Source organism: Paenibacillus sp. J31R98 (genome assembly GCF_056269245.1).
On record NZ_JBWDNO010000001.1, the window covers coordinates 1,556,710 to 1,614,380 of the forward strand.

A 57,671-nucleotide genomic window follows, 5' to 3' on the forward strand; every position below is an offset into this window, starting at 1 on the left:
CAAATCGCCGATACCGTCCCCATTGCTATCCATAAAGCTGCGCGGATAAACCTGATACGCAACCGCTTCTTTCCACCAAACCTTCTTCATGAACAGTATTCCGCCTTTCGTTCATTCGTTTTCCTACCTAGTTCATGCCCACAATTCTTCCCGTACATACCTCGGCCAGATAACAAAGCCGCAAACAAAAAAGCCGCTTATTCAGCGACTTTAAAATTCATCTTATTCAGTTGCCGTCGTAACGCCGAAGCACGATCACGGCGTTATGTCCGCCAAATCCGAAGGAGTTGGACATGCCGATCCGCAGCTTCGCTTCTCTAGCGATGTTCGGCACATAATCCAAATCGCAGTCCGGATCACGCTCTTCTTGATTAATCGTCGGCGGGATGATGCCCTCCCGAAGCGAGTTCGTTAGCGCGATCGCTTCGGCGCCGCCTGCTGCGCCTAACATATGTCCGGTCATCGATTTATTTGCCGTGATCGGTACGCGGTAAGCGTCCTCTCCGAACAACCGCTTGATTGCCCGCGTCTCAGAAATATCGCCTACATGCGTGCTTGTCGCATGAGCGCTAATGACGTCCACCTCGCTCGGCGTTATTCCTGCATCTCGCAGCGCGGCTTTCATCGCGAGATAAGCGCCTGTGCCTTCCGGATGTGTGGCGACGATATGATAGGCATCCGAGCTCGCGCCGTATCCGATCACTTCTCCATAAATCGTAGCTCCTCTAGCGAGCGCATGGGATAACGATTCCAGGATGACGATACCCGCGCCTTCCGCAATGACGAAGCCATCGCGTCCATTATCGAAAGGACGACTGGCACCGGCAGGATTCTCGTTATTGGTCGATAGCGATGTCGCGTTGCCGAAGCTGGCAATCGACAGCTCGGTGACCGCCGCTTCCGACCCTCCTGCGAATAGGACGTCTGCGCCTCCCGATCGAATAAGCCGGAACGCTTCGCCGATTGCCGTGTTACCGATTGAACATGCGGTCACTGGTGCCATCGTCGGGCCGAGCGCGCCATAGTGAATGCTGATCATCGCCGCTGCCATGTTCGCAATCATCATCGGCACGAGTGTCGGACTAACCCTGTCTGGTCCTCGTTCTCGCAGAATGCCGTCTTGTTCAATCAGCGTATTCAGACCGCCTATTCCCGATCCGACATACACGCCTAATCGTTCATGATCGATTGATTCAGCGTTCAACCCTGCGTCCGCCCAAGCTTGCTCGGCCGCCGCCATCGCGAACTGAACGAAGCGGTCCATCCTTCTCGCTTCCTTGCGCCCGAATATCGCTTCGCCGTCGAAATCGCGTACCAGACCGGCAACGCGTGACTTCAACCGGCTCGCATCTATCGTATCAATCTTGCTAATCCCTGATTCGCCTTTCTTCAACCGATCCCAAAAACGTGTCGTTTCATTGCCGAGGGGTGAAATGATACCCATGCCTGTAATGACTACCCGTTCCATTCTACTTCCTCCTTGTAACCGCTCATGAATCGCGCCGTCCTTGCTTACAATCCTATATTGCGCTACTATTTATCCTATTACAAGTTATCGTTTATCCTAGTATAAAGAGTACCAGACTATCCCACTCCATAAACAAGGAGCGATCCTAATATGAACCGCCAAGCCAGACTGCAAGCACTTTCCGAATTTCTTAAGAAGCGCCGCGAGCAGCTGATGCCTCAGACAGTCGGCCTCTCTGCTGGTATACGCCGGCGGACGCCGGGGCTGCGGCGCGAAGAAGTCGCACAGCTCGCAGGCGTGAGCACCACATGGTACACGTGGCTGGAACAAGGCCGCGATATTCAAGTTTCCGCTTCCGTGCTAGACTGCGTAGCATCGGCGCTTCGCCTGACGTCCGACGAACGGAATTACCTCTTCTCGCTTGCTATGGAGTCCGCTAGTGAGCATGCGCCAACCTTGGAGCGAACGCTAGAGATCAATCCCTCTCTTCAACGTATCTTGCAAGAGCTCCGTTACTGCCCGACAATCGTGACGGATCGGAGATTTCGAATCGTCGGCTGGAATGAAGCCGCTTCACGCGTATTTCTGGATTTCGACTCGCTGCATGCGGAAGATCGCAACCTTATCCGATTATTGTTCGAACGTAAGGATTTTCGCCGCCTTGCGGTTAATTGGGAGCATTTTGCCCTCGACTTCCTAGCGATCTTCCGAGCTTACTATGGGCGATATGTGGAGGATGAATGGTACAGCAGCTTCCTATCGGAGATGAGAGAGATATCTTCTGACTTTGATTCCCTCTGGGAGCAAAGCCGAGTCAGTCTCTCGCCAGATATGCTGATCGAGTTCCGCCATGCGGCTGCCGGCAAGATGCTGTTTCAACTGACGTCTTTCCAAGTTCAAGGGGAAGATGACCTGCGCTGCAGCGTGTATACCCCAGCTGCAGATACGAAGACGGAAGCGAAGCTGCGCAAGCTGGTTGATTCGCCTTCGCGTATCTAGCCTTGCAGTAGCTGCCATTGACATTGCCGCACAAAGAAGCTGCCCAAACCTTGGGCAGCTTCTCTTCACTTCCGGTTTATCCTATTTCTGCTCAACTGATCTGTTACGCTTCAGTTTGGGCTCAGAGAGATTCCGATTATCGATAACGACATGAGCATGTGAAGGCGCTGAGATGAGTTGTTCATAGAATGCATGCATCGGTACCCAGAATCGACGGTACCTCTCTTCCACGACCTGTGCCGAACCTACCCAAGCGACATCACGCTGCACAGCTCGGGAAACCATCGTTTCGTTATCTATATCAAGCCAGATGATGAAATCCCAGTGTCCCGCAAGCAACGGATGGAGAAGAAATGCGCCATCTATAATGGCAATATCACTTTCCTCCACATGATGCCACTCCTCAGGCACTTCTTTATCATGGTACGAGTCCCAGAGTGCCGTACGGCATCTTCGGCTTCCATTAGGTCCAAGCGGCTGCAAGACAAGGTCGCTGAACGAACCGTAATCATAGCCTTGATCATAATAAGATTGCGGCGTCCACTCCCCTCGCTGCGAACGATATTTATGCCCCGGACGATGGAAATCATCGATGGAAGACCGAATAACTCCGCGATTAAGTCCACGAACTGCTTCAGCTAACTCATCGCATAGCGTAGTCTTGCCGGCAGCAGAACGTCCTTCAACGGCAACCCTTGTCGGGTGGCTCAAGCTTAAGGAGACGATTTCATTGGCAAGAGCAGTGATCACCGCTTTTCTATGTTCGTTTAGCATAGTCATCAATTCCCCCCAAGTTGCCAGCAATCAAAATTCATTAATCGCCCAAGAGCTTACCACATCCAAAAATTCCTCCGGTGCCTGACGAATCTGCAATTTGTGATAGTCTTCAGCTGGCATGTATTTGCTCAAGATGGGGAGTGACTCCTCCAAGTCGTTCCTTCTGTTTCCGATGACCGGGTCGGATAATAATGCGAATCCAAAATCCGAATATAGCTTGATAGCGCGGTAACTGGAAGGATGCGTATGGAGGTAGACAGGGTAATCTTCTTCACGCAGGTCTTTCATCACTTCAGTCATGATCGCTCTGCCTAATCCTCTGCCTTCGTAGGATTTCAGCACCTTGAACCAATGAACCGTATTAATGCTGTTGTATGCCTTCCAGATAAAGCATGTTCCAACAGGCTCATCATCAGAGTTGCATATAAACTTGCACTTGTCGTAGAACAAATCTCCTTCCCGCGCATACACATCACGGAAGAAATCCGTCATGAAATCATAGTAGTCTCTCGCGGTTTCGGGATCGTCAAAGTGGATTGCCTTCCATAGATCCAGCTCATCTTTTCTGCATGTCCGTACGTGATAACCTGGCGGAACTTCTCCAGTGGCTGATGGATTCAATGCTCTGCACATCATGAATAGGTCCAGACTCGGGATACTCAAGCGATCACATCCAATCGAGAGGATATTTCAAGAATCTTCTCATAAACTTTGCGAGCAGTGTCTTGAGGCGTATCATGGCTGGTATCGAGAGCCGCGATTGGAGGCGTACTAGATGCCTGTCCTTGTTCGATGAACCACCGATTGAAGCTGATCATCCCTTGAATAAACTCCTCGCTGCCGCTGCCTCTCCATGAAGGACGTTGTTTCAGCCGTTCCTCCAGCAAGCTGCTCTCACATACGAGCGCGATATAATGGATTTCGCCAAAATACCGCCTCTCCACGCAATTCTCCAGCTGTTCCGGTGTCGCCGTGCCGCATAATACAACAGGCTTTCCTGCTTGCGCGATATTCTTGGCCATCCGCAGCCACGTTTCCCGGTAATCCCGATAATTCGTTTCCGGCTGATTAAACCGGTTGTCCCACAGGATATCCGATTCCAGTACCACGAAGTCATTCGTCAGCTTAGAGAGATGCAGTACTAAAGTAGATTTCCCGGCTCCACTGGCTCCCGTTACGATAAACAGCGGCAACTGAAGAAACGGATGCGAGTGATCGCATTCTGGGCAGATGGCATAGGCGCTATCTTCTGTTTGCTGAATGCTTTTGTTTACACGGTATTCACCGCAAGCTGGACACACATTGAACATCTATTTCACCTATCCCACCTGATATTTTACAGTGATCGTTGATACATGCTGCTTCTCCAGCCTTTTCCCCTCAAGCTCACATGACTTGATTTTACCATAATCAAGGAGATTGTAATTCAGTTTCTGGTATAGAAAATAATGATGCCCAACACAAAAAAAGATGCCGTACGTATACGGCATCCAGCTGTTAGAAGATCACTTTCTTAAGTCCCCAGTTTAGAGTGGAGATGAACATACAATCCCCAGATAAGCACATATCGGTTACCGGGTATCCCGTAAGCATGGAGCACATAATCACCCGAGATCCAAGCATCTGGAGTCGGTACAGTCCGCGGCTCGAACAAGCGTACACGCCGTTTTTCGTGGACTTTAAGCCATACAGACTAATGCCCTCAAAGCCGTTTAATGTGAAACCGCCTGTCTGATTTCCTTGAACCAGCTTTCCGTCTATCGTCACACCAACCAGTCGGCTTTGAACCACAGATAAGCTGGTAACAGCAGTACCTAGGGGGAACTCTGCTCCAGAATCCGTATAACGGTCGTAGAGGGATATTCCCTGATTCGAGCCGAGAATATAATACTGAGGGGTAAGCAGTAGATCGTATACAGGGATGTTCGGATAAGCAATACTCTTCCAATAAGTCCCGATTTTACACCAAATTCCGTATTCAGTAGCTGCAGCGAAGAATACGCCTTGCCTCACGACTTGGTAGCATGGGATGGTAATATCGGTCGGATACCATCTGTTCGAGTCATAGAAGAATAATCCCTTATTCGTGCAGAGGTAGACAGAGCTGTCAATAATCTGGATTCGGTTTACAATAACTCCGTCAGGAAGCCCTTCATCGACTTGGGCCCATGTATCTTCCTTGCTCTTGCGAAAAATACCTTTGCCGAAAGCGGCCGTGAACATGACATCTGCGCTGGCGGTAATCGATAAAATATCTGGAGATGGACAATCGGTCACATCTGTAACCACTTGAAATGGAGCCACCATCCTGCCACATCCTTACTCGTTATAAATGGTATGTTATGTTACTATCATAAATGATAATGATTATCAATGTCAAAAAGATTCTTGCCTCATCGAATTCAGACAATCCTCGAGTGCCTTATCCCGCGAATAATGGTAAAATGCTAACTTAGAGAACCTAATATTTCAAATTTTGGAGGTAGGCTTGAATATGGCTTCGACATTTGCCTTTATCGGCTCTTATGCTAACGCGAACGATCCCGGCATCTATGCTTGTGCATATGACACACAAACCGGTGTTTTAACTCTGGTCGGTCAAGCGGATAGCCTGCAAAACCCGACTTTCCTTGTTCCTAACGAGACGAATCGGACGCTCTATACCATTAAAGAGGGCAATAATTCCGAAGGGCTCAAATGTGGCGCTGTCGCTGCATTTCGCTTCGATCCAGCAACCGGCAGCTTGCTTAAGTTGAACGAAGCGATCACGCTCCCTGCTACGGCATGCCATATTTCGCTTGATAAAACACGCCAGTTTGCCATGACAGCAAGCTATCACGGCGGTATGATCAGTCTCTCTCCAATTCTCGAAGATGGTGGCATTGGAGAATCGGTCGACATGCAAAAGCATGAAGGTTCAAGCGTTCATCCAGATCAAACGCAGGCGAGAGCGCATTCGGTTATCGTCGACAACGCTGGAAGATATGCCGTTGTGTCCGATCTCGGCATGGATACACTCTTCGTCTATGAATTGGATTTGCCGAACCAACGGATGGTGCTGCGCAATAAGACAACCATTACACCTGGATCGGGACCGCGTCACTTCGTCTTCCATCCGGAGCTGCCCTATGGATATGGCATTAATGAATTGAACAGCACGATCACGGTCTATGCGTATGATGCTGCTGAAGGCCAGCTCCGTGTCGTCCAGACGGTCTCCACGCTGCCGGATTCGTACACTGGGATCAATTCGACGGCTGACATACACCTGTCGCCGGATGGTAAATTCCTATATGGCTCCAATCGTGGACACGACAGCCTCGCAGTCTACAGCGTAGATTCCGCTAATGGACGCATTGAGCCGATTGAATATGCTCCGACGCTCGGCGGTCATCCGCGGAATTTCGCGATCGCTCCTGACGGTCGCTTCGTTCTTGTCGCGAACCGTGATGGCAACAATATCGTCACATTCAGCCGCGACAGCGAGACAGGCAAGCTTCAGCCGACTGGTAGCGAGCTTCATGTTTCTAAACCCGTGTGCGTCCGCTTCTCAGAAATCGTGTAGAACTGCATACCTCGATAAACAAGATAAGGGCAACCACTTATGGCAGTGGTTGCCCTTGTTCTTTTCAAAGAGAATTACTTGCTTTTCTTGGAAGCCAACCAGAAGACGAGGATCACGATTGGAATGAAGATGAACCAAGGAATATTAATCGTACTTTGAGTGATGAAGGCGAGAAATAACAATCCAACGCATCCAATAATTAACCATAGGCACCCTCTTCCGAATGTTTCCATGCCTGAGGATCCTCCTCTCTCCGTGTTGGACGGAGTATGATTACTGTAATGACGATGGCTATTTACGGTTCTCGATACGACGGTCCCGCAATATCTGCACTTTAATGCGCCTTGTTCTAATTGTTCATTGCAATGATGACATATCGTTGGACGCGTGTTTCCCGAGTAAACTTTTGCGGAATCTGGAGTGCCTTCTATTGCTGCATCCTTCAGCGAACCGCCGCAATCCACGCATAATAATGCACCTTCGGAGTTCGATTCCCCGCATTTCGGACAGATCTTAACCGCCATTTGCGCAGCGCCACCCTTCTCAGCAATTAAGACTGGAACAACCATCCCTAACTGGGTTCCTTTTACAGATAAACGTATGGAGAGGGATAAAGTTGCACTTCACATGGAGCGATAGACAAAAAAAACGCCATGGACATCTCCCCTGCCTGTTCGCATGCTTTTCCAATTCATGAATACATTAGAGTATTCGAGGATCAGGAGGACAAGGAGATGGCACAAAAGAAGGAATCGTTCTTGAGAGGGACGATGGCCTTATCTGTCGCTGCTTTTATCAACCGAATACTTGGTTTTATCAGCGGCATGTTTGTTGCTCGCGTTCTTGGAGCGGAAGGTATTGGTTTGTTAATGATGGCGCATCCTCTCGTGCCTTTAGTCATTACGATCACGGAACTCGGCTTGCCTATAGCGATATCCAAGCTTGTTGCAGAAGCCTACGCTCGCGATGAAAAAATCAAAGTGAGGCGCATTCTTCACGTATCGCTTGCTGTGACGGGCTTCTTGAGTGTAGCGCTGACGACTCTCTCCCTGTTTGGCTCCCACTGGATCGCATCGATCATGCTGAGCGATCAGAGGGCTTATTATGCGATGCTCGCCATTACACCGATTGCCCCGATTGTCGCCGTCTCCGCGGTGCTGAAGGGGTACTTCCGGGGCGTACAGCGAATGAAGGTCATTGCCGCTTCGGATGTGCTCGAGTATTCGGTACAGATCGCTTGCGTTCTCGCGTTGGTTCATCTGCTATTGCCATATGGCGTTGCCTACGCTGCAGCAGGTGCAATGGCCGCTTCTGTGATTAGTGAAGCCATCAGCCTCTCATTCCTCATTATTAGTTATAAGGTGAACGGTGAAGCCAAAGTAGCTGGCGAGACCTGGTCCAGACATCTGAGGAGTGGCAAAAAAACCCTCACCGAGCTGTTGCAGATCGGTCTGCCGACAACGGGTACAGGGTTAGTTCATTCCGTTTATAGTGCCTTCCAACCTCTGCTCATCGCAACCAGTCTGGCCATGGCCGGCGTAAGTACAGCACTTGCGACGAAGCAGTTCGGGATGTTAGCCGGATATGCGTTTCCGCTGCTGTTCATGCCAAGCTTTATTACGCAATCCTTATCCACCGCGCTCGTCCCCGCTGCCTCGGAGGCAGCTGCGAATAAGAATGATCGGCTCATGCATGAACGAATGAATCAAGCGCTGAACTTAGGTCTGCTCGTCGGAGCACCTGCTACGGTGATTCTGTTTCAGTGGGCAACACCGCTTACGACACTGGTCTATGGCGCGCCTGAAGCCGGTTTGCTTCTCAAAATCTTAGCGCCAATCTTCTTCCTGCACTATTTCGACGCTCCCCTGCATGCCATCTTGCTCGGACTTGGCCGCGCGAATGCTACGCTGTGGAACTATGTCGCGTCTACTGCGTTCAAAGCGATCGCCATCTTCGTGTTCGGCAGCCAATTCGGCATTGTCGGCGTCACGGTAGGCATTGGTATCGGAATCATCCTGCAAACACTGCTCAACTTCTTCTCCATCTCAAGCTCGATTGGCATCTATATGAGCATAGGGCCTTATCTGAAAGTAGGAGCATGTATGCTGCTGATGGCGATTTGCGGTCGTTGGACCTTTGAATATTTCACAGTCGTCCAACACCTCTCGCTCTTATGGAGCGTCGTTAGCTCTATCCTGTGTTCGCTGCTGCTCTATTTCGTTGCTCTTCTTTCGATGAATGTATTGGGGAAAGCAACTCGAACGATGTTAATACCACGGTAAATGAGTTAATAGAATCCAAAATAAAAAGGAGCGGTCTCTCCGCTCCTTTTTTCTATGGAACTAATGATGGGGCATAAAGATGTGACTGTTATCGCGTGCAAGCCATTCATAGGTGTCTGATATGCTGAGTGAATCGTTGTTAACAATCCATTCCTTCTTGATGTAAGGGCTGTCCAGACAGCTTAACTGGCTCACGCCAATTGCCGTTTCACTCTCGGCATTCTGCTCGTTCATACGCCCGCGAACTCTCTTTCTCTCCAAAATGACCTCTACAGTCGGTTTAAGCAGAACTGTTGCAAGGTTTGAAGCCTTGTTCTGTAGTGCTTCTTGGTATGCAATTAGTGGTCTTGGCGGATCACAATACAGAATGAATTCGAGCACGACATTGTGCCCTTCTTGAAGCAGCCGGTTAACCTCTGTTGCAACTTGATCTTGAATAATGGCTTCCTCTTCAAGGGTTCGACCCTGATTCTCGGGACATTTTGCCTTTAATTCGCCCCAGAACTTATCCTCGCTCACGACTGCATATTGATAGGTCTCGCCGATATAATTCGCCAGTGAAGTCTTGCCGCTGCCACTGGGACCCGAAATAAGGATTACATTGCTCATCGAATAGATTACCCCTCTATTTATGTTTTCTCTTATAGCGAGAAGCCGAGGAACCCGCGCGTCAATTGGAAATCGACGTTGCCTTGCTGGTAGAGTCGCGGCGTATAGTCATGCTCCAAGGTTTGTTTGATACGCTCCAGCAGCTGCGTTGTCCACTCCGCCGGATTACCAGCAAGCCGTAGATCCAAATCATTCTCGTCAATAGCTGCATTCGCCGATGTTGTTGCGATTTGCAGCATAGGCACGAACGGGTGCGTCTGCATCGGGCGCTCGCCGACGAGCGCAATGATGATTTCGATACCTGTAGCTGCAAGGCCAGTCACCGTCTCGACCCAATGCTCGGTCGGTGTCTCCATGATGTGGAAGCCGTCTCGGCGAACGTGCTCTCCGTACGCGATGGATGGGTTCACATCGGATTGCTCGAATACCGATGAACGGTAAGCATCGGAAGTCAACAAGCCGCTGTTCTGCGGCACAACAACCAAACCGCCAGCACCGACGATTGCTCGGGTCAGCTTCGCTAGCAGCGCACCTGCTTCGCCTTCAATGGCGCCGTCAGTTAATAGGCCGATTCGCAGCCCTTCCAAGCCGACGCTCGCTTTCTCAGACGAATGGCCAGCTGCCAACTGATTGGCGAACCATTCCTCTACCTTCTGCGTGACTTTCGCGATGCCGCCGTCCAGCTGGATGCTGGCGAAGCCAAGGCGGCTTGCGTCGACGCCGATTTCTTCCATCTCATGACGCATGTAATCGTTATGTGTCTTCTCGCATCCATGCTCCAGCAGCAAGCAATGGCTTACCATCGGATGCGTGACGTGTCCGATCAATGTTCGCGCATGCAGCTGTTCGGCTTGGCCGCCCGAATTACCGCAGCCTTCCGTATGGGCCAATGCGACGAATCGCGAGACTTCTGAATGTCCGGCGTATTGCTTATTCAACTTCTGCGTGATCATCGTGGCTACTTGACCGGCGCATAAGCTCGTCGGCAGGATCAAGCCAATATTGTCGCTAGCTAAGCTATTGTCAGCATGGCGACCAAGGGTGAATTGGATCGGATTGACTTCCGTATCCGCACCGAGTTGAATGTCAATCGGTTCCCCAGATGGCGCCGGTGCATGAAGCAGCTCTTCCAACCGACTTGCGTCCGTTTGCTGCCAATTGCGCCAAATCTGCACTTGCGCATGGCCTGCTTTCTCGCCCACACTGCGCTGACCGGATGCGATCTGGAGCGTCAGCTCGAACGTCTCCCGGCCGAGCTCGTCCATGGATGCGCCTTCCAGATACGCCCCCGCATTGACATCCATATCATTCGACAAGAGCTGGAAGCGGTTCGTCGTCGTAACAACCTTGACCGTAGGCACGAACGGGAAGTTCGTGATCGAGCCGTTGCCTGTCGTGAAGAAGATCATGTTGCAGCCTGCGGCGACCTGTCCTGCAATGCTCTCAAGGTCATTGCCGGGACTATCCATGAAATAGTAGCCGCCGTCCTTCATCAGCTCCCCATATTCCGTGGCATAGTCAAGGCGAGTTATCGGATCTTTCTTGCGCGCTGCACCGATCGATTTGAGATAAATATTATAGAGGCCGCGATATTTGTTGCCTCCGGATGGATTGCCCTCAGCGCTCGATCCGTGCCAAGACGTGCGCTCCTTGAAACGGTCGACCAGCTCGAGAAACTTACGAGCAGTTTCAACGTCACGCACCTTCGACAGCACGTATGGCTCCGCGCCGATTAATTCATCGGTTTCGGCAATGCTTGCTGCGCCGCCGTACCGGACTAATTCTTCCGAGATCCAGCCTAGCAGCGGATTCGCAGAGATGCCGGAGAACGCATCCGAGCCGCCGCATTGCAAGCCGATCTTCAATTGACTGATGGATTCGCTCGTCCGCTGCATCGCATTGACCAGCGGCAGCCACTTGCGCACGATCGCTTCGCCTTCAGTTAAATCCGCTTCGAACGCGCCTTTGAGCGACACGAATTTGTGAATGACGTCATCAATCGGGTATCCGTTGTCACGCAGATAGGTTTGCACCATTTCGTTCGTAACCGCTTCGATGCCGTAGTCTACGATCAAGACGGCTCCGACATTAGGGTTCACCGTAAAACCGGCAAGCGTCCGCAGCAGCAAATCCAAGTTATTCGGATTGTCGGTGCCACCTTCTGTATGCGCAGCGGGTACGATCCCGTCGATGTTTGGATACTGCTTCACCTCGTCCTGCAAACGGCGGGAAAGCTGTTTCACGTAGCTGCCAGTACGCGACGAAATGCCGAGCAGCACCACGTGATTGCGTGTACCGACGCCCCGGCTGTCGCACCGCCGATAACCCATGAACGTACGCGTATCCGGATAAGCTGGCGATGCTGGTGCTGCTTGGAAGCTTGCTTCATCCAGCACATAGGCCGGAACGCGATCCTCGAAATTCGCTTCTGCCGGAAGCGCGAAATTCAGCTGCCTCACGCCTAGTTCACCCAATACGGCTCCGTTGATTACGTAATGACCAGGTGGAATCGCCTGCACAGCCACGCCAAACGGCATTTCCCAGGAAAGCAGACTTTCGCCTGGTTCAATCTCTTTGATCGCGAAGCGATGGCCTTCCAAGACCGTATAATCCAGGGTCAGCGTTTGCCCTTCATATTCGATGGCAGAGCCTGCTTCCAGCCTCCGGATCGCTATGGCACAGTTATCTCCCGGCAAAGGAAGTCTCGCTACTTCATTAAATGGGTATATTGCAGTCATCTCGTTCACTCACCTTTGATGGGAAGAATAATAAATAGCTGTTCTTAGGAAACCGAACGCTGGATCAGTTGAATCGACTTGCGTGCACCTTCGATTTCGTCACCGTCTGCCGGCACACTCTCGACTCCCCAAGTGCCTTGGAAGCCGTTATCTTGAAGAAGCTTGCAGAAGGCAGGGATATTCTGGGTCAACTCTTGACCATCTTCTGTGAAACGGAATGTTTTGATATGAGTGACTGTTGCATATTTCGCGCATTTGAGCCAGCCGTCAGCTTGTTTCCCATGTGCCCAATTCCATGAATCCAGCAACAACCCAAGCCCCGGAACCGCTTCCAACAGTTTGACTGTATTATCCGGATCTACAGTCGGTCCCCAGTGATTCTCCACAATTACTTTAATGCCAGCCTTCTCTGCACGGGCAATGATATCCTTATACCCTTCAACAACAATGTCGAACACTTCATCCGTCCACTGTGACGGTCCGCCGGAGTCGATACGGATGGAGGATGCGCCGAGCTTCTCGGCAATGTCGATCCAGCGATAGGCCCGCTGTCGATTGCTGTTGCGAGCTTCTTCGGATTCTTCATAAATATGCGCCCCGTCAACGGCGATACAGCCAAATGGCAAGCCAGCATCGTCAGCCGCGAGCTTCACGCGAACCAGAAACTCGTCGTCCACCGCTGTTAAATGCTGAGATTGATCCGGGTTGGCTCCGGCATGCAGCGCATCGGCTCCTTGATTCAACTGCGCGAGATGGGCATTCCAAGGATCAAGTTGTGTACAGCCGAGCTCCTTGCAATCCTTGATATATTGGAAAATATCTTGCTTCCCTGACGCCAATAGTCTGTGAAAACTGAATGAACAAATGCTGATTCTCATACAAATTCCCTCCTATGTTTACGTTATTATTGAAACGAATCTATCGGTGTCGATCCTTACTCGGATATATTCCATTTATGTAATGTGTTTTCCTTCCACCAGAGCGTAGAAAGCCCGACAAATTCCGCCAGCACTACAAACTTCTCTGAAGCTTGAGACTACATGCAGACGTCGTCTCTGTGACATATTCGATATAGTTCACAGAGCCGCTGAAGCTCAAATAAGCTTCATAACGCATGCGAATTGCCGGTAGAGTAATGAAGTCCAGGACATTTTCCTTTGGAACCCACATGCACTCGCTTGTTTCTTCAGAAGTAGCTAGCTCTCCTCCGACAGCTTTGCACAGAAAATCAAACATGACCTTCGTTGGAACATCAGTCACGCCGTCATACCATTTGTGAATCGCTGTATTGGAAACGACGCTAATCAGCTGGATAACAATGGCATCTATCCCGCTTTCCTCTTTAATCTCACGAATCACGCCATCGATGAGATTCTCTCCAACTTCAGTAATCCCTCCTGGATACACCCAACCATCGTCACGGGCCTTAACCAATAGGATATTTCCATTACCGTCTTCCACAATTCCACCAGCCGAAACAATATGGGTCGGAAACGACATTTTATAACCTCCTAATCGTTCATTTGCCTTTTACGAGATTATTATCAACAATAAACTCTGCATTAAAGGTCTTTCGCAGATCATCTATATTCCTTGTCATGTGATAGTACTCACCGTTTATCCCGATATCGTTATTTGGTCCAAATGAGACACCTAGTATTGGGTTATCGTTACGATCGTACAGTTGAAAACTTCCTCCGCCAGTCCATGGATTTGGTTTTATTTTACGATAAGTAGTGGCTCTCATTGCCTCGACAAAATGACCGATCTCCGTCTTGTCCGTTGTCTCGTAGAACAGGCCCGTTCCACCGTCCCGATAGGTAAGCTTAGCGAGCTGATCAACTTCAGATGAGATATCATCCAGACGAAGCGAGCCTGATTGAGATTGAAACTTGTAGAAGAACACTGTTCCAACGACAAGAACTAAGAGTACAATGGCTAGTATTGGTTTCCGCAAACGTTTCCCCCCTTTGTTTAAATAGACTACAATAATGGGAAAATGTTTCAGAAATCCCTAATTAATTCGGTTTCTTCAAGGTTCTCGTTACCCGTTCCCAATACATGATTAAACCGTAGTTCATGTCATGCTCTCCCCGGATGACTCGATTTAAATGTCTTTGGACCGCTCCTAACGAATGGATACTCTGGAACACGGGTATGAAACGCTGTTCAACCTCGGATAGAGAAAGTACGGATTCGTATCCTTCCACGAACCGAGTCGACATTTCCTCTTCATATCCCTCACCTTCCTGCACAGCAAGCAAAAAAGTAGCCAAGTCATGTATTCTAGGTGCCCAGCGACAGCATTCGAAATCAATTATGCCTATTACTTCATTACCTAATGAGAGTAGATTAGGATACGCAAAATCTCCATGACAAGGTAGATGCGGCAGTGACGTGCATGGTTCCTTGTTCAGGAGTATATCCGCATCTCTCATCCGTTCAAGCAAACATTCAACGCTTTCCCATAAATCTGGATACTCGGAAAATGCATCATCATCTATCATTCCTCTGAGTTCACTAGCGTTTATCGCCTCGTGACTGAACGTCTCGGAGATAGGTTCCCAAGGCAAGTTACCCTTATAACCATAAACAGACTGATGATAATGCGCTAAAGCCTTGCCTGCGTCATGCATCAATGCTTCGTTATTTATATCAAAGTTCGGATTAGCTTCTAGATAGGGAAATAGACTAATATCCGTCTCATCAGGCAGCTTAAACAGGCCGATCATAGGAACAACCAGAGGATTACTCTCTACCGCCTTATTCAAAATCATCTGTTCTGCGAGCAGTTCATCTGCCGGACGTGAATATTTAGAAACCCTAACTCTATAGGTTCCGAGATTCGTCGTTAGCAAGTAATTATTGTTACTGAATCCGCCCGCCATCTCTGTAAGCGTCTTCAAAACTCCGAACTGAGCTTGTTCAGTAGTTACAAAAGTTCTAAGGAAAACTGTATCGCTTCCACCTGCATGACCACCCATTATTAAACTTTACTCTCTTTCTCATGAACAAATCCACTAATACGAATTTGATTGTCTTCCAAGTCCCATAGAAAAAACTCGTGATAGACCCATGCTGGATTTTGAACTTCCTCGACTCGGACACCTTTTTGCTTAAGTTTCAAGTGGGTTGCAAAGATATCATCACTTTGAAGGTCAAGCATGGCGCTCTTCGGTAAGTTATTTTCTTGTCCCATATATAAGTTGCTTAGTGCCAGGCCTGTATTCTCATTTATTGTAAAGAAATAAGCGACCCCAATGTTATCGGTAGATTGAATGTTAAATACATCGGAATACCATTCGACTGCTTTCGGCAAATCTCTAACGTACTGCCAGAGCATAACTCTTCCGTTAAGCAACATATTCTCCATAATAACACCCCACTTTACTACTAGATTATTCCTCACATGACCAGAAGCGATTTCCGTAAGGGTCACAGAACATCATAACTCTGCCAGGTCCCCCATTATTATGAATCTCTCCCACCATAACGCCGCTGCGGACTAAATCGGTTCGAAGCTGCTCGATATTATCCGTATTAAATTGTATGGAATAATGCGGATTCTGCTTAATGTTTCCGGTATACCATATGCTGTTCTCGTCGTCTTCTTCCCCGAAAAGCAAGATTTCTTGTCCGTTTGCAATTTTTAGACTCGCAATGCCCATCTTCCAAATGAGCTCAAACCCTAAAACTTTCACATACCAATCAATTGCCTTTTCGTAATCTTCGAAATTCCCCGATTTTGCAACTGGTATGCCTATGACAATATTTCTCACAGCGTTACTCAATTAAAGCCCTCCCTCGAACGAGCGTTTTTGTAAAATATACCATTTCATTATACCGAATGTATGTTCGCATGTAAAGAAATTCCTCACAGCTTGAACAAGGCTGCCAATTGAGCTAAATCATCAATTGAAGTGGCTGGAATAACATCCTTACTCTTCATCTTTTCGAGATCCCCTTGGTAGGAAATGAACCTTACGCCTGCATCTTGGGCCGCTTTGCCGTCAATCCATGCATCGCCTATTGATATCCAATCAGCTGTAGAATAATTAGGATATTTTTCAAGAATCGTATTTACGCCGTCTGGGGCTGGCTTCATAAACTTCATCTGTTCTCTGCCAATAATCGTCTCAAACAAATGATCGATTCTATGGTTTGATAAAGCAGACATCGCAGCCGCAAATGAATTATTCGTTAGAATGACCAACTTGAACTTACCATGCAATTCACGCAGAACTTCTCTCGCCCCTGGCTCCAAATCTGCATTGATCATTCCCAATAGTTCATGCTTTTTGGCGATATCCCATAGTATCTCTTGCAAACGATTGTTCCAATGTTCTGTCCGCTGAACATGCTCAATGATGGTAGAAGTTGTGTGATCATGTACAGGAAAATTCTCCTGCAGGAGATTAGCTTGAATCAAGTACTGGGAAACCTCTTCTTTCATCGCTTTGAAATCGATCTTCGATCGGAGGATGGTATTGTCCATATCCCAAATAATCCCTTTTACCTTATAAATCTCCAATGGTGCCACCTCATAACCTTTCTCCTTACGTAGAACAAGGCTACCTATGTTGTGTATGGTAGCCTTGTGACGTGCTTTATTCAACTAATCAGCAGGCGTACAACGGTTCTTACTTGCTTGCTCGTATGCATATGCAAGTCGGAACAGCGTAGGCTCGCTGTATGCGGTGCTAACGAAAGTAACTCCCTGCGGACCCTTGGTCGTGTAGCCACCTTCAGCGATAATGCCACTATCTGTATACCCGCCAGGGACGGTAATGACAGGATAACCTGCGCGCGCAGATATATCGAGCCCATCTTCGTTACCCAGGAACAGCAAAGCGTCAAGTTTATATTCTCGGATTGCGTGGTCGATGCCTTGTTCGCGTGCTACCTCACGATTAAGACGTAAACTCTCAGCATACTCCGGTTCAGTCAAAGATCCGCTTGTTGCATTCGACCAGATCAAGGTGTCTTGCCCGTATTTCAATGCAATGTCGCGATTCGCTTCATTATAACTAATGACATCATCTAACGTACGGACGAAAGCTCCCGTGCCAGCTTTGCTCAGATAATGGTTTAACCCATGTTTGAACTCATATCGCATCACGTCCCAGTCCCACTTCGCATTCTCGCAAGGCAATGATACCGGGTCTACGATAATCGCCCCACGTTCTTCAAGCAAGGTAATGGCCCTCTCGATAATCTCCAAACGGGCTTGATCCAATCCACGATAATAATACCGAGGAATCCCGATTCTTGCGCCTTGCAAACCATTAGCGTCCAAGAAAGTCGTATAATCTGTAAACGCTTGTCGTCCACTATCTTGCGTGGCAGTATCTTCTGGATCCGCTGCAGTCATCGCACTGAGCAAGATCGCCGCATCTCTGACCGAACGCGTCATCGGCCCTGCCGCATCTTGGCTATGCGTAATTGGGATGATACCTGTACGGCTTACGAGCCCGATAGTCGGCTTTATGCCGACAAGGCTATTTTGCGAGGAAGGACTGATGATTGAGCCAGAAGTTTCTGTCCCAATTGCTGCTGTACATAGGTTCGCGGCAACTGCCGAACCGGAGCCCGAACTTGAACCACCCACGAACAACTCGCCGGGACCATAGGGATTAAGTGTTTGACCACCTCTGGAGCTATACCCCGACCACATCGTGCTCGACATGAAATTCGCCCACTCCGTCATGTTTGCCTTACCGAGGAATACAGCACCTGCAGCTCTTAATTGCGATGCCACAGCTGAATCTTTCTGAGCAAAATGCTCCGCAAGTGCGACCGAGCCGGCGCTCGTATGCATGCTGTCTCCGGTGTCGATATTGTCCTTGAGCAAGATCGGGATACCGTGCAATGGTCCGCGGGACCCCCGTTCCTGTCGCTCCACATCAAGCGCCTTCGCGATATCGATCGCCTCCGGATTGAGTTCCAGTACCGCCTTCAGCTTCGGGTTGAGCTGTTCAATCCGCTCCAAATACCAACGAACGCAAGCTTCTGACGTTATTTCACCGGATTCCATCGCCTGCTGCAACGATTCGATATCGGCTTCTATTAGTCTTCCATTAAGTGTTCTGTCCATGTAAAGAGTTACTCCCTTCATGCAATGTGCTATTAAGGTTGTGTTCGACGAAGAGACTTGAAGTCCTTCTTTCTTCCATTAGTTCCATAAACTATACAGCACAATGGCTTGCTGTACATAAAGTAGATTCTTCTTAAATGAATATCCAACAAAATAATCCGATGAAATAGCGTCCTCGCTTATCTCTTCTCCCCTGAAGAATGGAGGGCACGGATTCAGTATTGCGCCTTTCTTTGTTAGCTTCAATCGATCTAAAGTGATTTGATAGTTGTGGATGTACGCTTCTGTAAGCCATTCCTTCGGCAGAGAATCGGTCAATATGACATCGCTTCGTCTTAGCACATTATCAAGTTCAGAATGGAAGCGATAATTGGATCGCTCATTTCCAAGTTCATAGCCTACAGCACACACATGATTAAAATCTAAATTCATGACAGTCGCGATAGCTGCCCATGAGCTGCATATATTGCCCGGAGGTCCAACGAATGTATATACCAGGTCTATGAAGTTCTCTCTCTGCCTGCTTATTGTATAGAGGTCAGACAAAATTTCACACGGATGGTTGGCCGAGGTCATGGCATTTATTATAGGCTTTGATGAATGTCGAGCTAATTCCTGAATCTTGGACCAATCAGGATGTCTTACGATGACTCCGTCAACCCAATTCTCCATGTATAGAAGGACATCTCGTAACTCTTCCCTCTTATCCAGCGTTTCTGGTGGGAATAATATACACTCTCCCCCTAATGCTTTGATCCCTTTCTCGAAGGTAATTCTTGTTCTAAGACTTGATTCAGGAAAGAACATCACGAATGTTTTACCTGCAAGAGCCTGCGAGTAGTTTGCACTCTGCAATCTGATTTCGTCAGCTAATTCGAAAATCGCTGTTATTTGTTCTTGCGATAATTCACTTATATCTATTAAGTTCATTTCCTACCGCCTCTCCGATTGCATAATAATCGTTTATTACGTATATTTATACATTAACAAAAATATCCGATTGCCTGCAATAGGATAAACAAAACAGCCGCAGGCAAGCAGCCTTGTGCAAAAACTATCAATTCTTGCTTGGAATAGATGGTATAATAAGGAACAAGCTGAATCTTAGCTTTCGAAGAAGACACTATCCCGCAGGAGGAAAACAATGTCAATAACGGGTGTAGTTCCGCAGCTGCGAACGACGAATCTTGATAGTACGATTAACTTCTATACGACGAAGATAGGCCTCGAGCTTGAGTTCCGCTACGAGAATTTCTACGCCGGCATTCGTGCAGGTAACCAGGTTTTTCATCTTAAGCTTGCTGATGAACAGGACCCCTCTATCCCTTTTACGCGAGACGGTGATCATTTTCATCTTTACTTGCAAACGGACAATGCTGCTAGCTTGGCGGAAGTGTTGAAAGCTCGCGGAGTCATTCTGGCTAGGGATGTGTGCAAAACGGACTGGAATACGAAGGAATTTATTGTTGAGGACGACCAAGGTCATACGATATATTTTGGCGAGGCGATTTAGCGTTCGCATTGCGATAAAGTAGAACAGGCTGCCGATTAGCAGCCTGTAAGAGTGTAGAGAAACCCACGTTGGTTCATTCAAAACGGTGGGTTTTTTCTTTTTTTTGAGGATTGTGTCAAGATCTCGGCAGCTTGGCGAGGCTGAGAGTGCAAAATTCGAACTCTCAGCATGTAAATCAGCCGTTTACAGCTCTGAGAGATCAGATTCAGTACTCTCAGACTGCAATGCTGTCAACTAGGCAACCTGTTCTAACTTTAATTTTCAGCTATTAAGCAACTCATCCAGTATATTCCTAATTTCGTAGATATCTCGCATCTCTTGAACCGTCTTCCCTGTATGTCTCAAGTAGATCCTCCTCATATAATCTCCGCCAAAATCATGCAGCAATAGCGCGCCAAACAGCATATCAACCGTACCTTGGCGATCAACCTGCGCGACAAAAGCTTGGATTGCTGCTCGATCGTGGTCGAAGAGATCAAACAAAATCGGAGGATACTCATACCAGAACGGGGCAAAAGAGCTTTCTGCAAAATCAATCATATAAAGCCCGTCATTCTTATCGAGAATGACATTATTGCCGTTAATATCTCCGTGTACTCTGACGCACTGAGTTAAGTCGAGCTCGTCGATGAGCGCTGAAGCTTGCTTCCTCACAGACTCTGGGTATGGCTCCCATCTATGATTCGTCCTCGCCTGATTCCGAATGCCCGATGAATCAATCTCCTGCTCAGGCTTGGTGTTATACCTAGCCATGTTGGACTTCAGGTCGTTGATGAACCGCTTCTTTTGGACGATATCAAACTTCTTAAATGCCTCTCCCGCGACCTCGCCATCGATGAACTCCGTAATGAGATATGGAAAGATGTACTTGTCTTGCAGAGTGGAAGCGGCAACAATCCTCGGCGTACGTATGCCCAGCTCTTGCGCTCTTCGCGTCGACTGCAGCTCCAACTCATAACCTGCTTCGGATCCAATGCCAGCTTCTTCCGGTGCGAAGATCTTGATGACATAGTCCCCCGCCCGAAATACGGCATTCGTTGCAGGGGTAAGCAATGAGATCTGTTCGCCGCCAATAAGAGCTTCCCGCTCGAATATCGCTTCGATCACCGATCGGAACTCATTAATGGACCGCAATAGAGATGACCAGGATGGCCAATCGAAGATTTCCTTCTGAAAAAGAGTACCCACTTCTTACTTTCCCTCCATCCATGTTGAAATAGACTCATAGCTGCTGCAAACGGGCTATCTCTTTGCTAATCCCTATGATAATGCCATCAAACCACGCTTTGCCTTGAGGAACCCATCTCCTTGCAGCCTGTGCGAACCATGCAAGATGAAGGAAATGATGGAGTTGTACGATCCCGATCGGGACATGCTTCGATGGATCAATACCCAATGATAGCAGCAGTGTAGCGGTATCCAGTAAGACAGGACCGCGAATCGGGCGCTGCCAGTCAAGAACTCGGTAACCGTCAGGTGTGACTAAGACATTATCAGCTTTGAGGTCAGCGTGGACGTATCCTGTTTGAGAACGAAGCGCTTCGTTAACCGTATAGCTCTTACTCCAATCAGAGAGACTGCCTACTAAATCGAGATCTACCTTCTTAAAGCTACCTTCTTCAATCAAGAAACGCATATCTTCGAAGACCTTATCGGTATAAGCATCCCAGCGTTCTTCGGTGCTGATATCTAGAAATACCGGCAAGTCTCCTTCTATCTCCGCGATCTCTTTCAGCAGCTCCGAAGCAACACCAAGGATACCGCTTTGCTCTAGCCCAATATCGTTCAACCTTGGCGCGCTGACATCCTCCATAATCATCGCCGTCATGCCGCCTTCCGCCTCGATTATGCGCGCAGGCACCAGCAGCTTCGACCTTGCCTCTGTGTAGAAGCTAGCTTCCTTAGTGGGCGGAGCTTGAACCTTATAGATGTAGCTGCTGCCGCTCGCGGTTCGAATGCGCTCTACGGACGACAGTGGCCATTCGTGTATTGTGGCTCTTTCCACCACCGGGCCATCAAGCAGTTCGGTTAATTCTTCATCGTCATGAAGCAGCAAATCATAGTTGGGATGTCGATGCATCAGCTTACACCTCTCTCATGGATTCATCCTGCCACTTCTTATTGAAATGCCTCAATCAGAAAAGCCCGCGTTCTCGCGGACTTTAACCCTTATCTCAGCGCTCTGTCAGATACGTACACATACCTCTCGAATCGCGCCAACACATGGCTCTTCTGTGTCGGGTAGTTCTTGTACAGATAGTCGATAAAATAGCCTGGGTTCTCCGAATTGCCTTCGAACATGTCATAATGCGCCGGAATAACCGTGTCGATACCGGCAGCGACAGCAAAATCGGCAGCTTCGCGGAAATTCATGTTGCCAACTATATCACGTGCCAGGCGGAAAGGATCACGTCCATTAATCGGCAGCAGCGCAACGTCGACCTTCTCTGCTTTCACAGTCTCGATCATTCCGGGATAAATTGTCGTATCCCCTGCATGATAGAAGGTCACCCCGTTCAGCTGCAGCACATAACCAACGAAACGGTGATCGAGTGCTTGATCGTACTCCAGCTCCTCGTGAGCAGCCGGGATCGGCATATAACGAAGACCTTTTACCTCCTGCCACTCGCCTGTCTTCGCATGAACACGGCGCTCAACCGGAACGCCGTATTCAGCAAGTGCCTGAAGGCAATAACCTGGCGCCACAAACACGGTATCCTCGCGGTTGCTTGCCATTCCAGGAATCGTATCCGGATCCAGATGATCAATATGATCATGGGTAATTAATACGCAATCGGCATTGACTGCCTCTTCCGGCCGAAAAGGCGGCTTGAAACGTCTGTATGGGGCATCGGCCAAATAAGGATCGATGTAGACGATCGTATCGCCCCCTTTAACGACGACGCTTACCTGCCCGAGAAACCAGATGGCGAGCATCCCATACGGGACACGGGTCTCGTTAATTTCTTGAATCAGCGCTTCGCCTGTTCGTTCGTTAGAAGTTTCCATTTTCTGTACCCCCTATTGATTTCAGCATTCGGTCAAACACAGTTGAAGCTTGGCAATCTCTCTGTCATAACCTTCCGCGCCATCTGGAAACCATTGTAACGCGCATTGCGTGAACCAGGAGATCGTCAGAATGCTTAATAAGTCTACCACACCCGGACTAACATAGGGTTTCGGATCGATACCTAACTCAACTAACAGGTTGGCTCGATTGAGCGCGGTAGGACCACAGAAAGCCTTCTGCCAATCAATAACCTTCATTCCATTCGGATGCATAATAATATTGCCCCGGTTCAAATCCCCGTGAACCAATCCGCTCTCCGATTGGATCGCAGCTATAACGGAAGGATGGTTGCACACCGATGCGATGTGGTCCAGCACTTCTTGATTGGTCTCTTTGAATGAGCCTCGCTGAATTAAGGTTCCGATCTCTTGAAGTAGAACGCTGGTATAACGTTCCCAGTTAGAGAGTCCGCTAATGCTTAGGAGTAAATGGAAATCCCCATCAATCTGAGAGATTTGATCGGTAATGTCATCAACGAGACGTAAAGCTTCATCCTTAGTCAGTGTGAGCGCGGTCAAGCAAGGAGCATCAATATCCTCTAAGAGCAAGGCATGCGGAGGCTCATTCTGATCAGTAGCTCTAGCATGAACTAATAGGGAAGAACGCGCCTCTTGATAGAACGGAGCTTCAACCGAGAATTCCCCCTGCACTTTGTAAATAATCGTCGAAGCATCACTCATGCGAATGCGCTGAACACAAGAGAGCGGCCATTCGTGGATTGTTGAACGCTCCACAATGGAGACGCCTAGGATGGATTCAAGCTCCTTATCATCATGCAGCAATAAATCGAAATATGGATGTTTGTACAAAATGAATCCTCTCCCTAACAGCTCTAAGTGGTGTACATACGTAATCAGCTAGAAAAAAAGCTCCTCACCTTGAACGCATGAGAAGCTTGAAAATGCTTGAAGATGCTTGGATAAGCCTGAATTAAAAACTCAAGATCCTGCTCAGATCGAGACAACTTATAATCTAGATTCCGAGTCCGCCTGCAATCGAGAGCTCCGTCCCCGTTACCTGAGTGGATTCGTCCGACAAGAGGTACACGACACCATAGGCCATATCTTCCGAAGTCTGCATGCGTCCGGTTGGAACGCGGGTTGTCGCCCACTCCTGCAGCTGCTCCTCGTTGTAGCCTAATTTGCCATACAGCTCCAATTCGCCTTCGGATGCCACCCAGCCAACGGTTACCCAGTTCGAGCGGATGCCGTCTCCGGCATAGTGGATGCCGATATTCTTGTTCAGCGTCCGCATTGCACCCTTTGAACAAGCATATGCCACAAGATCCTTGGAACCTTTATAGCCATTGGTCGATCCAATCTGAACGATGGATCCGCCGCCTGTCTTCTGCATCTCGGCAATCGCGTACTTCGAGCAGAAGAAAGCCCCTTTAACATTGACGTCGAAGATGGAATCGAAGAATTCCTCCGTCGTCTCCAGTATCGTGCTGCGCGGGAAGATGCCCGCATTATTAACAAGACCATCGATACGACCGAAATGCGCGACCGTCTCTTCGATCAATTCACGGCAACCAGCCTCGCTGCTGATATCCTTCTTGATGAACAGCGCTTCCGCCCCGAAATCCTCGGCAATCAGCGAGACGACTTGGCTCCCGTCCTGCTCATTCCTGCCGCTAATGACGACCTTCGCGCCTTCGGCTGCACACATCCGGGCGATGCCTTTGCCAATTCCTCTCGTTGCGCCCGTAACTACGATCACTTTGCCTTCCAGACGATTACCCATGAATAATTAGCCTCCCGTCTCCTGCTTCGATCTAGCTAGCGCTTCCATACCCGCTTGGAGCGTTTCAACGATTCGATCAACATCGTAGATGCTGCCTCTCCAAGTGCCTCCGCTTGCTGCTTGAAGCGCAGCCCATAGCCGCGTATCATCAGGCAGTCCCGGATCAGCCCCGAGGTCCGGATGCGACGGACGAGCTGCCAGTATTGCAGCGCCATCCTCCGGGCTGCAGCGCTCTTCGCCATGACCGACAAAATCAATGCTGCCTTCGAGCTTATTGATATCAATGCAGACATTTATCCAATCTCCGTTACGCAGCTTCCCGATTGGGCCCCCACCCAATGCTTCCGGACTGATATGGCCAATACAAGCTCCGGTCGACACGCCGGAGAACCTGGCATCTGTCAGCAGCGTCACATGTTTGCCGAATGGCAGATGTTTCAGAGCGGAGGTCAACTGATACGTTTCCTCCATACCTGTCCCTGAAGGACCTCTGCCCATCAATACGACGATATCGCCGGCCTGTACTTGACTGAGCTTAATAGCTCTAACCGCTTCCTTCTCGGTCGTGAATACTTTAGCCTGCCCCGTATGGCGGTAGACACCGTCTTCTCCGACAACGCTAGGATCGATGGCTGTAGACTTAATAACGGAGCCTTCTGGAGCCAAATTGCCAATTGGAAAAGTTACCGTGGATGTCAAACCTCTAGCAGAGGCTCGTTCCGGGCTCATGATCACCTCGTTCGGATCGATGCCGTCGATGTCTTGCAATCGCTTGCGAACGATATGGCGACGCTCCGAATCCTCCCACCAGTCGAGCACCTGATCAAGCGTTTGTCCAGATACCGTCTTCACTTGCAAGTTAAGCAGACCGAGCTTGCGCAGATGAAGCATAACCTCCGGCACGCCGCCCGCCATAAACACGCGAATGGTCGGATGATATTCCGGACCGTTCGGTAGCACGCTCACAAGCCGCGGAACCGCCTTGTTCACTCGTGTCCAATCCGCAACATCCGGAATTCGGCATGCTGCCGCATGTGCAACAGCCGGGATATGCAGCAGCAAATTCGTGGAACCGCCGAATGCAGCATGAACTACCATCGCATTCTCTACGGCAGCATCCGTTAGAATATCGCGCATCGTTATCCCGCTCTCATGCATCCGCTGGATTGCCCTAGCGGATTGACTCGCAATGTCGCGCCAGATCGGCTGGCCTGACGGAGCGAGTGCCGAATGCGGCAACGACATGCCAAGCGCCTCGGCAACCACTTGCGCAGAAGCTGCGGTGCCAAGAAACTGGCAGCCGCCTCCCGGCGTCGCGCAAACACGGCAACCGAGATCGGCCGCCTCTTCCAGCGTGATCTGTCCATGTGAGAATCGCGCTCCAATAGTCTGGATCTTCGCCGCGTCTTCACCGACAGTCGGAGGCAGCGTAACGCCTCCCGGAACAATAACCGCGGGAAGATCATGCATCGCCGCAAGTGCGATCATCATGGCTGGCAGCCCCTTGTCGCAAGTGCCTATCCCAATGACGCCACTTCTTGTCGGAAGCGAACGGATCAGACGGCGATAGACCATGGCGGCATCATTGCGGTAAGGCAGCGAATCGAACATGCCTGTCGTCCCTTGTGAACGGCCGTCGCAAGGATCGCTGACATATGCAGCGAAAGGGACTCCGCCAAGCGCGCTTACTTCAAGCGCAGCTTCTTTCACGAGAAGGCCAACTTCCCAGTGGCCGGTATGGTAACCGAGCGCGATAGGCGACCCATCTTCGCCGCGGAGACCGCCTTGCGTGCTAAGGATAAGCACCTGTTTGCCGAGAAGCTTTTCGGGCTTCCACCCCATGCCGACATTTTGGCTCATGCCGAATAAATCCCCGCTAGGGAGATTCATCAGCATATCGGATGTGAGCGGAAGCTTGCCCTCAGGGCCGGCAGCATGGGTGAAGATGTCATAACGGCTCGGATCTTCGTCTCCCATGATGAAACGTATAGCTTCAGACATCGTGCTCCCTCACCCTCTGGTTGTTATTTCCAGCAAACGATCGTTTCGCCCGATAAGGCATCCGAAGCGGAGCCGCATAGGAAGAGAACGATGCTTGACATATCTTCAGGCTGCGCGATGCGCTGCAGGCGCGAACGCCCCTCTTCGCTAGCTACTGTACGAGTTGCGAGGAATCTGCCCGTATAGGTTGGAGCCGGCGAAATGCAGTTCACATTCACATCATATTTTCTCAGCTGCTCTGCGAGGCTTCGTGTATAGAACGAAATGCCAGCCTTAGCCGAGGCATAGATGATTCCTCCTGTCACAGGCACATGACCCGCGATGGAGCCTACGTTCACGATCTTGCCTGCTCCTCTATCTCTCATGTACGAGCCCGCAAACTTGCAGGCATACATGGTCGACAACAGATTCCGCTCGACTACTGAGCGAATATCATCTACGGAAATATCAAGCGCATCGTTAGGATCAGGGCGAGGCGTGTTAAGACCAATATCGCCCCCTGCGTTATTGACGAGAATATCCAAGGAACCGAGCTCGGCAATGGCGCCATTGATTAGCGACTCCACTTGAACAGGATCAGACAGATCCGCTGCGATGAATGCAGATTTCACGCCAAGCGACCTGATTTCCTCGGCGACCGCTTGACCGGAAGCCGCTTCATTGAATTCTGCTGCCGAGCTATCACTAATATCATGAATGATTACGTTAGCGCCTGCACGAGCGAGATCAAGCGCGTATTGCTTGCCAAGCCCCCGGCTAGAACCTGTGACGAGCGCATTTTTACCTTGCAATCCTGTAGTTGTCAAACTAATCCCTCCTATGACAAAGTAGATTCTTTGCGTTTTCCAAACTTGCGGATCTGATTCGAAAGGTAGGCGATTGCGATATCCATCTCTTCCAGCTCGTACTTGGCAATTTCATCTGGCGTCTTCCCTTGCTCGTACGGTGTTCTCCAGTCGCCACCCGCTCTAGCGTTGTCTTCCACAAAGCGTAGAATTCGGGTTAGCTGAGCTGCGCTGCGTGGTGGATATTCCGTCCAATAATCCTCCTGAAGCACTCGTACATGACGAGCTTCCAGCGCGCCGTGTTCTACGGACATGGTCACATTCGGGTTTACCTCGCTCAAGAGCTGGAAGAGATCTGGAAAGTCAATCACACCTTGCCCGACTGGACAGCGAACGAGCCTGTAGCCATCTTCGGAACGGTAGATTTTATAATCCTTTAAATGTGCATTCTTGACATATGGAGCTACTTTTCGGAAGAAATCAGCTGGATGCTCGGCAGTGGCAAGCGGATTGCCGGTATCAAGTGTAATCCCGAACCGCTCGGAGCCGATCGTTTCGCATAGCCAGAGTATTTCTTCGGAGGAGATATCCTGGTGATTCTCTACCGTAAGATTGACGCCTAGCGTCTCCGCGACCTCCGTTGCTTCTTGGAAGGAGCTTAAGATTTGCTGGAGAAAAGGCTGCCACGTTCCCGCCATATGCCGGCGATCACCGCCGAACTTGGCTCCTCCGACGACGGTACGGAGCGTAATTGCGCCAGCCAGCTTCGCGATGTGAAGCGCTTTCACAAGTGCTGCAGGCTCGAAGCCGCCCATCGCAACGTTGACGAACATCCCTTTCTGCCTTGCATATGCGGCAACCTCTGACGGATCGCTCTGCGACAGAATATCCAAGGGAATTTCCACGCCTTCAAGGCCATAAGCTTCCGCCATATCGATCTGATCCTTCGCTGTGATGCGAGTGCGATTAGAGGCACCAGCAAGCCCCATATGATATACCGTTCCGTAAGCAGTAAGTCCGAATCTCATCTCGTACTCCTCCTTATTCTGCTGTCCATCCGCCGTCTATGACGATGGACGATCCAGTCATAAAGCTCGATACGTCAGAAGCGAGGTAAACTAATAAACTCGCCAGTTCCTCCGGTTTGCCCCAGCGTTTGATCGCCAGATGATTCATAAAGAATTGATTGGCTTCAGGATTGTTGATGACGACCTGATTAAGCTCCGTGGCAAAAGGTCCCGGGCAAACCGCATTCGCCGTAATGTTATGCTCCGCCCATTCCAGCGCCATCACTTTCGTCAGTTGTATGAGACCGCCTTTGCTGGAGCAGTATGCAGACCTTTCGGCCAAACCGACTGTTCCGAGCATTGAAGCGATGTTAATGATGCGGCCGAATTTCTGGTTGATCATATGCGGAACGACAGCTTTAGCACACAAGAATGGCGCTTTCAAATTCGTCCCTTGCACGAGATCCCAGCTCGCCTCATCGTATTCCAGGATCGGCTTGCGCACGTTCACGCCAGCATTATTAATCAAGATATCAATTCGCCCGAACTTCTCGATGACTTCGCCGACTGCTCGTTCGATCTGTGTGTAATCAAGCACATCAAGCGCCACGCCTGCCGCTCTATTGCCCGTTTCTTCGGTCAACACGGCTGCAGCTTGCTCAGCTTTACCGAGATCCCGGCTTGTAACGACAACCTGTGCACCGGCATGCGCAAGCGCACGGGCAAATTCAAGACCTAGCCCTTGCGTGCCTCCAGTGATCAGCGCCGTTTTACCTTCCAAAGTAAACATGATACAGCGTACACTCCTTCCACAACCTCATAGTCATAAAGTCTTTTGGGAAAGCGCTTCCTTGTTCATGTCCAATATGATCCTTTAAAAGTGAAAAGTCTGTCGAAATTGGTCGAATCATAAAATTATTCTAACTATTCGGTTTTGTTCCACTCGTATTTAATATCATCCAGCTGCCCTTCGTTCTCAAAACCTCTGCCTATGATTCTAAAGCCGTTCCGTTCATAGAATTGCTGAGCCTTCTTATTGACATCGAAAGTATATAAGAACAGAGTTCCTGCTGACTGTTCCTTGGCGAGGTTTAGCAGCTTCTTCCCAATCCCTTGCCCCTGATAGCCGATATGAATATACAATTGGTTAACCCAGTTCTCGTTACAAGCTAAGATGCCTACAACCTTCTCACCTGCAGAATCAATAGCAAGATACACCTTGTTATCTTTGACCACGATATGGTTTAGAAAATAGAGATGATCCTCGATTGGATGAATCTCGCTCTTCCCGAGCGCTTGTTCCTTGCTATCTCTCCACATCTGAACCGTTTGTAATGCATAAGTAGGGTCATAATCAATAATGGCAATTTCCATTTCAATCCGCTCCCCTTCGATGATTGATATTAAAAATGCTAATCATTGGTCTGAAGTCTGTCAATCATTACCGTAGAGCGGCGGTGAAGCACAAAGAAGCAGTCGCAACACTGCGACTGCTAGGGTGTAGAGAGGAATTACCCGCTCTCGGTGAGCGAAATAGCGAAAACAGGTGCTGATAGAGGAAAAACCCGCTCTCTGGAGGAGAAAACTGCTCCGCGCTCTGACTTTCTGCTCCGAGAGAGGAAAAACCCGCTCTCGGTGAGCGAGAATAGCGAAAACAGGTGCTGAGAGAGGATTAAACCTCTCTCGGGAGGAGAAAACTGCTCCGCGCTCTGATTTTCTGCGCCGAGAGAGGAAAAACCCGCTCTCGGTGTGCGAAAATAGCGAAACCAGGTGCTGAGAGAGAGGATTAAACCTCTCTCGGGAGGAGAAAACCGCTCTTCACTCTGACTTTCTGCTCCGAGAGAGGAAAAACCCGCTCTCGGTGAACGAAAATAGCGAAAACAGGTGCTGAGAGAGGATTAAACCTCTCTCAGCAGAGGAGTGAGCGTGGGTAGTGGGTTTTAGTTACTTGGAGATCGAGTACGATCGCTTAGCACCAGTGAGGCGAAAGTGAGAGAACACATACGTGCTCTCAACATCCAAAATACGCCAAAAGTTCGCTGAGAGCACAAATATGTGCTCTCAGCTCCGAAGTTTAACTAACTAACCGATATTCTGACTCTGAGAGAACACATACGTGCTCTCAGCCTCCAAACTGCGCCGAAAGCCCGCTGAGAGCACAAATATGTGCTCTCAGCTCCGAAGTTTAACTAACTAACCGATATTCTGTGTCTGAGAGCGAATATCCGAGCTCTCAGACTCAGATGTAGCCGATATCCGCATCAACCAACCTACTCCGCGCCATCCAGTATCAGTACCCAGTCGTCCCTACGCCCACATGAAGGCGGAACGAATCGTTGCTCCCCTTCGTTCGCGAACGAGCCAGCGGGAATGGTCTCGCCTGTACGTGGATCGAACCAGCTCGCTTCGACGGTTCGACCAGAGATTAGCCCCATCCGGCAAACGATCGGAAGCCCGTTCGGCGTATAGATATAGGCGTAATTCACGCCGCGGCATGCGCGTTGTCGCCCTGCTCCTGGCGGATTCGCCGCGAGCAGCTCTTGATCCGGGACACGGTCCAACATCGGCCGTGAAGACACCAACGCCTTGACATGTGCCATCTGCAGCGCCCCAGGTCTGCCGAGTGCGTCCCTCCATGACATGATGAAATAGTCGGTTGGCTCCTCTGTGAACGACCAGACGCTGTGATGTCCATACGTGTGGCCGAACGCGCCTGCGAACAAAGCCCAATAGGCAGCATGACGAACGTCTTTGTCGTCGAACCAGCCGTTCTCCGGCTTGAAGGAAATCGGGTGATCCTCGTAACAAGGCTCGGCGTCGAGGACTGGCTTTGCCGGCATGCGAGCATAATCGCGCTCGATCATTTCGTCATTCGGATGATGAAGCCGATAATGGCTGGATTGCAGCATATTGAAGTCAAGCCAATCCTCTTCATGCCAATAGAGCGACGATGAATATTCCCCGTTCGGGTGGAACGTTATTAATTGAGTACCGCCACTTTCCCGTCTCAGCGCTTCCGCCATGTTATGGATAACGGCATAATGTCTGCGGTTCGATACCGTTCGGTCACCGCCAAGCACCCAGATGATATTCGAGTGCGATTTGTACCTGTTGCCTAGCCACTCGCCGTATACAGCCGCGTTGTCCGGATTCAGGATTTCCGGTCCTAATCCCCACAAGTGGTTGAATTTATCACCCCACGCCGGCAGTAATCCGACGTAAAGCCCATACTCAGCGGCTTTGTCGACCATGTAATCAACATGGTCCCAGTAGCCGTATTCACCCTCTTCTGCTAGCTCGGGTAATGATGGATCGTATTGACCTTGCTCGTTCCGTCTTAGCGGGCGTTGGCCATAGACATTCCCCTTATCAAGATCCTCAACCAAGATGACGCACAGAATCACGTTAAAGCCTTGTTCTGCTCTCGTTCGAAGATAGTAATCAGCATCCTCCCGTCCTAGCTGGAGAATGTTCCACGCCGTATCGCCAATCCAGAAGAACGGCTTGCCATCCTCCAAGACAAGATGGCGCTTATTCGAGCTGACTCGTAACGCTTGCATGGTCAGTTTCATCCTCTCTCCTAAAGAAAGACGCGAGCCGTTCATGTCGTGATGACGACCGAACCTGCCCGCGTCTTACGTTTAAATTAGTTACCTGTAATGTAGAAGGTCATCGGTGTTTCTTTGTTCTTGTCTGTCAGCATTTTCTCGATGTCGTGAATGCCTGCTTTCTCCAGCTGCGATCTCACTTGATCGAGGATCTTGATCGCTTCTGCATCCGACTTCGCATAGTACGCCTGTTGAATGACGCTTTGTTGATTATCAACGATCGGCTTGAAGTTCGATTCCCATTTTGGATCTGTGCGAACAACGCTGCCTGGATCAATGGTTGTCACCATCTGTACGCCTTGCGGACGAAGAATCTTCGTATACTCTTCTTGCAGCTTGCTCTTCGGATCTGCTTCATGACCGAGAGGACCGCCGAACAACGAGAAGGTACGGTCTGGACCAGTCAGTGCGTTGTAGCCTGCATCGAGTCCTTGGCTAAGCGCATAATTCGGGTCTTCCTGCTTCTTCTTCAGCACGTCCGGAATCGCAACCGGCTTGCCATCTTTCATGGTGTACGTTTGACCTTCAATACCGTATTTCACGAGCAAGTTGCCCTCGTCGGAATACAGGTAATCGATCAGGCGAAGCGATGCTTCAATATCTTTGTTGCCTTTCGGGAACGCAATAACGTTCGATGTGCTTTGGTTGAAGACAACTCGGTTCGGATTGCCGTCACGATCGTTGAACGGACCGACTGGCACGAACTCTGCGTCCGGATGATCCTTGACGAACGTGCGCGTTGCGTCATAGATCGAATTGAAGTGAGCGGTCAATACGGCGTATCTGCCTTGCGACACTTTCTCGTTGGCAATCGCTTCAGATTGAAGGAATGCTTCCGGATCAATGAGGCCCTCGGAGATCAGCTTGCGCATATAGAGCACTTCATCGGTTTGGTTCTGCGTCATGAATCCGTATTTCACATTGCCGTCTTTGTCTGTCATCCAGCCGCCGTCGCCGGTATCCATGAAGAATCGGTTAGCCATGTAATCAACTGCCCAGCCGCCATGGAAGCCGCCTGCCGGGATGATGTCCTTGCCGTTCTCCTTGAGGCCAAGCGCCTTGATTTTCTTCAGCATGTCGTAGTATTCATCCGGCGTATGGATGGATTGCGGATCGATGCCTGCTTTTTGCGCGATATCTTTCCGGATGTACGAGCTGTAGAGCCAATCTGTGCTGTCCTGCGGCGTCATCGGAGTCGAAATCAAGAAGTAAGACTTGCCTCCGAAGTTGGAAGGATCGATATAACGGTTGTAGAAGCCTGCCGGCACTTTGTCCTTCGCCATATATTTCGTAATGTTCGGGAATTTGTCCAGGTATGGAGTCAGGTCTGTCAGCTGACCTTCGTTCCCCGCTTTATAGAACGCTTCCATCTCCGCTCCGCCAACCCAAGGAGCACCGATATAGATGTCAGGCAAATCTTGTGTTGCGAACATCGTATTGATCTTCTCGACTTCGTTCTGGTTCACCGGAACGATGTCCAGCGTGACGCCTGTTTTTTCCCGAATCACCTTGGCGATCGGATTGTTCTCTTCGTCAGGCGGGGCACTGTTCCAGCCGTTCCAGTTCGTGAGCAGTGACAGCTTCACTTGCTTGAGCGGTTCGTTCGTCGCTTCCCCATTTGCAGAGTTAGCGTTGTTTGCAGCTGTTGACGTCGCGTTCGACTTCGAATTATTCGTTGATGCAGCCGAGTTGCCGCCCTCTGTATTCGAATTTGAACCTGAATTCGAGCAGCCTGCGATTGTGAGTACTGTCAAACTTGCGACAGCGAGTACGGACAAGCCTTTTTTCCAGCCGAGAAGCTCCTTCACTCTGATTTCCCCCAGTCAATGATTTGAGATTAGTAGATGTAATCTTTTCTATGATAAAACCTGAGCGCTCAGGGATTATCCTTTCACGGAGCCAAGCAGTGCGCCTTTGACAAAATGCTTCTGGAAGAACGGGTAAATGAGTAGAATCGGTACGGTCGCGATAGCCAGCACCGCCATCCGCAGAGATTCCGGCGTTATTCGAACAGCTTGCGTGCCTGCCGGAGTCATCGTGTTTCCACCAAATTGAGACGCTCGCTTCACTGCATCGAGCAGCGCTTCCGACCGAGTCAACATTTCCTGCAGCAGCGTCTGAACGGGCACAAGGTTTTTATCAGAAATGAAGAACGTGCCAGTAAACCAATCGTTCCAATGTGAAACCCCCATGAAGATCGCAATGACGGAGATTACGGAACCCGACAACGGGAGGATGATCTTCAGAAAGATCGCAACGTCGCCATAGCCGTCGATTTTGGCCGATTCCTCCAATTCAGGCGGGATTTGCTGAAAAAACGTCCGCAAGATAACGATATGGAAGAAGTTGTACAGCGCCGGAATGATATACACCCAGAAGCTGTTATACAGATGTAGCCGTTGCAGCAGGATGAAGTACGGAATGAAGCCGCCTCCGAAGATCGTCGGAATGAAGATGAAGAACGAGATGAAATTCCGTCCCGGCAATGTTTTCTTGGACAGCGCGTAGGCGAACAATGTTGTGACGATCAGATGCGTCAGCGTGCCGACGACTGTCCTGGCAATCGTAATTTTGTACGCGTTCATAATTGAAGGGTCCTTGAACACTTCAATGTAATTCTCAAGCGTAAACTTTCGAGGCCAGAAGCTGATTCCGCCTTTCATTGAATCGAGGCCGTCGTTGAGCGAATACGCGATAATATACACGAACGGATATACCATGCAAAAAGCGAGCAGCAGCAGCAAGGCATAATTCGCGAGTGAGAAAACTGAGAGTTTGCGGAGCATGCGGCCCCTCCTTTCTGGTCAAGCCATTAGAACAACGATACGTTGCTGACTTTCTTGCCGATGCGGTTCACGACAAGAATGAGGATGAACGCGATGACGCTCTGGAAGAATCCTACTGCCGTCGCGTAGCTTAGTCGTCCCTGCTTGAGGCCGGCCTCAATGGAGTACGTGTCGAGCACCGAGCCGATTGCTTCCGTCGCCGGGTTCTTGAAGAGCAGCATTTGCTCGTAACCGGCTGACATTAAGCTTCCGATGCCGAGAATGAACAGGATAATCGTGATGTCCCGGATGCCTGGCAGCGTGACATGCCACATCTGGCGTAAGCGGCCCGCTCCGTCGATCTTCGCCGCTTCGTACAGCTCAGGATCAATGCCTGCAATGGCTGCCAAATAAATAATGGAGTTCCAGCCGATTGTTTTCCAGACGAAGGAACCGATGATGAGCGGATAGAACCAGTTGACATTGCCCATGAACATAATGGGCGATAATCCGAACTTGTGAAGCAATTCGTTGACAGGTCCACCGTCAGTTGTCAGCAGCCGATTAAGCAGCGTGGCAACGACAACCCAGGAGACGAAATAAGGCAGATAAGAGATTGTCTGCAACGAGCGCTTAAAAGCATGGTTTCTCACTTCGTTCAGCATAATCGCCAGGATGATCGGCGCCGGGAATCCGATAATCAGCTTAAGGAAGCTGATGACGACGGTGTTGCGGATAATGTCCGTTGCGAGATAGTAATTGAAGAATTGCTTGAAGTACGTAAGACCTGCATAGTGGCCTCCGAAGATGCCGTCCGCATACGAGAAGTCTTTGAATGCGAGCGTCAAACCATACAGAGGCAAATAACAGAAAACAATAAACCATATGACGCCCGGAATGACGAACAAATAAAAGATCCGGTGTTTCCAAATTGTACGGAGAAGCTTCCGTTGCTGCCGGCTCTTCTGCGCTTCCTTCGACATCGCCGCCGTTACTTCCATATTGCCCGCTCCCCTTACCCTTACATGAGATATCGCCTTAGCTAAGCTTATCTTGATTGTATCCGCGATCGCGTGCGTCGTGTAGTGACAAAGAATTTGACTCATGTATCGTTTTTTTTAGAAAGGTGGTTTATAAAAGACGAAAGAGCCTCCGGTTCGGACCGAAGGCTCTCGTTGTACGATGAAGCTTCTGCACGCTGGTGCATCGAAGTCGATTTGCGAAATCGGGAGAAGCGAGAGATCAAAATGAACTCTTCGCTATCTGAGATCGGCTTTTCCCGCTCTCACCTCTATAAACCCCTGCTTTCGTGCGCCGAGAGAGGCTTTTTCCGCTTTCAGTCCAGTAATTGAGGCTCTATCTGAACTCTTTGTACTGTAAGAGCGGCTTTTCCCGCTCTCAGCCCTACTAACTATCCCCTGCTTTCGCTCACCGAGAGAGGCTTTTTCCGCTTTCAAGCCAGGAAGCTGTAACTGAACCCAATAACATACCATCGAGCAGGGAACTCACATTAGTAAGTTAGTAAGTCTCGATCTGAGAGCACCTATGTGTGCTCTCAGCCAACTTTCAACGCATTTTCGTTGCTGAACTCGCCTTGCACCTGAATCGATCCGCTTCACAGACGAGGCGTATATTAGAGAAGCTTGTAGCCATGATCGTATGAACTGATCAGAATGGAACACAGAGTTATCGGACCTAGCAAGTGGTCAATCTTGACCGTTAGAACAAAAAAAACATAGATTCACTTTGTTTACGGTCATTAATGACCCTCAGAAGGATGACTTCAACGTTACCTGTGACAATTACCCCGCTAATGGCCATTAATGACCGTGTGAAAGCTTGAATCTCAGAAAAAACATTGCTAACGGACATTAATGTCCTCCGAATTAGCAGCCTATACGACACAGACTAATTAGCGGCATATTCGGATGCCGTGCTCGTCAAGCCTTGGCTCCGTCCGCGCGGGCGAGCACGCATATGTTCTCTCAGCCATAGAAGATGAATTAGTTTGGTATACTGTGGCGCTGTGAGCACGGATGTGTGCTCTCAGCCAGCTTTCGGCGCATTTTCGTTGCTGAGAGCATGTATAAGCTCGCTCGCCCACACAAGACGGCTTAGTCTGTTATACTACGACGCTGAGAGCACCTATGTGTTCTCTCAACCAACTACAAACTCTTAATGCCTTCCCGGTATTGGGTCGGCGTGAAGCCGTGGTACTCCTTAAACACCTTCGTGAAGTAACGATAGTTCTGATAGCCGACTTCTTCTCCGATAATGGCAATGGTGTCATGGGTGCTTTCGAGCAGTTCGAGGCTTCGCTCCATGCGAATTCGAATCAAATAATCAACGAAGTTGCAGGTCTTCTCTTGCTTGAACAGCACGCTGAAGTAAGAAGCGCTCACACCGACATAATCCGCCACCTCCTGCAGCGAGATGTCGCGGTTCAGCTTGATCTTCATATATTCGATCCCTTTGGCGACCGTGGACAGCTCTTTGCCGTCCTGCGCGACCGTCCGCATAATGAGCCGGAAATGCTCGACCGCCTTCAACCGAAGAGAAGTGAGCGTCTCCTCGCTCTTAATCTCTTCCGTAAACTTCAACATAAATTCTGACGGCACGGGCAGCGACTTCACATCTCTCATTGCTTTGAGCAAGTGAACGAGCATCTCACCGGTCATGACCCGTATCGCGCTGCTGGAAGCGGCAGCTGCGATTGTATCCAGAAACTGCTCGAATAGAGCAACCCCTTTGTCCGTTTCGCCTCTCTTCAAGCAGGAAGAGATCTGTTTCTCGGTTTCAACGGGATATGCGATCTCAGTTACAAGACGCAGAGGCGTGCCTGCCCCCTGAATATTCAAGGAAGATAACCCTGTAAAGAACTTAAGCTGCAGCGCTTCTGCCGCAGTCCCATAGCAAGCCGGCAATTGCTCCCTCGTTTCGCAGAATGCGGCGCCAATGGATATGGTAATGGGAAAAGGACGCATGAACCGACTGATTCCTTCCTGGAAAGCTTCGCCGATCGCCGTCATCTCAGATACACGGTTACTCGTATCCTCCTGGACTGGGAATATAAACAGCGCGCAGCCTGCCTTAAACAAGACGGAATCAAGCGCGGCATACCCGCCAGCAATCTCCTTCAATATGTTCATCGCGATGAACTGGCAAAGCCTTGTATCGAACTCATTATGGGTATTCGCGAACCGTTCGAATTGATCGATTTCCACGAGCATCAGCGCGAAAGCGTCTCCTTCGATCTCTATACCGTGCTCACTTAGATCCATCGTCAAATCGCTGAGCTTCTCTTGCTTCTCCAACCACTTCTTGTAAAATGCCTTCTTCCCCGCATCTTCCTTCTCCCGCCTCAGCTGATCAGCAACGAGTAGACGGTCTGTCGCATCCGTGCGGTTCTCCAGCTTCTTGTAGACATTCTCGAATACCGTTTCGACCTGCTCTTTGGAGACGGGCTTAAGCAGATAGTCGCCAACATGTCCGCGGATCGCTTCCTGTGCGTAAGCGAAATCGCCGAAGCCGCTCAAGATGACGATCTCAATATCCGCGCCATGAGGAAGAGAACGGATTCGCCTAGTCAGCTCGAGCCCGTCCAGCTGTGGCATACGGATATCGGTCAGCACGACGCGAATATCCGGCCTTGCTTGCAGCATCTCCCAAGCCTCGGCTCCGTTCGGTACCGCAGCTACGAGCTCGAAGCCGAGCGCCTCCCAGTCGATTTTTTTCATTAGCCATTTGCGTGATGGCAGTTCGTCTTCAGCGATCAGAATCCGGTACATATTCTCTCTCCTCCATCTTAGGTAGTATCAGCTTGATTTCCGTACCATCTCCGAGCGCAGAATAGACCTCGATCCCGAACTCCGAGCCGAAATACATTTTGATGCGGCTATCTACGTTCTTGAGTCCGATGCCCTGCCCTCCGTCCGCCGAACCCGCGAGCAAGCTTTGCACTTTCTCCATACTCATGCCAACGCCGTTATCCCGGATAGAGACGACAATGGCTTTGTCCGTCAATACGCCTTCCACCACGATTTCCCCATTGCCGGCCGTTCCCTCCAGACCATGCTGGATCGCATTCTCCAGAATCGGCTGTAAAATGATCTTGAGCGTATACATGCGGAGCATCTCCGGGTCGACTCGCCAAGTGACCTTGTAATTCTCGCCGAAGCGGATGCCCAGAATTTCCATATAATAGCGGGCGTGATCTATCTCCTCTTCCCACGTAATGATGTTCTGCCCCTTCGAGACAGAGATTCGGAACAAGTTCGACAGGGCAAGCACCATGCGGACTGCGTTGTCCTTCTCGTCCATATCAATCTCGTTCTTAATTGAATCTAGCGTGTTGTACAGGAAATGGGGATTAATCTGCGCCTGCAGAAAGTTCAGCTCCATCTCGCGTTTCTCCAGCTTTTCCACATAGTTCTGGTGAATAAGGCTTCTCAGGTTGTCGATCATCGAATCGAAGTTGCGGTCGAGCTCAGTGATCTCGTTCTTGCCTCGTTTCGCCCCGCTCGTGCTCGTGCCTAGGAATCCTTTGCCGACACGGGTTACTTTGTTATGGAGCAGACGGATGCCGCTCGTAATCTGCCTCGTGATTAAGAACGTAATTAACGTAAAGACAGCAAGGCTTAATGAGCCAATGATATAGAACGTGTTTCGCACTTCGCTGATTTTGCTCTCGATGGCAGCTTTCGGCACGACCTCATAGGTCGTCCAGTCGGTGTTTTGGATTTTGCCATACCAGACGGCGTAAGGCGTTCCGTCAATTCTCGCGCTTATCCCAGCTCCTTCATCTTCGTTAATGTCTGCAGATACCGCGACGACTTCCTTGGGAGCTTGCTTGCCCATCTGCGAAGGATCGGCGCTGTAGATGATCTCACCGTTTCCGTTCACGATAAGCAGACTTGCCTTCTCGTCGTCGGTAGGCGGTGTTTCACTGAAATTCGTAATCGCCGGAATTCTCATAGACAACTTGATATAACCGATTAAGTTAAACCGTTCCAGGCTGTGAATCGGCCTTACGATGCTGTAGTAATAATTGTTGTTTTCCTTCGTCAGTACGAGAAATCGGTGATCTGGAATATCGGACAAATTCAGCGTCTCTCTCAACCGATCGACAGGAAACAAGAAGAGCCCGTCTGAGAATACATCCTGATCGAGCGAGTAGAATTCGATGCTCTTGAGGTCCGTTTCTTGATAGATGGTAATGGAGCGCACCGCTTCCTTGATTTGCTGGTTCATCGCATAGATACCTTTCTCCCGGTTGGCGCTTTGATTCGTCATGGCGAACTGTATAGCCTGAGATACGGATAAGTTGTCGATGATGCTCTCATGAATCGGAAATTATAATAGATGCCGCTGTTTGCTTGCGAAATGACTTTCTGATAAGAATCAGAGATTTGCCGGATGACGAGATCGGATGTGCGGTTGAAATAGTAGTTGGTCAATAACAAGATTGGAAGAAGAATGGTTGCCAGGTACGCGAGCATGAGTTTGTGATTGATCTTCATTCAGCACTGCCTCCTATCTCTATCATAAGTCAAAAAGGAACAGAGCAGCAGTGTCTGCTGCTCTGTTCCGCATTACATATTCGAGTTAACTTTCTATCGCTTCATATCCAGGCTTAGCAAGTAAGGCTTCTCGAGCATTGCCTCGAAGTGCCGCCCGTCTACTTTGCCACCGTTGATCAGTTCATCCGTCACGCCGATCGGCTTGCCGTTCACTTCGATGACAAGGTTCTTCGATACGGAGGAAGGATCGTAATTCGCGATATCAATGAGCAGCTTTCCTTTGTATTCCACGCTTTGCCATTCGACGCCGACTGCCGGCAATCCTGTATCGGCATCCTTCAGAACGACCTTCATGAGTCCGAGCGATGACAACCGGCTACGAACCGATTGCATAAGCGCGTCGACGCCAATCGTTGTCGAGTGTGACAGGATATAGCTTCGGATTGAAGCATTCAACGGCTTAGCGTTCTCATCTGCACTTAACGAAGATTCTCCAACGACGATCACTTTTCCTCCACCAGCGACGAAAGCTTTAATCGCTTTCAGCGTATCGGCTTCTACATTCGTCGCATTCGGCACAATCAGCAGCTTATATTTGTTGAGATCGCCCTTCTGAGCGCCAGCTTCGGATACGAACCCTGCCTTCTGTCCATTGAACGTCAGCGCTTCGTAAGCCCGGTCGAGCGTTTCCGCGTAGCTTCCGTTGTACACCATCGAAGGCAGCGAGTAGAGAATGGCTGCGTCTGGCTTAATGTTCTGGAACGCGGTCACTTCATTCGCGAGCCTGTTCAAATTCAAGCTCGTCATGCCGATCGTCTGCACGACATCCGGCCGCTCCAGCACGCTGCCATAGAATGCGCTCGACGTATCGTACGAGCGTTCCCATACCCAGATCGCTGATGCGCTCTTGCCGTGAATGGCCGATTGCCATAGCGACGCTTCTGCATGCTGAGCTTGAGCCGGTGAGTACACCGTATCGCGGTCCGGGATGATATGCGTCTCTGAATTGAACACCGGCGCTTTATTCAGCGAGCCTTGCAGATCGTAGTACCGGTTCTCCCGGAGGAAGCCGCCTGTTCCGCTGCCGAGATAATTCCAGTTGTCGTCACCGTTGAGATCGGTAAACTTCGCGAAGTCTTCTGGATCGACGCCATACGTGGTAGCTCCGTTCAGGTTAGCCATAATCTTCGCGCTAACGGGAACTTTCGGCGCCAGCTTCTTGATGATGCCTGCCATCCATTCATGCCAGCTAGCGAAATACGCGTTGTTGAAATTCGTCCAGTCCATATAGAGCGGAGTCGCTTCTTGGGCGGACGGCATCGCGACTTGGTCGAACGAAGCGTATTGCGTGCCATAGTTAGCGTTCAGCTTGCTGACTGTTCTGTATTTGTCCTTCAGGAACGCGTGCCATGGAGCTACGGCATAGGAATCCGTCCGCGTGTCGTACTGCGGCTCATTACTGATAATGATGCTGTGCAAGGATGGATAATCCTTCACCATCGGCACGATCGTCTTGAGGAACGCTTCGACGAGCTCTTTGGCTTTCGGTGCGTTGATGTTATAGGTCAGGAAGCCTGGGTTCGTGTTCTTCAAATCCGGCCATTTGTCGGTTGCCCAGCCTGGGAAGTAATGAGGCGACAACAGCAGGCTGACTGCGACGTTGTTCTTCGCTGCACTCTCAAGCGTTGGAATGATGCTGCTTTGGATAACCGATTTCGTGATGCTGTAATCGTTGTTGCTTCCCGCTGCCGGAGGAAGTACCGTTCCGTCCGGACCTAACTCGATCTGGATGATGTTCGCTCCGTAAGCATTGAACTGCGGCACATCAGCTTTCGCTTGATTGAAATGACCATACCCGGTGAAGAAGATCGGGCGTTTGTCGATGTCGTTCGAAACCGATGTTTTCGTCGGGCCAACGAATGAATAACCGTCTATGATCGAGCGCGCGGTCACGTACTGCGGTACCGCCTTCGCTTTCTTCTTGCCCAACAAGTAATCGGACAAGTTCGCCGATGCTTCGTCGTACAATCGATTAAGCTCATTCACGACATAGTCGGCGCGAGTCAGATAGCCGTTCGCAATGTCATCTCTGCCATAAGCGATAAAATTCTTGATTACGGTGTAGTTGACCGTTTCGTAATTCGTAGGAATCTTCTTCGCTTTATTCTTCGCCAGCAGCGATTCGAGCGCAGGAAGCTTCGCTTGCAGCGTATCCAAGGCTGCTGTGAGACCGGCTGCATCTCTAGTCACGGATGCCTGAATCGAAGCCGACTTGGAAGCGCCGCTGCTATTGTCGGTAACGACAGCTTTGACTTCTTGATTACCTGTCGACGGGAACGTAACCTTTACGGTTTTCTTAAGCACTTTGCCAGCAGGAACGACCAAATGGTCGATCGTCAAATTAGCTGCCGGAACAGATAGAGAGAAGTCCGCATTCGTATCTCCAAAGTTCGGAAGGACGAGCGAATAATCGTAAGGCGTGTTCTGCAGCGCGGCTTGCGGGCCGTCTATGGCAGTGCCCCATGTATCGGCTGCCTTAAGCAGGAACAACGTGCCCAGGCTGGATGCATCCTTGCCGTTGCCGATGCCCGGCGTCCATTCGAGATAGCCTTTGCGTCCCGCGCCATCATTGTCGTTAATAAGCAGCGTAAACGGTACTTTATCGCCTGGAAGCGCAGGTAAAGCAGCTAACCATGGGATGACCATGTCATACGTCGTTTCTTTCATGGCCGCGTCGCGAGTTGACTTGAACTTGACGGCGTCGATACCTAGCTTGGCGCTGCCGCTGTTCCAGCTGAATTTGCTCGGGGTTCCTTGACCATAAGAGAATCCGTATTCCGGTCCGTAAGCCGCTCCGTCCTTCGAGAAAGCAACCTGCACGCTATCGCCCATCCAGATGGCGTCGCCGGAGAAGTCGGACTGCTTGTCGTCTTTCACTTTGACATGCAAATAGAGGTTTGCATCGTCGTAGGCGACATTCGCTTCAGCTGAAGTGTCCTCTACGCCTTGCCAGCCGTTCATTTGCACTTGCTTGCCCGGATCCGACGGGAGGACAATGTGAGCCTGCCCGTTCCAGTCGCTCACGAACCCATCCGCTCCGATTGCTGTCGTCTTGCCAATACCGGCAAGCGCGCCGTTGCCAATATCCGCAACGCCTGATCCAATCGAGAAGAGCTCTTCACCTGAAACGCCGGTTCCTATCGTATATTGGTATACGGTTACCGGACTCTTCGGCTTCCCTTCAACTTCCGCATAGGTCTTCAGAGTCGTCGCGTCTTGAATCGTGATCGGATTGTTGTACGCAACCCGTGTTCCCGACGTTCTTGGGTCAGTGCCGTCAAGTGTGTAGTAGATCACCGCACCAGCGGTGGAGGTCGACAGGCTGACGGTCGAACCAGGACTAACGGACGAGGAAGCTGGATCGGCCGTAACCGGCTGGACTTGGTTCGTTGTTATTCGTAGATTATCGAACTCGTACCGCAGCGAGCTTCTTCCTCCAATCGACGGATCTCCATTCCAGATGTAGAAAATCATGTACGTTATCGCAGAGCGATTGCCTGCAGGAACGCTGCTCAGATCAAGCGTGAACGTGTTCCATTGGTTCGCGGTTTGCACTGGCAATGCGTCCTCGAAGATGACGCCGCCTACAGCATCCACCAGCTTGAACCGTATGGGCTCGTTCCCGCCCGCTGTCTGTGCTCCAACAGGGCGAATGTCGAACTTCAATTGCCGAGCGGCAGACAAGTCAAGCGGATTCGCAGAGGCATTCCTTCTATATTCAACCCATGCGTTGCCGCCAGCCGGACTTGGGACGGCATATGTGACATCAGCGCTTTGGGCGCCTTCGGTCTTGTTCGCAGTGTCAGCCGAAGCGGCTGTGCCTTCCCATTCGCTTAAGTTCTCGTAGCCGTTCACGACGCTCTCGACGAACGAGTCCGAAGGCTGCGAGACCCGCAGGTTATCGAGCTCATATTGGAGCGATGTTCTGCCGCCGATTGCACCGTCTCCGTTCCACACATAGAAGACGACGTATGTAATCGCCGAGCGGCTTGCCGCCGGAATGCCGCTAAGATCGAGCGTAAAGGTGTTCCACTGGTTCGCGGTTTGCAAGGGCAGCGCGTCCTCGAACACAACTCCTCCCGCAGCATCCACCAGCTTGAACCGCAGTGGTTCATGGTCGCCAGCCGTCTGAGCACCAACTGGACGGATATCGAATTTCAGCTCTGTCGCGGCTGACAGGTCCATTGAATTGGCAGATCTATCCCAAACAACTTCCCGCCATGCATTGCCGCCAGCCGGATCGGGAACGGAGAATGTAATGTTCTCGGCTTGCGTCCCTTCTGATTTGTTCACCGTATCGGCTGCTACCGTAATGTCGCTATTGTTCGCAACCCAATCGCTTACATTCTCGAAGCCGTTTAATACAACTTCCTGCGTGCTTGACGGCTCTGCTGATGCAGCCCCCACGAACAGTGTTCCGAACGCCAGACTGACGCTCAGCACAACCGCGCATGCTCTTTTGAACATGATCGTAACCTCCGTATATTCATTGTTTGCGTATCGGGACGAAGCTCGAAACTCCATCCCGCCGCTTCCTCACGAAAGAACTGCTTACTCCGTCCTCAAATTATCGAAGTAATAATCGAGCGTCGTCCTGCCGTTAATCTGTGCTGTGAAGCCGGAATACAGGTAAAAGTTCACACTGTTGATCTGGTGCCGATTCGCCGCAGGGATGCTTGCTAGACTGATCGTCACGGTATTCCACTGATTAGCGGTCAATCGCGGCAGCCGATCCTCATAGATAATACCGCCGGTTTGATCCTGGATCTTCAGCGTAATCGGTTCTGTCTGGCCGGTTGGTGTCTGTGTTGTTGGATAGACGTCGAGCTTGAGGCTCGTTGCGCTTCCGATATCAACATAAGGAGAGCTGATCGCGTAGCTGCTGTTAGCCCAGCCGCTCGTTGGAACCGTGTAATGGAATTTGAGCGATTGCGAGCCTTGTGTTTTCAATGTAGTCTCCGCGGTCCTCGTCGCTTCCCCCGTCCACTGCGCCGCATTCTCGAAGCCGTTCACGAGCACCACGGACGAACTGCCCGAAGTAGTTGTCACGGTGAACTTATCGATATCCGCTGCCGGTGTGTCGGTGGAATCCCGTTGAATCTTGATCGTGTTCGCTGCTCCCGCGTTAAGCGGTATCGTAATCGCTGCCGAATCGGCGAACGTGTTCCAGGAGCCTGTCGGAGCAAAGGTTAATTGTTGAAGCTTCGTCCCATTCGCGTACAAGCTCAGCGTCATGCTGCCTGAGTTCCCGTTCGCGTATCTTACGACGAGCGAGGCATTGCCGCCGCTGCCTCCATTGACGCTGCCGACCTGAGAATATGCGCCAACGTTGTTCAGATTGCCGACCACTTTGCCATTCGATGCGCTAGTCGCCGTCTGCTGTTGACCTCCGCCTCCATACGTTCCGTTCTCTGCTTCATAGACGGTCGTTCCGCCCGATGGAGCAGCTGCGACGAGTGTGCCATCTCCGAACAAGCTTGGATTCTGATAGGCATTCGCGGTGCCATCATTCCACGCCAGCTGCGAATCGCGCGCTCCGCCGTCGTCATCGTCGTTGATCATCATATCGAAGCCAAAATCCATGTTCGCCGACGGCGTCTTGCCGAGCGTGGTCCACGGAATCTTAATCTCAATGCGGTAGCCGCCTGTTCTCGCCGTCGTCGCGAAGGTTACGCCAGCGGTCGCGCTATGCTTAAACTCGCTGAATGTCGTATCCCCGTAGCCGAACTGATACATGAAGTCATCTGCTCCGTAAGTCGTTGTCCGATCATGGTTTAAATCGAGATACACATCAATACTGTCGTCGTCGGATATGGCTGTAGAGTCATTGCGGAGTGAATCGTCATTAATATCCGCGAGGATATATAGATTCGTGCTGTCCCATAACGCGCCATAATTGCCCGATAAGTCCGAAGAACTGCCAATCGTGCCTAGCGTTAGTTTCGAAATCGCATTCGTCACTTTGCCGGTCCAGACGCTGTCCAGACTACCGTCAATTGTCGGCGCAGTCGTTGTCTGCGAAGCGTTAAACGATAGCCTTGGCGATGTTGATCCGCTCCATCCGGAGGTAGCCGGCGCAGGAGGAGGTGCAACACTCTGCATGACGCTGAGCAGGTTGCTCATAATCGGTTTGAATGTTGTCCGGTCATAATGCATCAGGCCGAAGTTTTGCTCCGGATCATTGCTTACGACGCCGCCGTCATCATCTCTGTATGTATACAGAAACATCGGTCCCGTCCAGGACTGCCATGCGGACTGACTCCAAATTTGCAGCGCCTGCACGATATAATCGCTCTGCTGCTGTTCCGTTACCGTATTCGGTCCATGTGTCGGATAACCGAATTCCGTTGCCCAGATTTGTTTCGCACCGTCTCCGTTATTGGACATGATGGTATGAATCTCCGGAGCTCTCAGCAATGCGTTCCACGTATCTGATGTGGATGGAGCAAGCGGCCAGCAGTAAGGATGAATACCCTGCACGTCAAAATAATTCTTGCCCCCTGCCGCGTAAATGCCAGTCACCCAAGCGTAGGGATCAACAATACCGGATACGCCGATCAAGTTGGCTGCAGCGCCATTAACGATGGTGACCGGGATATGCAGATCATTACTTACAGCGCGCACAGCATTCGCACCTGGAATCAACACATTGGAGACGAATAAGGAAGGGCTGGATTGCGGCGAGTAATTGGGCTCGTTCCACATCTCATACGTCGTTACGCCCTGAGGCAAATAACGTCGAACAGCTGCATCGAGGAAGCTCTGCCAATTGCCGATATTCGCGGAGTTCGGATAATACCGCACATCCGAGTTTCCGCCGTTTGCCCAAGAAGGCGTGTAGCTCGCAACGAGCATGACTTTCATGCCTTTACCAAGCGCGCCGCTGACCATCTTATCTGTATTGGTCCAGTTGATTGCTGTTCCTGCGCCGCTTGGCTGCATCAGATCCCATTTCAAGTCGATGCGCGCCCAGCCTAGTCCGACGTTCGTCATCTGAGTAGCGGCAGTATCGACCTCTGCTTGAGTGCCGAAATACCATTGCGCATTAATGCCTCCTCTCAAGTTTGGAACGCTATACGCGCTAGCCGTCGCAGCGCCGAATACCGAGAACAAGGCGACCAGCATGGTTAATACGACGAAACCGGAAATTCTTCTCTTCATCCTCATGTCTCATTACCTCCTTAACGAATGGGTTAATGGTGCCTGCGAGACGATATGTTGAAGCTCCTCCTTTCTTTGCAGTTCCAGCTGGGTTAAGCGCTTTCAAGTATGTGCTAGCCTCGGTAGTTAGCCCCATCTTAATAGAGAACCATCGAAGTTGAATAGTGATAAAAACTTACGCCAATGTATCGTTTTTTTTAAGAAAACAAAAAAATCCGCCAAGGAAGCGGATTTCTCATCATAAAGCCTTTGGAATGTGAGGCCGATTATGACTGCTAGTGTCGGCCATTCGAACGTTCTCCTTGCGCTTGCTCTTGAATAACAGTAAGCCGGCGATTAACGCTGCTATCCCGATCGCCTTCTGCGGGCTGAAAGGAACCTGTTCCAGTCCGAACCAACCTGCCGAATCCCACCATAACGCGCATAGCAGCTGAGATGCCATGATCATCGTAGTCGAAGCGCTTGGACCGAGAAGCCGGACTCCATTCACGACACAGGTCACTACGCCGATCCCTAGCAACCCGCTGAACCAGAACCATAGAGGCATCGAAGGCCATTTGAAGAAATCAGCGCCTTCTATGATCACTCCCATCCCAAGCGAGGCGATGAATCCCATGCCCAGCACCAGCGCGGTCGTCGTATGGGTGTGAACAGCAAGGTTCACTTTATTATTAAACAACGTTTGCACGCTGACGAGCATCCCCGCCATAATGGACAATACAATTCCGATCAACACTGCTACTTCCTCCGCTCTCCATGTTCGTATATGTTTTGGCCGGCGGCAGCTTCAAGCCCTGCTCGGTCAAGAACTTTAAGTGTACCTCTAGTTCGTTCAAGAAGACGCATCTTGCTAAATTTCAGAATCACTCGGTTCAAGTGCCGATAGCTCGTTCCGAGCAGGCTTGCTATATCCTTCAGATTCGTCGTGTTGACTAACGCTTCATCCGGAGAGGTCACGGATAACAAGTAGCTTGCCAGACGCACCTCAACCGGATATAACAAATTAAAGCTGAGCGATATCGACTTGCTGTGAAACTTGTGCGACACCAGATGCAGCATAAACTGCAAGAATGTCACTTGCTCCCGGTACAGATGCAGCGAGCGTTCATGAATGCCGATTGCCTCAACTGCCGTAACGGCCGTTACTGTATTCAACGTCTCCAGCCCGCTTATGCATTCGATCTCGCCAATGACGCCGAGCGGCGACATGAAGTTAACCAGAAGCGTATTCCCTTCCGAGGAAGTCATGTGGACCTTCACTTTCCCCTTCACGAGTACATAGATCCATTCCTGCATCTCGCCTTGCCTGCACAGCGCTTCGTCCGGATAGAACTTGAACAGCACTAAATGCTGGCGAAGCGAAGCCGGGAATACGTCTTCCAGTTCATATTGGCTCAGATATTGCCTAATCCGATCCGGGTTCTCGATTTCTGTCATCGAAGCTCTCTCCTTACCTGTATCGCCGCTTAATAGGATAAACATAAGATCCCCGTAATCATAAGCGCGATGCCAAGCCATTGAGGCAATCGGAGCTGCAGATTACGCGTCCCGTACCAGCCGGCTTTCTCCATGCCAAGCGTGGCCAATATCTGGGCGATCAATACGGACGATACCGTTAAAGCCGCGCCATTGTGGTGAAAAGCAGTAATGTTGCTGAATATGATAATCGCTGCGAGCATTCCGCCTAAGCGATATCGAAGCTTCACTTGAGATAGCTTCCTCCACGATTGATCTCTCGTCATCCATACGATCATCAGAGCAGCAACGAACCCTGTTCCTTGCGTTAAAGTCGCAGCCTGCCATGTTCCGAGCCGAGTGCCGATTACGGCATTGGCGGTACTTTGCATCGTTAGAAATACGCCGCCGAGAATGGCATAACCGATTCCCTTCATTCCCTTGCCTTCCTCCTCCATCATTCCTGCTCTCCTTATTTAACGATGGAAGGTCGATGGACGGAAAGGACATATGTCCTAACTTTCAAATTGAGATCCGTTTATCGGGAACAAGCCTCTCCCAATCACATTCGCAGTCACGGGTTTCTTCCCGATCTCCCGTGCCCACACAGACAATTGGCCCATATGATGAATTTCGTGGGCGATCACATGCCGCATGACTTCTCCGTATGTATGGGCTTCACGCTCTCCATCATCTGTGATATCAATCATGACGCGCTCTTCCAGACTGTCATTCCATGCTTGGACGAATGGCGCGAGCTCCTCATGACAACGAGCGGAGAATGCCTTTACTTGCTGCAAACTGGCTACTTCTTCAAACTCTGGAAAGGTGATCGGTTTGTCCTGTATCCCGCCGCAAATCCAGCCATACTCGACGGCTACAATATGATAAAGTGTAGGCAACATGCAGCCTAATCCTCCCGTGCGTCTTTTCATTAGTTCTTCTTCGGCCACCGTCTCACACCAGTTAAACCAGTCATCGCGAACCTGCCAGTTATATTGGAATAGCTTCAACATGATCCATCCTCCTATTCATAGGTTACCTTAGTCTCTTCTCCACACTCCGCCGCCGCAAGGAACAAATCCGCATCTCGTATAGAACGATTGGTGCTTCTTGTCATACGTCAACGTGACGATCTCAATCCCCGTTCGATTCGCTTCTTGCAGTAATCTCTTTACTAATGCTTCGCCAATGCCGTTCCTCTGATGCTCAGGATGTATAATAATGTCTTCCATGTAGCCATGCTGCAATCCCATTCCTGCAACGTAACCGAATGCAATCAGCTCGTTATTCTCATCCCTAAGTCCCGCCCAGAAATTGCAACGCTCGAACAGGATCGGATAATCGGAATGCCTGCCTTCCCAACCAACAGCCTCTCTCAATCTGGGCACCTCGTGCGGCTCAATCGGTAGATTAATCACAATATCTATTTCGACCACCTCCAGTGTTGTTACAACTTAATTCCGCAACAGATTTACATATTCCTGCCAAAATACGAAGACTCTCATCCCCTAAGGGACGAGAGTCTATTCTCACACGCTTCTATTGCCAAATTCCATTCCCGGCTCACGATCTTGTCTCTCTATGAAGGGTCACCTTCTTGTGAGACGGGCAATATTTCTTAAGCTCCAGACGCTGCGGATTGTTCTTCTTGTTCTTGGTCGTCATATAATTGCGTCCGCCGCATTCTGTGCATGCCATCGTAATGGTTACGCGCATGATGATTATCACCTTCCTTTGTCATATGGTATGACTGAAGGAATCTGGGTGACAATCGAAGGTTCACCGATCGGATCAAATATTCGAGAATTTGGAGAACTTCTGTTTGTACATCTTCTCGAGTCCAAGCGATATCATGTGGAAGCCGATAATGAACATCATATAGGCGAGCAACGGAATGAGCAGCAACCACTGATACATATATAGACTGCTGCGCGCTTGGCCGACTAATCCGCTCCATTCATTGCTGCGGCTCACATATTCGGGAAGTTCGGGCCACGGGTTGATGTACACTAACGTACCTCCGACGAAGACATTGAAGATCGCGAGCTGTCCGAATAAGCCGAGTATCATGACGATCTCTTGAACAAACAGGATGAGGAAGGTCTCCTTTAAGTGTGGAAGCAGATGAGTTCGGATAATCGTCCAATGACTCGCACCGATCGACTTGGCGGCAAGCACGAACTGCTTCTCGCGAAGCACCATCGTCTTCTCTTTCACCGTCGATGTGACTGTCGGAATTCCGACAAGCACCAGTACAATTGAAAGGATGAGCGTTAAGTTCAAAGAAGAAGCCGATGAATTCATGGAAATGCCAATCATGATCATCCATACGATAATAAAGATCGGAATGCCGTTTAACAGGTTCCCGAACGGAAGTCGGTTAGCCTTCGAAGACTTCCCTCTGCCATGATAACCAAACAGCATCCCCAGCACACCGCCTATCACTATGCGTGATATGGCAATCGACAACGATGCGATTATCGTATACTTCGCTCCGTCCAGCAGCTTCGCCATCATATCGGTTCCGTATTTATCCGTACCGAATGGATAGCTAGCACCAGGTGGATACGGCGGAGCGATAAGCGTGCTCTCTCCATCCTCGTCGACATGATATTCGACCGGTGCATCATCGTCTATATCATGAGGGGCCACGTAGCGACCGAATATGGATGCAAAGATGAATAGCAGTGTGATGGTGAGACCAATTAGCAATGTCCTATTCATCGAGCGAACACCTTCTCCCAGCCGTACGTCAAGGCGCTTAACAAGCTAAACATAGCGGCGTACAGCAACAGCAGCGTGAAGATTCCGTTCACAACCAGGTTGTATTGATACCCTTCGAATGCGAAAGCATTGGAGAATACGAGCAGCGTCACGCCGTTCAAGTTGTAAAGATATTCGAATATAAATAAGTTCCCGAACAGAATCCCCATGAACTTGTGCAAATCTGCTCTGACATAGGGCAGTACATTTGGCAGTGCATGGAAGAAAATAATATAGCGTTTAGAAAGCCCTCTTGCCTTAGCAGAGCTGATATAATCCTCCGTCAGCGTATGATTCATATGAAGGGCAACATTACGAATCATATAGCTTGCAGGAATAATGATAGTCGAGATTAGTGGAAGCGCGATCGCCGGTTCATCCGTTGTGAAGCTTGCCACCTGGAAGACGAGAAATCCGGTTTCATTAAATATGAAGATCATTAGTAACTGAAGTAACAAGACGATTACGAAATCCGGCAGAACGCTTGTCAGTTCTAGTAGACGTTTGAGCCCATTCACTCGCGCTACTGAAAAATAGATCCCAAGCAAGATACCCATGGTCATACCGATTGTAGCGCCAATCCCCATGTACGAGAAGGTGAGTATCAGGCTGCTCCCTATCTGGCTGAAATACGATAGTTCCTTCTTACCAGCCAGATAGTGAAAGCTATCCCCGTTTGCCAACCCTTCTAGATACCCGCTTAAGCTTGTCAGCCCATCCGACCAATGAAATTGAAGCGAACCATCTGTGAAGCTTTGCTTCATAATCGCAGGAACCATAGCCAATACAAATACGAACAACAGAGTGCCTAGAAGATTCAAGCTATACTTGGTGACGTTACTCATCTCATAGCAGTTACCTATTCAGACTTTACAAATTGTTTGAGCCAATCCGCATACCGAGTCGTGCCGATCCATGCCTTGCCGTCACTTGGAACCAGAGACTGATCATCAATCTTCACCGAAGCGAAGTAGAGTGCATTCGGATCTGCAATGACATGCCGCTTGTCCCCAGTCGCCATCAAGTATTGCCGAACGAAATCGTCGAGCGGGATTTGATTCGGACCGGCTGCTTCAACGATCCCATTAGCAGGTTCCCTCAATGCGAAATCGGCAACGGCAGCTGCTACATCATTCGAAACCATCGGCTGAGCAAGCGCGGAAGGCAATCGTACGGTCTCCCCTTCAGTAGCCACATAACCGATAGTGCCGGCGAACTCGAAGAATTGCGTTGCACGCACGATTGTATAGGGAATTCCAGATGCCACAATGAGCTCTTCTTGAGCGATTTTCGCACGGAAATATCCGCTTTGCAGAAGTCGATCCGTACCCACGACCGACAACGCAACGTGATGACTTACGCCTGCTGCTGCTTCGGCTGCCAGAAGATTACGAGTCGATGCCGTGAAGAAATCCATCACTTCTTGATCCTCGAAGGTTGGCGAGCCAGTCACATCCACAACAACTTGTGCTCCACGAATAGCTTCTGCCAAACCTTCACCAGTAATGCTGTTGACGCCTAATGACGGTGATGCAGCTACGACTTCATGACCAAGCTCGCGAAGGTTGTTTACAACGTTCTTGCCAATAAGACCTGTGCCGCCAAATACGGTAATTTTCATGAATAAATCCTCCCTTATTCGTCTAGTTGCAGATTGTGAATAGTTCCACTAATTTCGAAATCGTGTACGTACTTTGAATGTCTGTCGTATTCTGTTTCGACGTCCGATTGATCCAGCAAGTATCTATGCCTGACTCCTGTCCGCCTCTAATATCTGTATTTAGCGTATCCCCAATGATAAGCGCTTCTTCTCGCTTGAAGTTCGGGATCTGGCTTATTACGTGATCGAAGAACTTCGGTGAAGGTTTCTGATAGCCAATACTTTGAGAGTCGAAGATATCCTCGAAATACTCATATAGTCCTGACGTCTTCAATCTCTTAATCTGCGTGTGCGTGATGCCATTCGTTATGATAAACAGTCGATGAGTTGCAGATAATCGCTGGCAGACTTCCAGTGCGCCTTCGATATGAATCTGGTCCCCTTCGCCTAACAATTCCCGATATCGACTTTCCCATATAGGACCGTCCACGATAGCTCCCATCTTCAGCATGGTTTCGGAGAATCTGGAGTTCAGCACAACGTCGAGTGGTATCGTGCCATTCTCATATTCAGCCCATAATTGTTTGTTGACGGCGTTATATAACTGAAACAATTCATCTGAGAAGGTATATCCATATTGCAGGAATAACTGGGTCAACGAATCGGATTCATTGGCGCCGAAATCAAGCAGTGTATCATCAAGATCAAATAGCAGTATCTTGTAGCTCATTGATCCTCCCGTTCATGTGGTGGAGAACTCACCGAGCTTGAACGCTCGGTGGGTTCTCCATTAATGATCTGTTATTTATGAGCAGCCGGTTGATACGCTCCAGGCACCATATTTGTCGAGATCGCCATACGATTCCAAGCGTTGATGGCGTTGATCGCCATAAGAAGATCGACGAACTGGCCTTCATCGAAATGTTTGCGTACTTGCTCGTACAATTCTGCGGATACGCCGCCTTCCGAGATCTTCGTCACCGCTTCAGTCAATGCCAGCGCTGCACGTTCAGCATCCGTATAGAATGGAGCTTCGCGCCAAGCGTTAAGCAGATACAATCGTTGCTCCGTCTCGCCCATTGCACGTGCATCTTTCGTATGCATATCCAGACAGAATGCACAGCCATTGATTTGCGATGCGCGGGTTTTCACAAGTTCCAATAACGTTTTATCTATACCGCTTTTATTTACATATCCTTCTAATTTCAACAGTGCTTGCAAGGAATCCGGACGAACTTTCATATAATCCATTCTTGTTTCCATTTGTAGACACACTCCTCAAAGTTTTAATTCGATTCTAAAGTATTTCCTGTGGACCAATGCGTCATTCCGACTAATCGTCGATAACTTGTATCGTCGATCAACTTCATCTACAATATAACTCTTCGATTGGAGGTTGTCAACGAACATGAATCGATATCTCTTCCTCAAATTCTCCCAAACCTCTATTTGACAAGGATTTTAAATGCACCTAAGATGTTTAGTATCAACTTTTTTCGTAATAAGAAAGCAGGTGTTTGCATGCAGTATAGTATTGGCGTTGAATATGCACTGCATTGCTTGGTCTATTTAGTCGACATTCCGCCTGATGCTACGATAGGAATCAAAGAGCTGTCTGCTTTTCAAGGGATTTCGGAAACCTACCTGTCGAAGATGTTCGGCAAGTTAACGAAAGCCGGAATCGTGATCTCCGTTCCTGGCGTTAAAGGCGGTTATAAGCTGGCCAAGCCTCCCGCGGAAATCTCATTCTGGGATGTCGTTCAAGCCGTTGAAGGCGCGGCTCCCATATTTCAATGCAAGAACATTAAAGACAACAGCTTGCTTTGCCAGCAAGATGAAGAGCTTGCGGCATGCTCGAGAGCCACTCCTTGCATCATTAATATGACGATGCGCGAAGCCGAGCAAAGCATGCGAAATGTGCTGCGCGGCAAGACATTAATCTGGCTGAAAGCCGAGGTTGATAAAGTGTTAACTCCTCAAGCTCGCCAAGATACGAGCAATTATTTCACTAATGGCAGCAGCGGTTAATTCCTATTCAAGCTCAGTACAACACGTAAAGCCTTAGTTCGGCAGATACCGAACTAAGGCTTTTTTGCATGGTCAGATATGGGTATAACTTGGATGACAGCCCCACATACTAAGACGAGTTATTTCTGATAAAGACAGGTGGTCCGTTATATGCTTCCAGACTTGCTCAAGGATATAGGAGTGAGTGCCAAATCGGATGATTTTCAGCAAGTTACCATAACGATCAGAGAGACGCGCATCCACTTTTCTTACTATAAGACGCTGATCAATCAAGAACAATTCCATCATGACATCCTCTCGTTTATCCAAATCTCAAATTGCGACGTCCATCACTTGAATGACTTGGAAGCCATGATCCCTATTGAAGGAATCAAAGCGTCTTCCACACTGGAAGACATTATTAAGTGCTTGTCTCGTGGTGGAATCTTCATTCAAATAGATCCGCATCTATATGAAGGATTGCTCGTGGAGATCCCGAATCCCAAGCTTGGTCATCGTGATTATAACGATACACAGAATGAATTCAGCGTCATTGGTCCAAAGATCGGATTCGTCGAGAATCTCGATACCAATCTGACCTTGCTGCGTAAAGGCCTCGTTACCGAAAAGCTGAAATTCGAAGAACTCATCGTTGGTTCCATGTCAAGAACAAGAGTTGTCATCGCTTCTATAGAGGGTCTCACCAATCCTCAGCATATAAACACGGCAAGACAGCGGCTGTCGGATCTTGATTTTGACGTGGTGTTCGAAGCCTCTCTTCTGGAGCAGCTCATTACGGATAACTCCAATTCCCCATTTCCCCTGTTCCTATCGAGTGAACGGTTGGACAGAATCATGTATTCATTGTTGAACGGTGAAGTAGCCATTATCGTCGACGGATCGCCTTCAATACTCACGGGACCGACGAGCTTATTTAGCTTTATCATCTCTCCCGAAGATTATTATTTGCCGTGGATTATGGGCTCGTTCTTCCGGTTTATCCGCTATTTTGGCGTCGGGTTCTCTATATTCGCTACCTCCTTCTATGTTGCGATACTTACCTTTCATTACACCGTCATTCCCAGGGATCTGCTAGGGCCGATTATCGAATCCAGGTCGAACGTTCCCTTTCCGCCATTGTTAGAAGTTATATTCCTGGAAATCACCATCGAGCTGCTGCGCGAAGCCGGCTCCAGATTACCTACTAAAGTCAGTCAAACGCTCGGCATTGTTGGAGGTATCATACTTGGACAGGCGGCAGTGGCAGCGGGATTAACCAGTAATATTCTGCTCATCATTGTTTCGCTATCTGCTCTGTCTTCCTTCACGACACCGATATTCAAGATTTCCAATACGATACGATTTCTGCGTTTCCCATTGATTGTACTCGCATCCATGTGGGGCGGTTTAGGAATCATGATCGGGTTGATGTTCCTCATCGGCCATTTGCTTCGTTTGAAATCGCTTGGCACGCCTTATATCGTGCCCCTCTTCCCTTTCCGGATGAACAGCTTCAGCGACAGCATCATCCGCTCTAACTTTACGATGCTTTATAATCGTTTTTTTACGACAAGGCCGCTGTCGAAGAAGAGATTCACAGTTCGTAGCAACAATAGAGATGTTGGAGACGATTACGATAATGAGTAACTTTTATGCTCTAAAAGGAGGATGAAACGATGCGAAAGCCAACTCTTGCGGCGGTTTTATGCTTGTATCTGTTCTCCGGTTGCGCTCAAGAGCGTATCGTGGATCGGATCAACATCCTCCAAAGCATGGGTGTCGATATAGATGGCGACACCGTTAAACTGAGCGCGTCTTTTCCCAAGTACATCGAGGGGGTAGGATCACAAACTCTCATGACAGCAGAGTCCGATGTGATGTATGGGATATTCACTGCTCTCACGGCCAAATCGGCTCAACCTGTTGAAATCGGACAGATGCGCACCTTGGTTATTAGCGAGCAATTCGCGAGGAAAGCGACAACTGCGCTTGCCGAAGTCATTAATCGAGAGATTATTAAGAGCAGCAACGCGACCATTGTGGTAACGAAGCAAACCGCAAATGCGATAATCGCCAAAA

Annotated in this window: 55 protein-coding genes and 1 pseudogene (2 of these 56 only partly in view); 7 read left to right on the forward strand and 49 right to left on the reverse strand. The window is 49.7% G+C overall.

The genetic code is table 11. The features are described from left to right. Both AC0YNX_RS06995 and fabF read right to left on the reverse strand, forming a co-directional pair. Nucleotides 1–90, reverse strand: partial view of a glycoside hydrolase family 13 protein gene (locus tag AC0YNX_RS06995; protein WP_475814901.1) — the 5' end (the start) only. 1,584 nt of this gene lie to the left of the window's left edge; only the first 90 of its 1,674 coding nucleotides appear in the window; the start codon lies at nucleotides 88–90; its stop codon lies off the left edge, out of view. Nucleotides 91–226: 136 nt separating this feature from the next. Continuing rightward, nucleotides 227–1,468 (reverse strand): beta-ketoacyl-ACP synthase II, encoded by a 1,242-nt coding sequence (fabF, locus tag AC0YNX_RS07000; protein WP_475814902.1) that lies wholly within the window; start codon nucleotides 1,466–1,468, stop codon nucleotides 227–229. Nucleotides 1,469–1,618: 150 nt separating this feature from the next. Here fabF and AC0YNX_RS07005 point away from each other — a divergent pair, with 150 nt between their 5' ends. Then, nucleotides 1,619–2,467, forward strand: a complete 849-nt coding sequence (locus tag AC0YNX_RS07005; protein WP_475814903.1) for a helix-turn-helix transcriptional regulator — start codon at nucleotides 1,619–1,621, stop codon at nucleotides 2,465–2,467. 81 nt (nucleotides 2,468–2,548) lie between these two features. On the opposite strand, the gene AC0YNX_RS07010 is transcribed toward AC0YNX_RS07005, so the two are convergent. The 4 genes from AC0YNX_RS07010 to AC0YNX_RS07025 form a co-directional block, all read right to left on the reverse strand. After that, nucleotides 2,549–3,241, reverse strand: a complete 693-nt coding sequence (locus tag AC0YNX_RS07010) for a nucleoside/nucleotide kinase family protein (protein WP_475814904.1) — start codon at nucleotides 3,239–3,241, stop codon at nucleotides 2,549–2,551. Nucleotides 3,242–3,271: 30 nt separating this feature from the next. Further along, nucleotides 3,272–3,907 (reverse strand): GNAT family N-acetyltransferase, encoded by a 636-nt coding sequence (locus AC0YNX_RS07015; protein ID WP_475814905.1) that lies wholly within the window; start codon nucleotides 3,905–3,907, stop codon nucleotides 3,272–3,274. Continuing rightward, nucleotides 3,904–4,554, reverse strand: a complete 651-nt coding sequence (locus AC0YNX_RS07020; protein ID WP_475814906.1) for a P-loop nucleotide/nucleoside kinase family protein — start codon at nucleotides 4,552–4,554, stop codon at nucleotides 3,904–3,906. Before AC0YNX_RS07020 ends, AC0YNX_RS07015 begins: the two co-directional genes overlap by 4 nt. Nucleotides 4,555–4,741: 187 nt before the next feature. Then, complete coding sequence (locus AC0YNX_RS07025) at nucleotides 4,742–5,551, reverse strand: hypothetical protein (protein WP_475814907.1); 810 nt, start codon at nucleotides 5,549–5,551, stop codon at nucleotides 4,742–4,744. Between the two features lie 187 nt (nucleotides 5,552–5,738). Between AC0YNX_RS07025 and AC0YNX_RS07030 the strand changes: the two genes are divergently transcribed. After that, nucleotides 5,739–6,809, forward strand: coding sequence for a lactonase family protein (locus tag AC0YNX_RS07030; protein ID WP_475814908.1), 1,071 nt, complete (start codon nucleotides 5,739–5,741; stop codon nucleotides 6,807–6,809). A gap of 74 nt (nucleotides 6,810–6,883) precedes the next feature. Here AC0YNX_RS07030 and AC0YNX_RS07035 read toward each other — a convergent pair whose 3' ends face one another. Further along, a complete protein-coding gene (locus tag AC0YNX_RS07035; RefSeq protein ID WP_475815202.1) occupies nucleotides 6,884–7,042 on the reverse strand; it encodes a hypothetical protein in 159 nt (52 codons plus the stop codon). A gap of 96 nt (nucleotides 7,043–7,138) precedes the next feature. After that, nucleotides 7,139–7,378: pseudogene (locus tag AC0YNX_RS07040) on the reverse strand (double zinc ribbon domain-containing protein); the annotation flags it as partial. A gap of 165 nt (nucleotides 7,379–7,543) precedes the next feature. Here AC0YNX_RS07040 and spoVB point away from each other — a divergent pair. Continuing rightward, entirely contained in the window at nucleotides 7,544–9,091 is a 1,548-nt protein-coding gene (spoVB, locus tag AC0YNX_RS07045) for a stage V sporulation protein B (RefSeq protein WP_475814909.1), read from the forward strand. Between the two features lie 60 nt (nucleotides 9,092–9,151). On the opposite strand, the gene AC0YNX_RS07050 is transcribed toward spoVB, so the two are convergent. The 11 genes from AC0YNX_RS07050 to AC0YNX_RS07100 form a co-directional block, all read right to left on the reverse strand. Next, entirely contained in the window at nucleotides 9,152–9,700 is a 549-nt protein-coding gene (locus tag AC0YNX_RS07050) for a P-loop nucleotide/nucleoside kinase family protein (RefSeq protein ID WP_475814910.1), read from the reverse strand. Between the two features lie 32 nt (nucleotides 9,701–9,732). Then, nucleotides 9,733–12,438 carry a UxaA family hydrolase gene (locus tag AC0YNX_RS07055; protein WP_475814911.1) on the reverse strand — a complete coding sequence of 902 codons (2,706 nt, stop codon included), beginning with the start codon at nucleotides 12,436–12,438 and terminating at the stop codon, nucleotides 9,733–9,735. Nucleotides 12,439–12,482: 44 nt separating this feature from the next. Continuing rightward, nucleotides 12,483–13,316, reverse strand: coding sequence for a sugar phosphate isomerase/epimerase family protein (locus AC0YNX_RS07060; RefSeq protein ID WP_475814912.1), 834 nt, complete (start codon nucleotides 13,314–13,316; stop codon nucleotides 12,483–12,485). 133 nt (nucleotides 13,317–13,449) lie between these two features. Beyond that, nucleotides 13,450–13,938, reverse strand: coding sequence for an NUDIX hydrolase (locus tag AC0YNX_RS07065; RefSeq protein WP_475814913.1), 489 nt, complete (start codon nucleotides 13,936–13,938; stop codon nucleotides 13,450–13,452). Between the two features lie 19 nt (nucleotides 13,939–13,957). Then, complete coding sequence (locus AC0YNX_RS07070; protein ID WP_475814914.1) at nucleotides 13,958–14,395, reverse strand: hypothetical protein; 438 nt, start codon at nucleotides 14,393–14,395, stop codon at nucleotides 13,958–13,960. A 61-nt stretch (nucleotides 14,396–14,456) separates the two neighbouring features. Continuing rightward, nucleotides 14,457–15,422: a phosphotransferase enzyme family protein gene (locus tag AC0YNX_RS07075; RefSeq protein WP_475814915.1), complete on the reverse strand. Its 966-nt coding sequence runs from the start codon at nucleotides 15,420–15,422 to the stop codon at nucleotides 14,457–14,459. A gap of 2 nt (nucleotides 15,423–15,424) precedes the next feature. Continuing rightward, nucleotides 15,425–15,811, reverse strand: a complete 387-nt coding sequence (locus AC0YNX_RS07080; protein ID WP_475814916.1) for a VOC family protein — start codon at nucleotides 15,809–15,811, stop codon at nucleotides 15,425–15,427. A gap of 25 nt (nucleotides 15,812–15,836) precedes the next feature. Beyond that, complete coding sequence (locus tag AC0YNX_RS07085; RefSeq protein ID WP_475814917.1) at nucleotides 15,837–16,229, reverse strand: VOC family protein; 393 nt, start codon at nucleotides 16,227–16,229, stop codon at nucleotides 15,837–15,839. 83 nt (nucleotides 16,230–16,312) lie between these two features. Continuing rightward, nucleotides 16,313–17,053 carry an HAD family hydrolase gene (locus tag AC0YNX_RS07090; RefSeq protein ID WP_475814918.1) on the reverse strand — a complete coding sequence of 247 codons (741 nt, stop codon included), beginning with the start codon at nucleotides 17,051–17,053 and terminating at the stop codon, nucleotides 16,313–16,315. Then, a complete protein-coding gene (locus AC0YNX_RS07095) occupies nucleotides 17,054–18,532 on the reverse strand; it encodes an amidase family protein (protein WP_475814919.1) in 1,479 nt (492 codons plus the stop codon). Between the two features lie 78 nt (nucleotides 18,533–18,610). Continuing rightward, nucleotides 18,611–19,462, reverse strand: coding sequence for an ornithine carbamoyltransferase (locus AC0YNX_RS07100; protein WP_475814920.1), 852 nt, complete (start codon nucleotides 19,460–19,462; stop codon nucleotides 18,611–18,613). Nucleotides 19,463–19,676: 214 nt separating this feature from the next. On the opposite strand from AC0YNX_RS07100, the gene AC0YNX_RS07105 reads away from it, so the two are divergent. Beyond that, complete coding sequence (locus AC0YNX_RS07105; RefSeq protein ID WP_475814921.1) at nucleotides 19,677–20,045, forward strand: VOC family protein; 369 nt, start codon at nucleotides 19,677–19,679, stop codon at nucleotides 20,043–20,045. A 261-nt stretch (nucleotides 20,046–20,306) separates the two neighbouring features. Here the strand turns inward: AC0YNX_RS07105 and AC0YNX_RS07110 are convergent, their stop codons facing one another. The 30 genes from AC0YNX_RS07110 to AC0YNX_RS07255 all read right to left on the reverse strand — a co-directional run bounded on the left by AC0YNX_RS07110 (nucleotide 20,307) and on the right by AC0YNX_RS07255 (nucleotide 54,848). Next, the gene (locus tag AC0YNX_RS07110; RefSeq protein ID WP_475814922.1) at nucleotides 20,307–21,233 is read right to left on the reverse strand and encodes a phosphotransferase family protein; all 927 of its coding nucleotides are present in this window, start codon (nucleotides 21,231–21,233) and stop codon (nucleotides 20,307–20,309) included. Nucleotides 21,234–21,267: 34 nt separating this feature from the next. After that, nucleotides 21,268–22,125 (reverse strand): phosphotransferase, encoded by an 858-nt coding sequence (locus tag AC0YNX_RS07115; protein ID WP_475814923.1) that lies wholly within the window; start codon nucleotides 22,123–22,125, stop codon nucleotides 21,268–21,270. 89 nt (nucleotides 22,126–22,214) lie between these two features. Further along, the gene (locus tag AC0YNX_RS07120; RefSeq protein ID WP_475814924.1) at nucleotides 22,215–23,054 is read right to left on the reverse strand and encodes an MBL fold metallo-hydrolase; all 840 of its coding nucleotides are present in this window, start codon (nucleotides 23,052–23,054) and stop codon (nucleotides 22,215–22,217) included. Between the two features lie 21 nt (nucleotides 23,055–23,075). Next, nucleotides 23,076–23,924, reverse strand: coding sequence for a phosphotransferase (locus tag AC0YNX_RS07125; protein ID WP_475814925.1), 849 nt, complete (start codon nucleotides 23,922–23,924; stop codon nucleotides 23,076–23,078). A 163-nt stretch (nucleotides 23,925–24,087) separates the two neighbouring features. Beyond that, a complete protein-coding gene (locus tag AC0YNX_RS07130; RefSeq protein WP_475814926.1) occupies nucleotides 24,088–24,858 on the reverse strand; it encodes an SDR family NAD(P)-dependent oxidoreductase in 771 nt (256 codons plus the stop codon). 6 nt (nucleotides 24,859–24,864) lie between these two features. After that, entirely contained in the window at nucleotides 24,865–26,859 is a 1,995-nt protein-coding gene (locus AC0YNX_RS07135) for a YjhG/YagF family D-xylonate dehydratase (RefSeq protein ID WP_475814927.1), read from the reverse strand. A gap of 23 nt (nucleotides 26,860–26,882) precedes the next feature. Next, the gene (locus tag AC0YNX_RS07140; protein ID WP_475814928.1) at nucleotides 26,883–27,665 is read right to left on the reverse strand and encodes an SDR family NAD(P)-dependent oxidoreductase; all 783 of its coding nucleotides are present in this window, start codon (nucleotides 27,663–27,665) and stop codon (nucleotides 26,883–26,885) included. An 11-nt stretch (nucleotides 27,666–27,676) separates the two neighbouring features. Beyond that, complete coding sequence (locus tag AC0YNX_RS07145; RefSeq protein ID WP_475814929.1) at nucleotides 27,677–28,672, reverse strand: sugar phosphate isomerase/epimerase family protein; 996 nt, start codon at nucleotides 28,670–28,672, stop codon at nucleotides 27,677–27,679. A 13-nt stretch (nucleotides 28,673–28,685) separates the two neighbouring features. After that, nucleotides 28,686–29,441, reverse strand: coding sequence for an SDR family NAD(P)-dependent oxidoreductase (locus AC0YNX_RS07150; protein ID WP_475814930.1), 756 nt, complete (start codon nucleotides 29,439–29,441; stop codon nucleotides 28,686–28,688). Nucleotides 29,442–29,575: 134 nt separating this feature from the next. Then, nucleotides 29,576–30,025 (reverse strand): GNAT family N-acetyltransferase, encoded by a 450-nt coding sequence (locus AC0YNX_RS07155; protein WP_475814931.1) that lies wholly within the window; start codon nucleotides 30,023–30,025, stop codon nucleotides 29,576–29,578. An 896-nt stretch (nucleotides 30,026–30,921) separates the two neighbouring features. Next, entirely contained in the window at nucleotides 30,922–32,211 is a 1,290-nt protein-coding gene (locus AC0YNX_RS07160; protein ID WP_475814932.1) for a glycoside hydrolase family 140 protein, read from the reverse strand. Between the two features lie 86 nt (nucleotides 32,212–32,297). Continuing rightward, the gene (locus AC0YNX_RS07165) at nucleotides 32,298–34,067 is read right to left on the reverse strand and encodes an extracellular solute-binding protein (RefSeq protein WP_475814933.1); all 1,770 of its coding nucleotides are present in this window, start codon (nucleotides 34,065–34,067) and stop codon (nucleotides 32,298–32,300) included. Nucleotides 34,068–34,142: 75 nt separating this feature from the next. Continuing rightward, nucleotides 34,143–35,045 carry a carbohydrate ABC transporter permease gene (locus AC0YNX_RS07170; RefSeq protein ID WP_475814934.1) on the reverse strand — a complete coding sequence of 301 codons (903 nt, stop codon included), beginning with the start codon at nucleotides 35,043–35,045 and terminating at the stop codon, nucleotides 34,143–34,145. A gap of 26 nt (nucleotides 35,046–35,071) precedes the next feature. Beyond that, a complete protein-coding gene (locus AC0YNX_RS07175) occupies nucleotides 35,072–36,025 on the reverse strand; it encodes an ABC transporter permease (RefSeq protein ID WP_475814935.1) in 954 nt (317 codons plus the stop codon). Between the two features lie 1,164 nt (nucleotides 36,026–37,189). After that, nucleotides 37,190–38,812: a response regulator transcription factor gene (locus AC0YNX_RS07180; RefSeq protein ID WP_475814936.1), complete on the reverse strand. Its 1,623-nt coding sequence runs from the start codon at nucleotides 38,810–38,812 to the stop codon at nucleotides 37,190–37,192. Then, nucleotides 38,790–40,316: a sensor histidine kinase gene (locus tag AC0YNX_RS07185; protein WP_475814937.1), complete on the reverse strand. Its 1,527-nt coding sequence runs from the start codon at nucleotides 40,314–40,316 to the stop codon at nucleotides 38,790–38,792. The genes AC0YNX_RS07180 and AC0YNX_RS07185 overlap by 23 nt, the downstream gene beginning before the upstream one ends. Next, nucleotides 40,313–40,543, reverse strand: a complete 231-nt coding sequence (locus AC0YNX_RS07190) for a hypothetical protein (protein ID WP_475814938.1) — start codon at nucleotides 40,541–40,543, stop codon at nucleotides 40,313–40,315. Before AC0YNX_RS07190 ends, AC0YNX_RS07185 begins: the two co-directional genes overlap by 4 nt. Nucleotides 40,544–40,636: 93 nt before the next feature. Continuing rightward, nucleotides 40,637–45,070 (reverse strand): beta-galactosidase, encoded by a 4,434-nt coding sequence (locus tag AC0YNX_RS07195; RefSeq protein WP_475814939.1) that lies wholly within the window; start codon nucleotides 45,068–45,070, stop codon nucleotides 40,637–40,639. Nucleotides 45,071–45,154: 84 nt separating this feature from the next. Then, nucleotides 45,155–47,770 (reverse strand): sugar-binding protein, encoded by a 2,616-nt coding sequence (locus AC0YNX_RS07200; protein WP_475814940.1) that lies wholly within the window; start codon nucleotides 47,768–47,770, stop codon nucleotides 45,155–45,157. Between the two features lie 232 nt (nucleotides 47,771–48,002). Next, nucleotides 48,003–48,500: a DMT family transporter gene (locus AC0YNX_RS07205; protein WP_475814941.1), complete on the reverse strand. Its 498-nt coding sequence runs from the start codon at nucleotides 48,498–48,500 to the stop codon at nucleotides 48,003–48,005. Between the two features lie 2 nt (nucleotides 48,501–48,502). Beyond that, the gene (locus AC0YNX_RS07210; RefSeq protein WP_475814942.1) at nucleotides 48,503–49,201 is read right to left on the reverse strand and encodes a Crp/Fnr family transcriptional regulator; all 699 of its coding nucleotides are present in this window, start codon (nucleotides 49,199–49,201) and stop codon (nucleotides 48,503–48,505) included. 29 nt (nucleotides 49,202–49,230) lie between these two features. Continuing rightward, on the reverse strand, nucleotides 49,231–49,680 hold the full coding sequence (locus AC0YNX_RS07215; protein WP_475814943.1) for a DMT family transporter: 450 nt from the start codon (nucleotides 49,678–49,680) through the stop codon (nucleotides 49,231–49,233). A gap of 54 nt (nucleotides 49,681–49,734) precedes the next feature. Continuing rightward, the gene (locus AC0YNX_RS07220) at nucleotides 49,735–50,235 is read right to left on the reverse strand and encodes a DinB family protein (protein WP_475814944.1); all 501 of its coding nucleotides are present in this window, start codon (nucleotides 50,233–50,235) and stop codon (nucleotides 49,735–49,737) included. Between the two features lie 27 nt (nucleotides 50,236–50,262). Further along, on the reverse strand, nucleotides 50,263–50,640 hold the full coding sequence (locus AC0YNX_RS07225; protein WP_475814945.1) for a GNAT family N-acetyltransferase: 378 nt from the start codon (nucleotides 50,638–50,640) through the stop codon (nucleotides 50,263–50,265). Between the two features lie 145 nt (nucleotides 50,641–50,785). Beyond that, nucleotides 50,786–50,938: a 50S ribosomal protein L33 gene (rpmG, locus tag AC0YNX_RS07230; RefSeq protein ID WP_475814946.1), complete on the reverse strand. Its 153-nt coding sequence runs from the start codon at nucleotides 50,936–50,938 to the stop codon at nucleotides 50,786–50,788. 75 nt (nucleotides 50,939–51,013) lie between these two features. Further along, nucleotides 51,014–51,946: an ABC transporter permease gene (locus AC0YNX_RS07235; RefSeq protein WP_475814947.1), complete on the reverse strand. Its 933-nt coding sequence runs from the start codon at nucleotides 51,944–51,946 to the stop codon at nucleotides 51,014–51,016. Next, complete coding sequence (locus tag AC0YNX_RS07240; RefSeq protein ID WP_475814948.1) at nucleotides 51,943–52,830, reverse strand: ABC transporter permease subunit; 888 nt, start codon at nucleotides 52,828–52,830, stop codon at nucleotides 51,943–51,945. The genes AC0YNX_RS07235 and AC0YNX_RS07240 overlap by 4 nt, the downstream gene beginning before the upstream one ends. A 14-nt stretch (nucleotides 52,831–52,844) precedes the next feature. Then, entirely contained in the window at nucleotides 52,845–53,606 is a 762-nt protein-coding gene (locus AC0YNX_RS07245; RefSeq protein WP_475814949.1) for an SDR family oxidoreductase, read from the reverse strand. A 22-nt stretch (nucleotides 53,607–53,628) separates the two neighbouring features. Continuing rightward, a complete protein-coding gene (locus AC0YNX_RS07250; RefSeq protein WP_475814950.1) occupies nucleotides 53,629–54,315 on the reverse strand; it encodes a YjjG family noncanonical pyrimidine nucleotidase in 687 nt (228 codons plus the stop codon). Between the two features lie 71 nt (nucleotides 54,316–54,386). Then, nucleotides 54,387–54,848 carry a carboxymuconolactone decarboxylase family protein gene (locus AC0YNX_RS07255; protein WP_475814951.1) on the reverse strand — a complete coding sequence of 154 codons (462 nt, stop codon included), beginning with the start codon at nucleotides 54,846–54,848 and terminating at the stop codon, nucleotides 54,387–54,389. Between the two features lie 258 nt (nucleotides 54,849–55,106). On the opposite strand from AC0YNX_RS07255, the gene AC0YNX_RS07260 reads away from it, so the two are divergent. The 3 genes from AC0YNX_RS07260 to AC0YNX_RS07270 form a co-directional block, all read left to right on the forward strand. Further along, entirely contained in the window at nucleotides 55,107–55,613 is a 507-nt protein-coding gene (locus AC0YNX_RS07260) for an RrF2 family transcriptional regulator (protein WP_475814952.1), read from the forward strand. A gap of 150 nt (nucleotides 55,614–55,763) precedes the next feature. Further along, on the forward strand, nucleotides 55,764–57,239 hold the full coding sequence (locus AC0YNX_RS07265; RefSeq protein ID WP_475814953.1) for a spore germination protein: 1,476 nt from the start codon (nucleotides 55,764–55,766) through the stop codon (nucleotides 57,237–57,239). 29 nt (nucleotides 57,240–57,268) lie between these two features. Further along, nucleotides 57,269–57,671 carry the beginning of a Ger(x)C family spore germination protein gene (locus AC0YNX_RS07270; protein WP_475814954.1) on the forward strand. 653 nt of this gene lie beyond the right edge of the window, so 403 of the gene's 1,056 nt are visible here — the first part of the coding sequence; its start codon is at nucleotides 57,269–57,271; its stop codon lies beyond the right edge, outside the window.

Coding starts and splice junctions, on each gene's coding strand:
- fabF (WP_475814902.1), bottom strand. CDS start 1,468: ATGGAACGGGTAGTCATTACAGGCATGGGTATCATTTCACCCCTCGGC.
- AC0YNX_RS07005 (WP_475814903.1), top strand. CDS start 1,619: ATGAACCGCCAAGCCAGACTGCAAGCACTTTCCGAATTTCTTAAGAAG.
- AC0YNX_RS07010 (WP_475814904.1), bottom strand. CDS start 3,241: ATGCTAAACGAACATAGAAAAGCGGTGATCACTGCTCTTGCCAATGAA.
- AC0YNX_RS07020 (WP_475814906.1), bottom strand. CDS start 4,554: ATGTTCAATGTGTGTCCAGCTTGCGGTGAATACCGTGTAAACAAAAGC.
- AC0YNX_RS07025 (WP_475814907.1), bottom strand. CDS start 5,551: ATGGTGGCTCCATTTCAAGTGGTTACAGATGTGACCGATTGTCCATCT.
- AC0YNX_RS07030 (WP_475814908.1), top strand. CDS start 5,739: ATGGCTTCGACATTTGCCTTTATCGGCTCTTATGCTAACGCGAACGAT.
- AC0YNX_RS07035 (WP_475815202.1), bottom strand. CDS start 7,042: ATGGAAACATTCGGAAGAGGGTGCCTATGGTTAATTATTGGATGCGTT.
- spoVB (WP_475814909.1), top strand. CDS start 7,544: ATGGCACAAAAGAAGGAATCGTTCTTGAGAGGGACGATGGCCTTATCT.
- AC0YNX_RS07050 (WP_475814910.1), bottom strand. CDS start 9,700: ATGAGCAATGTAATCCTTATTTCGGGTCCCAGTGGCAGCGGCAAGACT.
- AC0YNX_RS07055 (WP_475814911.1), bottom strand. CDS start 12,438: ATGACTGCAATATACCCATTTAATGAAGTAGCGAGACTTCCTTTGCCG.
- AC0YNX_RS07060 (WP_475814912.1), bottom strand. CDS start 13,316: ATGAGAATCAGCATTTGTTCATTCAGTTTTCACAGACTATTGGCGTCA.
- AC0YNX_RS07065 (WP_475814913.1), bottom strand. CDS start 13,938: ATGTCGTTTCCGACCCATATTGTTTCGGCTGGTGGAATTGTGGAAGAC.
- AC0YNX_RS07075 (WP_475814915.1), bottom strand. CDS start 15,422: ATGGGTGGTCATGCAGGTGGAAGCGATACAGTTTTCCTTAGAACTTTT.
- AC0YNX_RS07080 (WP_475814916.1), bottom strand. CDS start 15,811: ATGGAGAATATGTTGCTTAACGGAAGAGTTATGCTCTGGCAGTACGTT.
- AC0YNX_RS07095 (WP_475814919.1), bottom strand. CDS start 18,532: ATGGACAGAACACTTAATGGAAGACTAATAGAAGCCGATATCGAATCG.
- AC0YNX_RS07100 (WP_475814920.1), bottom strand. CDS start 19,462: ATGAACTTAATAGATATAAGTGAATTATCGCAAGAACAAATAACAGCG.
- AC0YNX_RS07105 (WP_475814921.1), top strand. CDS start 19,677: ATGTCAATAACGGGTGTAGTTCCGCAGCTGCGAACGACGAATCTTGAT.
- AC0YNX_RS07115 (WP_475814923.1), bottom strand. CDS start 22,125: ATGCATCGACATCCCAACTATGATTTGCTGCTTCATGACGATGAAGAA.
- AC0YNX_RS07120 (WP_475814924.1), bottom strand. CDS start 23,054: ATGGAAACTTCTAACGAACGAACAGGCGAAGCGCTGATTCAAGAAATT.
- AC0YNX_RS07130 (WP_475814926.1), bottom strand. CDS start 24,858: ATGGGTAATCGTCTGGAAGGCAAAGTGATCGTAGTTACGGGCGCAACG.
- AC0YNX_RS07135 (WP_475814927.1), bottom strand. CDS start 26,859: ATGTCTGAAGCTATACGTTTCATCATGGGAGACGAAGATCCGAGCCGT.
- AC0YNX_RS07145 (WP_475814929.1), bottom strand. CDS start 28,672: ATGAGATTCGGACTTACTGCTTACGGAACGGTATATCATATGGGGCTT.
- AC0YNX_RS07150 (WP_475814930.1), bottom strand. CDS start 29,441: ATGTTTACTTTGGAAGGTAAAACGGCGCTGATCACTGGAGGCACGCAA.
- AC0YNX_RS07155 (WP_475814931.1), bottom strand. CDS start 30,025: ATGGAAATTGCCATTATTGATTATGACCCTACTTATGCATTACAAACG.
- AC0YNX_RS07160 (WP_475814932.1), bottom strand. CDS start 32,211: ATGCAAGCGTTACGAGTCAGCTCGAATAAGCGCCATCTTGTCTTGGAG.
- AC0YNX_RS07170 (WP_475814934.1), bottom strand. CDS start 35,045: ATGCTCCGCAAACTCTCAGTTTTCTCACTCGCGAATTATGCCTTGCTG.
- AC0YNX_RS07175 (WP_475814935.1), bottom strand. CDS start 36,025: ATGGAAGTAACGGCGGCGATGTCGAAGGAAGCGCAGAAGAGCCGGCAG.
- AC0YNX_RS07180 (WP_475814936.1), bottom strand. CDS start 38,812: ATGTACCGGATTCTGATCGCTGAAGACGAACTGCCATCACGCAAATGG.
- AC0YNX_RS07185 (WP_475814937.1), bottom strand. CDS start 40,316: ATGACGAATCAAAGCGCCAACCGGGAGAAAGGTATCTATGCGATGAAC.
- AC0YNX_RS07190 (WP_475814938.1), bottom strand. CDS start 40,543: ATGAAGATCAATCACAAACTCATGCTCGCGTACCTGGCAACCATTCTT.
- AC0YNX_RS07195 (WP_475814939.1), bottom strand. CDS start 45,070: ATGTTCAAAAGAGCATGCGCGGTTGTGCTGAGCGTCAGTCTGGCGTTC.
- AC0YNX_RS07200 (WP_475814940.1), bottom strand. CDS start 47,770: ATGAGGATGAAGAGAAGAATTTCCGGTTTCGTCGTATTAACCATGCTG.
- AC0YNX_RS07210 (WP_475814942.1), bottom strand. CDS start 49,201: ATGACAGAAATCGAGAACCCGGATCGGATTAGGCAATATCTGAGCCAA.
- AC0YNX_RS07215 (WP_475814943.1), bottom strand. CDS start 49,680: ATGATGGAGGAGGAAGGCAAGGGAATGAAGGGAATCGGTTATGCCATT.
- AC0YNX_RS07220 (WP_475814944.1), bottom strand. CDS start 50,235: ATGTTGAAGCTATTCCAATATAACTGGCAGGTTCGCGATGACTGGTTT.
- rpmG (WP_475814946.1), bottom strand. CDS start 50,938: ATGCGCGTAACCATTACGATGGCATGCACAGAATGCGGCGGACGCAAT.
- AC0YNX_RS07235 (WP_475814947.1), bottom strand. CDS start 51,946: ATGAATAGGACATTGCTAATTGGTCTCACCATCACACTGCTATTCATC.
- AC0YNX_RS07240 (WP_475814948.1), bottom strand. CDS start 52,830: ATGAGTAACGTCACCAAGTATAGCTTGAATCTTCTAGGCACTCTGTTG.
- AC0YNX_RS07245 (WP_475814949.1), bottom strand. CDS start 53,606: ATGAAAATTACCGTATTTGGCGGCACAGGTCTTATTGGCAAGAACGTT.
- AC0YNX_RS07250 (WP_475814950.1), bottom strand. CDS start 54,315: ATGAGCTACAAGATACTGCTATTTGATCTTGATGATACACTGCTTGAT.
- AC0YNX_RS07255 (WP_475814951.1), bottom strand. CDS start 54,848: ATGGAAACAAGAATGGATTATATGAAAGTTCGTCCGGATTCCTTGCAA.
- AC0YNX_RS07260 (WP_475814952.1), top strand. CDS start 55,107: ATGCAGTATAGTATTGGCGTTGAATATGCACTGCATTGCTTGGTCTAT.
- AC0YNX_RS07265 (WP_475814953.1), top strand. CDS start 55,764: ATGCTTCCAGACTTGCTCAAGGATATAGGAGTGAGTGCCAAATCGGAT.